Genomic DNA, 57,549 nt, shown 5'->3' with positions numbered 1-57,549 from the left:
GCTCAGCACCGGTGACGCGCTGCGGTTCGGCCAGGTCTACCGGGCCCTGGAACGCGCCGTCGAGCAGGCCGCGACCGTCAAGCCCGGCCGCAACCGCTGACCGACGGGATCACACCGGGTGTCGTACCCCTCTCGTAGGGTGCCCGCCATGCCGAGTGCCGAGCACGAGTCCCCGGTGGCCCTGGCCAAGCTCGATCCGAGCCTGGTCGCCTGGCTGCTGACGCACGTGTTCAACGTGAAGGTCCCCGACTACCACCACGCCCGTCCACACGCCACCGACGTACGGGTGCTGGTCCCGCGCACATACCACGCGGACGGCATGCTGCTGTTCTGCGATCCGGCCGACCGGCCACTGCTCGCGGCCGTACTGGAGATCCAACGCCGCTTCGACGGCTCGAAGCGACGCACCTGGAAGCTCTACGTCGCCCAACTCGAGGCCGAGCTGGACGTCGAGGCGGCACTGCTGGTCTACTGCCCGGACCTGCGGACCGCCCGCCGCTATCGGGGGATGTTCGAGTTCGACGGGTTGAGCCTGTCGCTTCGACCGTTCATCTTCACACCGAACGACGTGCCGCTGGTAGTGGACGTGGAGCTCGCCCGGACCAACCCGGCGCTGGCCGTCCTCTCGGCCATCTGTCACGGCCACGACGCCCAGGTGGAGGCCACCTTCCCGGCGCTGATGGCGGCGCTTCGCGCGGTCGGCCCGAAGACCGCGACCTTGTACTATGACGTCGTACTGGCCGGACTGCCGGCGGCAGCCCGGACCCGTTGGGAGGCCTTCATGACCACCACCGCGGACTACGAACTCCGCAGCGAGTTGTTGCGTGAGCTTGCCGCCCGATACGAGAAGCAGGGCGAGGCCCGAGGCGAGGCGCGGGGCGAGGCACGAGCGATCCTGACCGTGCTCGACGCACGAGGCGTGACCGTTCCCGACGAGGCACGCGAGCAGATCCTCGGCTGCACCGACCTGGCCCAGCTCGACACCTGGCTCCGCCTCGCCGGCAACGCCACCACCATCGACGACGTCCTCGCCGGATAGCCTCGCCGCGGCCGTGGTGCACCCCCGGTCGATCGGGCATCAATTGATCTAAGTTCTTGACCCTCTTCCGCCAACCCTCCTACTGTTGCCAGCAGGTTTCGTGCGCGGATCGGCTGCTGCGAATCGGTGGTCGACCCCACCGGCAGCGGCGCGAGGAGACACGATGGCGACTTTCCCGTCCGGCCCGTCCGTTCCGCCCGCCACCTCCCGTTCCTGGCCCGGCAGGCTCGACCGGCGTCGCCTGCTCGGCGGTGCCGCCTACGCGGCCGGCGCGCTGGCCCTGCCGGTAGGGCTGGCCGGCTGTGAGAAGCCGACCGAGGGCGGCAGCGGCGGCGGGACGGTGACCTTCGGCTCGAACTACTCCGACGAGGTACCGAAGAAGGCGATTGCCGAGGTGCTGGCCGGCTCAGGGCTCGACGTGAAGATCAACACCGTCGACCACAACACCTTCCAGGAGAACATCACCCGCTACCTCCAGGCGACTCCGGACGACGTCTTCACCTGGTTCTCCGGCTTCCGGATGCAGTACTTTGCCGCGCAGGGACTGGCCACCGACATCTCCGACATCTGGCAGTCGATCGGCGGCGACTTCTCGGCCGCGATGAAGCAGGCTTCCACGGGTACCGACGGCAAGCAGTACTTCGTGCCGTTCTACTACTACCCGTGGGCGATGTTCTACCGGAAGAGCGTCTTCCAGGAGAAGGGCTATCAGGTCCCGAAGACCTGGGACGACCTCAAGGCGCTGGCTGTGCAGATGCACTCGGACGGGATGGTCCCGATCGCCATGGCCGACAAGGACGGCTGGCCCGCGATGGGCACCTTCGACTACATCAACATGCGCGCCAACGGGTACGACTTCCACGTCAGCCTGATGGCCGGCAAGGAGTCCTGGGAGGACGCTCGGGTCAAGCAGGTCTTCACGCTGTGGCGGGAGTTGTTGCCGCACTGCCAGCCGGGGGCGAACGGGCGGACCTGGCAGGAGGCGGCACAGTCGCTGGGGCAGAAGCAGACCGGGATGTACCTGCTCGGCATGTTCGTCGGCCAGCAGTTCCAGGGCGAGATCGCGGACGACCTGGACTTCTTCCCGTTCCCGCAGATCGTCGAGGCGCACGGGCAGGACGCGGTCGAGGCACCGATCGACGGGTTCATGATCTCCAGCAAGGTGAAGAACGTCGACGGGGCGAAGGAACTGCTCCGCTATCTGGCCAGCGCCAAGGCGCAGAACGCGTACCTGAAGTCGGACCCGAACAACGTCGCCACGCACAACGGCGCCGACACCAGCGGCTACAGCGCGTTGCAGCGCAAGGCGGTCGAGCTGGTCGGCGGGGCGAAGCAGATCTCCCAATTCCTCGACCGGGACACCCGGCCGGACTTCGCCTCCACCGTGATGATCCCCTCCCTGCAGAGCTTCCTGAACAGGCCGGACGACGTGGACGGGCTGTGTAGGCGGATCGAGTCGCAGAAGAAGACCATCTTCACCTCCTGAACGGCGGTCGCCGGTGACTCCGACTCCGACGGCACCGCCGGTCGAGACTGGGCGGGCTGCGGGCGTACCCGGAAAGCCGGCCCGGCCCGGGCGGCGCCGGATCGGCCGGTTCACGCCGCGCGACATCGCGGTGATCGGGCTGCTTCTCGGCGTGCCGCTGCTGCTCGACCTGGCGCTGATCTGGGGGCCGGCGCTCGCCTCGATCGGGCTGTCGTTCACCTCGTGGGACGGGCTCGGCGAGATCCGGCCGGTCGGGCTGGACAACTACGTCAACATCGTCAGCAACTATCCGCCGTTCTGGCCGGCGGTCTGGCACAACCTGCTCTGGCTCGCCTTCCTCGGCCTGGTCGCCACCCCGTTCGGGCTCTTCCTGGCGGTGCTGCTGGACCGGGAGATGCGGTTCACCCGCTTCTACCAGACCGCCTTCTATCTGCCGGTGGTGCTCTCGCTGGCGGTGGTCGGCTTCATCGCCCAGCTCATCTTCTCCCGCGACTACGGTGCGGCGAACGCGATCCTGGGCCGGACCGACAACCCGGTCGACTGGCTCGGCGACCCGTCGATAAACCTCTGGTCGGTGCTGCTGCTGGTCGGCTGGCGGCACGTCGGCTACGTCATGCTGCTCTACCTGGCCGGGCTGAAGGCCGTCGACCCGGCGCTGAAGGAGGCGGCGGCGATCGACGGGGCGAACGAGCCGCAGACCTTCTTCCGGGTGGTCTTTCCGACGCTCCGCCCGGTCAACGTGATCGTGCTGGTGATCACCGTCATCGAGGCGCTGCGCGCGTTCGACATCGTCTACGCGATCAACCGGGGGCGTAACGGCCTGGAACTGCTCTCGGTGCTGGTCACCGACAACATCGTCGGGGAGGCCAGCCGGATCGGGTACGGGTCGGCGATCGCGGTGATCCTGCTGCTCATCTCCACCGGCTTCATCGCGGTCTATCTGGTGCAGGTCTTCCGGCGGGAGGAGGACCAGGCATGAGCGTCGACCGGAGTACGACGGCTGTCGGCAGGCGGAACCGACCGCCGGTGAGCCCGTGGCGGGTGGTGATCCGGGTCTTCCTCTGGGCGATGGCGCTGGGTTGGCTGGTACCGCTGCTGCTGCCGCTCTACGCCTCGCTGCGGCCGTACGCCGAGACGGCTGCCGAGGGGTACTTCTCGCTGCCGAAGACGCTGAACTTCGACTACTACGTGCAGGCGTGGCAGGGCGGCAACCTGCCCCGGCACTTCCTGAACACGCTGCTGGTGGCCGTACCGGCGGTGCTGTTGACGCTCTTCTTCGCCTCGTTCGTGGCGTTCCTGATCTCGCGGCGCCGGCTGCCCGGCGGGCGCCTGCTGCTGATCCTCTTCACCGCCGGCAACCTGCTGCCACAGCAGGTGGTGCTGACCCCGCTCTACCTGATGTACACCAAACTGCCGCTGCCGTGGTGGATGAGCTGGCCGTCGGAGCTGGTCTACGACTCGTACTGGGGGATCATCGCGATCCATGTGGCATTCCAGACCGGGTTCTGCGTCTTCGTGCTGAGCAACTACATGGACACCATCCCGCGCGAGCTGATCGAGGCGGCGACGGTGGACGGCGCCGGGGTGTGGCGGCAGTACTGGCAGGTGGTGCTGCCGCTGGTCCGGCCGGCGCTCGGCGCGCTCGGCACCCTGGAGTTCGCCTGGATCTACAACGACTTCCTCTGGGCGGTGGTGCTGATGTCCACCGGCGACAAGCTGCCGGTGACCAGCGCACTGAACAACCTGCGGTCGGTCTACTTCACCGACTACAACCTGCTGGCGGCCGGTTCGATCCTGGTAGCGCTGCCGACGCTTATCGTCTTCTTCGTGCTGCAACGGCAGTTCGTCGCCGGGCTGACCCTGGGCGCCAACAAGGGCTGATCCGGATCCGACCGTGTCGATCGGTGGCGCTTCCGTGGGTCGTCGCGGTTTGCTGGAACGGTGACGCTCTATTACCGGGACGACACGGTACGGGTAACCTCCGAGACGATCCACGTGAACGGGCGCACCGTGCCGGTCGCCGAGGTGTCGTACGTCTGGCACGCCAGAGGACGGGGTACGGCGGTGACCCGGGGGCGGATCGCCGGTCGGGGCATACTCATCTTCCTGCTGTCGATCCCGCCACTGGTGGTGATGGTGTGTGTGCTGTCGCTGGCGTACTCGGCCCAGGACCGGGGCGAGTGGAAGCTGGCGGCGATCGTGCTGGCGGTCTTCGTCGTCGGAGGGCTGGCGCTGTTCCCGTTTCTGGAGGTGCCGCTGTACTGGCTCGACCGCTCGTACGAGCGCGGCGCGAAGGTGCAGGAGTTGTGGGTGCAGTACCGGGGTGAAGAGGCTCTGCTGCTCAGCAGTTCGGATGCGTTGCGGTTCGGACAGATCTACCGGGCGATCCAGCGCGCCATCGAGCAACACGGACCAGAGGAGTAAACGTCTTTCTGGATCCGACGAAGAGAGCTGGGCCTCCGACTGCTCACCCGAGGTGCCGTGACGACCGCCGGAAGAGATTGAGCAGCCAGTTCCTCTTCCTCCCCGCCCTGACGTCGGACGCACTTCTGCCCACCAGGGCATTGATCATGGCGCGCCGTTCCTCAAGCCGACTAGCCAGGAGATCCGGATCAACGTCCACTGGGAAACCTTCAGGCTCCGGATCCTCTGCCCCGGCAACAATATCGTCAAGGTTCACGATTGCCGCCTCGATCTCGCGAGCTACGAGAGGCTCGCTGGCAGCCGCGAGCATACGATCGAGAACCAACCGGGCAGGGCGCTGATCGACTTGGAAGCTCCCAAGAAGCGAGATGGCTGCCTTGCGGGCGGGCCAAGCCGGCGCCTCCGCGGCGATTCGGGCGTACAGGTCAACCTCGCCCTCCACCAACCTCCGCACCAACGGAATCACCGCTTCCCGCTCACCGCGCCAACTCACCTCGGCCGCACCGACGACAGACTGCGCGTACAGGGACGCCTCAAGGAGCGCCAGGGCAGCCTCAGGATGTGCACACGCACCATTTTGGAGACGCTCGATGAGCGCGCCCACCACAGCGGGAGTTGCTGGAAGTAGATTGCCGTTCCATAGAACGTCATGCATAAGATTACGATAGGCTCGGTTCCTCACCAATCGATCATCGTCGTCCAGTGCGTCGATCAGTGTCGGCAGATGGGCGCCGTTACCGCCCATCGTAGGGAGCCGATCCCAGTCGAATGTCATCAGCACATCACCGTAACAGGCGGAAAGTTGAAAAGTCCGAGTCCGGACATCTGATAACGAAATACACAGTTCCCAAGGGGTCCAGCCCTTCTCCTTGAGGTGGTGATGGTACGGCTCGGAGTACCGGATGCCATGTGCTTCTTGAGTAGCGAGCCAACCTGCCTGCACATAGCCCGCCGGCCGACTGCAGACGCCCAATCGACCCACTTTCCCTCTACGGCTCCGGCCCCTACGGCTCCGGCACTTCGGTACGGACGTCAAATGCAGCACATACTACGAAACCTTGGTGCACACCATCCCCGAGACAGAGACGCATGTAGCGGTGATTGCGCCTCTCTGGTATGTCGGCAAACCGATCGATCCCGGCAACGTTGACCGCCGCCGCGACCTCAAGCCTTTCGTAGTGTCCGCCTGACCTGCATCGCTATTACATCCAGGAACGCAACATACACAGTTTTCGCCGAATTCGAAAATCAGATCGCTGCGCAACTTAAGCCGTCGTTGTGCAACTTGATACGACCACGATCGAAACTTCCGCTTGAGCCGAAGGCAGGCAGTTTCGTAGGTTCTCACTGTCCACAGTAGCCTTCGGCTCCGGCAGGATCTGTTTATGATCCAATCTTCTACAAGTTTGCTCTTTGTCGCCTCTCGATCCATATACCATGTCACCCTCGCCTGGACCGACGCCGGGCACCTGCGCCTACCAATCGATCAACCGCTCTTCGTCCGGAAATCTGGCCACCAATTGAAGGAGACGGGTTTGCGGCAGAATCTGCTGCAACACATAGCTCCTCATCGACTTCAAGCCGGTTGTCGCCTGTAAACTCTCGAATGAATTTCGCCCAGGCCTCATCGAAGTCCTCGTGGACCCGCTCTCCCTCAGCACAGAATCGCCACCATTCCCGAATGGTCAACTTGCCGTCCCTGTGCCCCATTCCATGCAATACGGAGACTACCGGTTGCATATCTAGCATCGGCCGTGACCAGGCGCCCACGCATGCCCTTCGCCTTATGGAAACTCGCGCATCTCCGAGCAACTCGGAATATCTTTCAAAAGCACCCGGCACGTCGCCGCCTCCAAGTCCACCGATCTTTCGGGATCACCCGCCGTATCCTGACACCAACCACTTCAGCAACTCCGTGGTGTCGCGTCATCGCCTTGGAAGTCGGGATGGCCACCCGCTCTAATCACCCTCCCAGATTGCCAAGAAAGCCGCCAGCAAGGTTGCCCGTCGCAGACTCGAGCGGCGCGGCAACCCGCCGACGGGCGTCTGATCGGTCACAGAATCAAACCCAAATCATTGCGTCCGGTCAATCAGTACGTGTCCACAACTTGCACAACTATTAAATATAGGTAGCCGTTTATATCGGGATTCGGGATCCGGATCGTCACTGAATCAATCGGGCTTCATCGAGGAGTTCGGGCCGATCGGTTCTATAGAAGTACCACCAGGATATTGGGCCTGATGGGTATTGAGTGGCATACCCGGGCAGCCACAGATAGCAACTGAGAAACGAGGCAAAGCCTCGACCAGAGCCCGCGCCAAACTCTTCCGCGTTGCGAGCATGCAGCTACACCAACTCCTTCCCGCGTTCAAGACACGGGATCAGCTCAGTCAGGGCCGTCCTCGGCTGCCCGACGGCCACATCTGATCTGCCAGGACCGCCACCTCGCGACATCGACTACAGGAGCTAGGGCCATCTGGGCTCCAACTGAATCCCTCGCCGCTCATTTGATCGGTTTGCAAACGACAGACCGTGAAGCCACGGAACATCAATGCATGTGAGATCAAAGATCGCTTCTCTACCACAGCAGACCATCGCCGGCTGAGGGGCATGTAACTGGGACGCGCGGGCGCCACTCCCGCAGCTACGATTTGAGACGCCAAACAGGACTCACAGACCCACCAAATACCCCAGCCCTCTTCCGTTTCACCGAACTCAGCACCGTCCAGCATTACCCCACTACAGACATCGCAGACCATGCCAACAACCAGACCAATCGGAGATTGAACGTGGGTACGTCTATGGCTACCATCTTCATTGTTATCGTCCCATTGACTGAGCGTTCCCGGTGCCGACTCCTCCCTCGCAGGTGGCGGTCTTGCGGCTCGCGGCGGGGTACGCATTGCCGATCGTCGCATTCACACCGCTGGCGGCGCCGACCAGCCGCCCAGGTCGTTTGAGTGGCCAGAACCGACCGGGACGTCATCGTGCCGCATCAGGTTATCCACAGGCACCCCCACCGGCCATCGACACTCCCCTATGCTGGCGCGCGTCGAGTAATCGCCTGATCACGGATCATGTAGAAATCGTGGGGGAACAAGTGCACGACCACCAAGCGGGACAGTCCGCCGACCCCAGACAGCCGCCCTGGTACGGCCCGAATGCGGCAGTCCCGCCGCCGACTGCACCACCGCCACCACAGGTGCACCCGATCCGCCCCGGCCGGGCGACGGTGTCGTACCCGCCACCGCCACCGCCGAAGCGCCGACTGTCACGCCGGGCGTGGGCGGGCATCGGCGCGGGCGTCCTCGCCGTGGTCCTGATGCTGGCAGGGACAGTGATCGTGGTGCTCCGGAACGACAGGCAGCGACCGACGGCCGACGGGTCGGACCCTGCGCCGTCCTACGTCTCACCGTTCGACCGAATGAACCGCCAGATCGAGGAGTTGCTCGCCCGCCGTTCCGCAGCCATGCAACGAGGCGACGAAGAGAGCTGGCTCGCGGACGTGGATCCACGGCGTACTGCGGTTCGGGAACGCGAACGGATGCGGTTCCGCAACCTCCGACACCTTCGGCCGACGAGGTTCGACATGATTAGTTCCGGTGTCGCGGCTGGTTTCGGTCTTGAGTCACTGCCGAGCAGCACCGCAGCGCCACCGGTCAACAGGCGGCTGGCGGTCAGCACTCTCATGCAGTTCGAGTCCGACGTCCAACCCCACTTCGCGGCCTACACCTACCAGATCGCCGTCAGCGTCGAGGCGGTACGGATCACCGATGTCATCGCGCCGAGCCTCAAGACGCTCTCCGACTCGCGAAAGGACGGCCCGAGCGTCCGTGACGCGCCCTGGGACACCGAGCCGCTACGGGCGGCCCGACGCGGCGAGGTCGTCGTCCTCGCCTCACAGAACGGCAGGTGGGACCCGGCGAAGTACCTCGACACCGCCGTCCGGGCCAGCACCTTCGTCCGCAAGCTGTGGGGGAGCCGGCCCGCGCCGAAGGGCTTCGCCGTCTTCCTGGCGGATGATCGTGAGTTCGACCGATGGTTCGCGTACGCGAGCGAGGAGCCCGACACCGACCATGCCGGCTACGTGAACTGCCCCGACATCGCCGACTCGGGCGGGATGCGGAAGCTGATCATCCCCTACAAGGAATCGCTCGCCGGCTGTCGGATCATGCTCAGGATGTCGACCGTCGACGACGATCACCGCGCCTACACCCTGATGGTGCACGAGATGGCCCACGCGGTCGGACCGCATCTGCTGCGGAACTTCTATTACGGCGATGACGCCGAACGGCTGAACGCACCGATCTGGGCCGTGGAGGGATTCGCCGAGTGGGTGGAGAACATGGCCGGCGGCGCGGCCGAGACCAGGGCCGGAATGAGCCTGGTCAGGCGGAACTGGTCCCGCTACAGGCCGATGACCGGCGACCAGGACGTGCCGTTGCCACAGAATCCCCGGTTCTTCTCCGCCGACGACACCCGTACCTCGTTCAACTACGAACTGTCGGCGGCGTTCTACCACGCGGCAGAGCAGGCCGGCGGGCGTCAGAAGGCCGTCGACCTCTACACCGAGTTCAGCCGGAGGCCGCAGCTCGTCTCGGACACCCATTTCATCCTCGACGCCCAGCTCGAGAAAGCCGGCGTCGACCCTGACCGGATGTGGGCAGCACACCGCAATTTGATCCGATGACCGCCCGGCATCGGGCGGTCATGCCGACTGGGGATAGCTCTCCGCACAGAGGGCGTCGATCTCGTCCCGGCTGGGCAGCGCGGTGGAGGCGCCGGGCCGCCGCGCACAGGCGCCACCCGCCGCGCAGGCCCAGCGGAGCGCCGCCGTCACCGCCGCCGGCTCGACCGGTCCGCGCCGCTGTGCCCAGGCCACCGCGAGGGCGGCGGTGAAGGCGTCCCCGGCGGCGGTGGTGTCCACCGCCTCGATCGTCGGCGCGTCGACCACCAGCCGCAGGCCGGACCGGTCGGCGTAGCTGGCGCCCCGGGCACCCAGGGTCAACACCACCCGGGGGACCAGGTGCAGCAGGGCATCCAGCAGGACATCCAGCCCGGTCTCGGTGGCGAGGCCGGCCACCATGGCCGCCTCGACCTGGTTGACCACCAGCAGGTCGACCGTGTCGAGCAGCTCCGTCGGCAGCTGCCGGGCCGGCGCGGCGTTCAACACCACCGTGGTACCGGTGCTCCGGCCCCATTGGGCGGCCTGGGTCACGGCCCGCAGCGGCACCTCCAGCTGACACAGCAGTACGTCCGCCGCTGCCACCGCCGCCCGGTCGTCCGCGTCGAGACTGGTCAGCTCGGCATTCGCACCCGGTGCCACCACGATGAGGTTCTCGGCGTCGGCGTCCACCGCGATCAGCGCAACCCCCGAGGAGCCCGGGATGGTACGCAGCCGCCGCAGGTCGACGCCCGCCTCCGCCAGGCTGCTCCGCAACTGGTCGGCGAAGCCGTCCTGGCCGACCGCGCCGACGAAGACGCACCTTGCCCCCGCCCGGGCGGCCGCCACTGCCTGGTTCGCGCCCTTGCCGCCGGGTATGGTCCGCAGCGCGTCGCCGAGCACCGTCTCGCCGGGCCGGGGCAGTGTCGGCGTCGACACCACCAGGTCGAGATTGGCGCTGCCGACCACCACCACCCGGACCGCTTCGGAACCGTCCGTCATGCTCCCCCACCCCGAGCCAGCCGCCCGGTCGGCGCGGACCCTGCAGACGTCGCCAAACGTTTCGGGGAGTCTGCTCCGGTCCCCCCGAGCCGTCAAGACACGTTACCGCCGCGTTTCGTCCCTGCTCACCTGCGACGGCGGCCCGGTTCGGCCCATGCGGGCGGAGGGCAGTTCGCGCCGGCGGCCGAGGCACTCTGCGGGCGGGCGCAGGAGCTGTGGGTGCGGTACCAGGGTGAGGAGGCGAAACTGCTGCGCAGCTCCGACCAGCTGCGGTTCGGGCAGATCGACCGAGCGACCCAGCGCGTGATCGAACAGGAGAGCCCGGAACGCCCCCCGCCGGGCGGCTGGTCGAGACCGCCGGAGTTCGGCGGCTCGTCCAACCGCCCGGCGGCAGCGAGCGTGGTGAAGCCATCATCCTGACGACGAACCCCGTCCAGAGTGCGACGGCTCGCTCTCAGTCACACAGATCCCAGGCGAACTTACCGCTGGAGACCCAGAGCGAACTGGTGACAGGCGCCCTCGACGGAACGGTGCCGTACCCCTCGAAACAGATTCCACCCCACTCCGCGTGGCTGAAGGTCGACGAGTAGTTGCAGTTGTTGAACACCTTGTACGAGCTGATCCTGTCGTTCCAGTCATCGCCGACGTAGCCGATGCCGTAGCCTCCTGTGTCGCAGGGCCCGCCGGAGCCGTACACCCTGGTGGAGGCGCCGCCGTAGTTGAAGTTCTCGTACCAGACCATCAGCAGCGTGTCGGCCGCGGGCGCGACCAACCGGTTCCCCGCCGTGGCGCATTCCCGGGACAGCACCGGAGAGGCCACGCCTGGCGCCGGGGCGGCACCGAGCACGATCTGACACTCCCGCTCGGCCGCCGCGCTGCTCGGCGAGGCGGACATAGTCAGGGCCGCGCTGCTCGGCGAGGCGGACATCGTCACCGCCGCGACGACCAACGCCAGCAGAACGGGAATGGTGCGAGCCAACCTGATCGGATGCCGCCCCCGAACCTTCGACATGATCGGTTTTCCTTTCTGGTGTTTGGTGGTCAGTTGACCGCCGCCACAGTCGCACCAGGCTGCTTCACCTCGGCTTCATCCCAGGTCCACCGGCGTCTGGATCCGGCCGGCGCCGTCGACCGAGGCCGCCTCGGGCAGCTCGCGCGGCGCCCCCGGCAACCCCTCCAGGAGTACGACGGTGGGCTGCGGCCACCCGCCCGGACGCCGACGATGATCACGGTCAAGGCGGTGGCGACCCGGGCCACTGCCGTTCGGGCCGGCGGAAGTCCCCGGCGGTACCTCCGCCGGGGTTGTCGATCCGGCCGACCGCCGTTCGTGTAGAGGTGGAGGGGTCGCCGGCACAGTGCCGGCGGCGTGAGGAGGAGGTCGCGAGCCATGCAGCAGTACCTGCTCAGCATCTACCAGGGCGACGGCGAGCCTCCGGGCCCGGAGATCCTGGACCCGATCATGGAGAACCTGGCGGCCCTGAACCAGGAGATGAAAGCCGCCGGAGCGTGGGTCTTCTCCGCCGGACTGCACCCGGCGAGCACCGCGACGGTACTCCGACCCCGTGACGGCGACTTCCTGCTGACCGACGGGCCGTACACCGAGGGCAAGGAGCACCTCGGCGGCTTCACCGTGATCCGGGCCCCCGACCTCGACGCCGCGCTGGAGTGGGGCGGCAAGCTGGCCCGGGCGATCGGGTTGCTGCCGATTGAGGTACGGCCACTGGCCGACGAGGCCGACATAGATCCGCCCCGTGCCTGAGCCGCCCCACCCGGCGGCCCAGGCACCTCACCCGGAGCGAAGCGCCGGATCTGACCAGGCGCCCTGCCCGGACTCCCGAACCGGACGGAAGCCAGCGACAGTCGCCGACGTCGAGCGGGCGTTCCGCGCCGAGTACGGCCGGGCGGTCGCCGTCCTGATCCGCGTCCTCGGCGACATCGACGCCGCCGAGGACGCGGTGCAGGACGCGTTCGCCACCGCGGTCCGGCGGTGGCCGGTCGAGGGCACACCGCCGAGCCCGGCCGGCTGGATCATCACCACCGCGCGGAACCGGGCGATCGACCAGCTGCGCCGCGAATCCACCCGGGCGGACCGGCACGCCCAGGCCGCCCTGTTGCACACCCCCGACGAATCGGCGCCGTACGCCGGAAGCGGGCCGGACGAGGAGGGTCCCGTGCGGGACGAGCGGCTACGCCTGATCTTCACCTGCTGCCATCCGGCGCTCGCCCCGGCCGCCCGGGTCGCGCTGACCCTGCGCCTGTTGGGTGGACTGAGCACCGCGCAGATCGCGCACGCCTTCCTGGTTCCCGAGCCGACCATGGCACAACGCCTGGTACGCGCCAAAGGCAAGATCCGGGCCGCCCGCATCCCGTACCGGGTACCGGCCGAGGCCGACCTGCCGGACCGGCTCCAGGCCGTACTCGCCGTGCTGTACCTGGTGTTCAACGAGGGGTACACCGCCAGCTCCGGCGAGCGGCTCGACCGGCCGGACCTCGCGGTCGAGGCGATCCGGCTCGCCCGGCTGCTCGCCGAACTCATGCCGGACGAACCGGAGGTGCTGGGGCTGCTCGCCCTGATGCTCCTGGTCGAGGCGCGCCGCCCGAGCCGTACCGGCCCGGACGGCGGGCTGGTACGCCTGGCCGAGCAGGACCGTAGCCGCTGGGACCGCCACCTCGTGGCCGAGGGGCAGGCGCTGGTCCGGCGCTGTCTGCGCCGCGACCGGCCGGGGCCGTACCAGATCCAGGCGGCGATCAACGCGGTGCACGCCGATGCGGCGACGGCCGACGAGACGGACTGGGCGCAGATCCTCCAGCTCTACGATCACCTGCTGGCGCTCGCCCCGAGCCCGGTCGTGGCGCTGAACCGCGCGGTCGCGCTCGCCGAGGTGGCCGGGCCGGCCGAGGCGCTGGCCCTGGTCGACGATCTGGACCTCGGCAGCTACCACGTGTTCCACGCCGTCCGGGCCGACCTGCTGCGCCGGCTGGGCCGCACCGCCGAGGCCGCCGCCGCCTACGACACCGCCGCCGCGCTCACCGCCAACGCGGTCGAGCAGGACTTCCTGCACCGCAGCCGTCAGACGCTCACCGACACCGACACCTGTTGACCCGACCGACCCGACCGACCCGACCGACCCGACCGACCCGACCGACCCGACCCGACCGACCCGACCCGATCCGACCGACGCCGACGCCGACGCCGACGCCGACGCCGACGACCATCTTGGGGCGTCGTCCCCCTCGGCCAAGCGGGATGCTCAGCTCGTCGGGGCGGCGGACACCCCCGGGCGCCGGAGGTCGTCGACCTCCATCACCTCGCGGCCGAGCGGCCAGAACGCCGCCGGGACCAGCTTGAAGTTGGCGATGCCGAACGGGATGCCGATGATCGTGAGGCAGAGGCCGATCCCGGCGACGATGTGCGCCAGCGCCAGCCACCAGCCGGCCAGCACCATCCAGAGCACGTTGGCCAGCCCCGAGCCGAGCCCGGCGCCGGGCTTCGCCACCAGGGTCCGGCCGAACGGCCAGAGCGAGTAGTACGCCAGGCGCAGCGCGGCGACTCCGAACGGGATGGTCACGACCAGCACGAAGCAGATCAGGGCCGCGATGCCGTACCCGATGGCGAGCGCGATGCCGCTACCGAAGATCAGCCAGAGCAGGTTGAGGACGAATCGCACCATGCCTCCATCGTGCGCCCTCCGATCAACCCGTGAGGACGTACACCAGATCAACTCGCGGGGACGTACAGGGCGTCGATCTCGGCGCGTAGCGGCAGGGCGACCGAGGCACCGAGCCGGCGGGCGCAGGCGGCACCGGCCGCGCTCGCCCAGCGGACCGCGTCGACCGGCTCCCGCCCCTCGCCCCAAGCCACCGCCAGCGCGCCGGTGAAGGCGTCGCCGGCGCCGGTGGAGTCGACCAGGTCCACCTTGACCGCGGGTACGTGCACGTCGGCGCCCTCGCGGTCGCCGTACCAGGCGCCGTGCCGGCCCAGCGTCATTACCGCCCGGGGCACCACGTCCAGCAGCGCCGCCGGATTCTCCCGGCCGCACCCGGTGATCGCCCGCGCCTCCGCCTCGTTGACCACCAGCAGGTCGACGGCGTCCAGCAACTCGACGGGTACCGGCTGGGCGGGCGCGGCGTTCAGCAGCACCCGGGTACCGGCGGACCGGGCAGCCCGGGCAGCCTCGGTCACCGTGCCGACCGGGATCTCCAACTGTGCGACGAGCACGTCCGCCTCGCGTACGGCGGTCAGTTCGCTCTCGGTCAGCCCGACGAACGCCGAGTTGGCGGCCGGGGTGACCACAATCGTGTTCTCGCCCTCGGCGTCCACGGTGACGACCGCCACCCCGGAGGCGCCGTAGACCACCCGGATCCGTTCGGTGTCCACCCCGGCGGCCGAGATCCGGGCCTTGAGCGTCACTCCGAACGAGTCGGAGCCGATCGCGCCGAGCAGTGCCCCGTCGGCGCCGGCCCGGGTGGCCGCGATCGCCTGGTTGGCGCCCTTGCCCCCGGCCACCATCACGAAGTCGGTGCCGAAGACGGTCTCGCCCGGCTTCGGCAGGATGCCGGTGGTTACCACCAGATCCATGTTGGCGCTGCCCATGACTACGACCCGTGGCCGGCTCACGGCGGCACCTCCCGATTCGGCGACTGCCCGAGTCTAGGACGCGCCGTTGTCGGTGTCGTCTGGCAGGCTGCCAGGCATGGGTCAGATGCCGATCGGAGTGATGTACCGCTGTGACACCCCGCCGGAGCAGCTTCCCGCGTACGCCCGGCTGGTGGAGCGGCTCGGCTACGACGAGCTGTGGATAGTCGAGGACTGCTTCTTCGGCGGAGCCGTCTCCGGTGCCGCCGTCGCCGCGGCGGTGACCGACCAGCTCAAGATCGGCATCGGGATCCTCCCAGCGGCGTTCCGTAATCCCGCGCTGGCCGCGATGGAGCTGGCCAACCTCGCCCGGCTGTTCCCCGGCCGGATCCTGCCCGGGTTCGGGCACGGGGTGCCCAGCTGGGTCCGGCAGATCGGTGCCGACCACCCGTCGCCGCTGGCGGTGCTCGGCGAGACCGTGGCGGCGGTACGCGCCCTGCTGGCCGGGGAACAGGTCACCGTCGCCGGCCGGCACGCCCGGCTGCACGAGGTGGCGTTGGAGTTCCCGCCGGAGCAACCGCCCCTGATCTCCACCGGCGTACGCGCCGAGAAGTCGCTGCGGCTCTCCGGTCGGGTGGCGGACGGCACCATCCTGGCCGAGGGGTCCAGTCCGGCGTACGTGCGCTGGGCCCGGGGGCTGATCGACGAAGGGCGTCGGGAGGCCGGCCGTACCGACGACCACCGGCTCACCGTCTACGCCCACCTGGACTTCGACGAGGGCCGAGCCAGCGCCCGCCGCGAGTTCGCCGCCCAACTCACCGGCGGTTGGGCGCTGCCACCCGCCGACGCGGAGCTGGCAGACGAGATCAGCGCGATGTTGGCCGCCTCGTCCGGCACCGAGGCGCTCGCGGCGGCCCTGCCGGAGCACTATCTCGACCGGTTCACCGCGGCCGGCAGCGCCGAGCAGTGTGCGACGGCGGTGACCCGGCTCCGGGAGGCGAGCGCCGACGCGGTGGTCTTCGTGCCACCGCGCGACGCGCAGTCGGCGGTCGCCCAGATCACCCTGGCGGCCGAGACGCTGCTTCCGATGGTCCGCGCCGCGACCGCGACCGCAGACGAGAGCACGACCCCAGACCCGAGCACCACCGCGACTACGAGTACGAACGCGTCCACCACCACGACCACGCGCTGACGCACCACCCGCCACGCACCCCTACCCGCTGACGCACCCACCCGCCGCTCAACCCGACGCCACCGGGGTGCTGCGGTGCGGCGGTGGGGTGCGGCGTGTGCGGTGGTGGGTCAGGCGGCGCGGGCGGTGAAGCGGTCGCCGGAGCGCTCCACCACCAGCGGTAGCCCGAAGGTCTTGGAGAGGTACTCGCCGGTGACCGTCTCGGTCAGCGGTCCCTGCGCCACGATGCCGCCCTCGCGCAGCAGCAGGGCGTGGGTGAAGCCGGGTGGGATCTCCTCCACGTGGTGCGTGACCAGCACCATCGCCGGAGCGTCCGGGTCGTGGGCCAGCCCGGCCAGCCGGCCCACCAGATCCTCCCGGCCGCCGAGGTCGAGCCCGGCCGCCGGCTCGTCGAGCAGCAGCAGCTCCGGGTCGGTCATCAGCGCGCGGGCGATCTGGGTCCGCTTCCGCTCGCCCTCGGAGAGGGTGCCGTAGGTGCGGTCGGCCAGGGGCAGCACGCCGAGCTGGCCGAGCAGGGCGTTGGCCCGGGCCTCGTCCGTCTCGTCGTACTGTTCGCGCCAGCGGCCCACCACCGACCAGGCGGCGGTCAGCACCACGTCCCGGACCCGCTCCTGCGCCGGAACCCGCTCGGCCAGCGCCGCCGTGGTCAGTCCGATCCGGGTACGCAGCTCGGCGAGATCGGTACGCCCGATCCGCTCGCCGAGTGCGTGCACCAGGCCGGTGGTCGGGTGCAGCCGTCCGGCCGCCAGGTTGAGCAGGGTCGTCTTTCCCGCGCCGTTGGGCCCGAGGACCACCCAGCGCTCGTCCGGCCAGACCCGCCAGGTCATGTCACGCAGTAGTGGGCTGCCGGAGCGGAGTACGCCGACGTCGTGGAAGTCGATCACCACGTCCGGGGGTACCGGTGCCGGGGAGCCGGCATCGGCGGAAACGGAAACCGGATCATCACGCACCCGACCATCCAACCACGCAACGGGGTGCCCCCCGCGAGCAGCGTCCGGGCCGTAGGGTGATGCGCCGTGTCCTATGTCACGTTGCCGGGAGGTGAGCCATGCCGGCAGTGATCGAGATAGCCGGTCTGCGCAAGACGTTCACGAGCCTGCGCCGGGGTCGCCGGGTCGCGCTGGACGGGTTCGACATGTGCGTCGAGCCGGGGCAGGTGCACGGCTTCCTCGGCCCGAACGGCTCCGGCAAGACGACCACCCTGCGTACGCTGCTCGGCCTGGTCCGCCCGGACAGTGGTCGGATGAGCCTGTTCGGTGAGCCGACGCCGGAGCGGCTGCCCGCCGTGGTCCACCGGTTCGGGGCCATCGTGGAGAGCCCGCAGTTCTTCGGCAACTTCAGCGGCCGGCGCACCCTGCGGCTGCTCGCCGTCGCCGGTGGGGTGCCGCAGGGGCGGGTCGACGCGGTACTCGAGCAGGTGGGGTTGCGGGACCGGGCCGACGAGCAGGTCCGGGCGTACTCGCTGGGCATGAAGCAGCGGCTGGCAGTCGCCTCCGCCCTGCTCAAGGAGCCCGAGCTGCTGATCCTGGACGAGCCGGCCAACGGGCTGGACCCGGCGGGCATCCGCCAGATGCGGGACATGATGCGCGCCCTCGCCGCCACCGGGGTCGCGGTACTGGTCTCCAGCCATCTCCTCGCCGAGATCCAGCAGGTCTGCGACCACGTGACGATCATCTCCCGGGGTCGCCGGGTCGCCGCCGGTCCGGTCGAGGCGGTACTCGCCAACTTCGACCACCGGGAGTTCCGGATCCGGGTCGCCGACGACCAGCCCCGGGCGGTCGAACTCGTCCAGGCGGCCGGACTTCCGGTCACGGTGCACGCCGACCACCTGGTGGTCTCCGGGGTCGACGATCCGGCCCGGATCAGCCGGATCCTCGGTGAGCAGGGTCTCTGGCTCCGCGAACTGAGCCCGCTCACCCCGGATCTGGAGAGCGCCTTCCTGGAACTCACCGGTACCCGGCCCCGGCCCGGGGTGCCGCGCCAGGTCGACGAGTCGGTGCTGCCGGACGCCGGGCCGAACGAGCCGCTGGAGATAAGCGTCAGCGCCGACGAGACGGGGGCGAAGCCGTGAACCTGGTACGCGCCGAGATCGGCCGGCTGGCCGCGCGTCGCTTCGTACAGCTGATGCTTGTGTTGTTGGTCACCGCGTTCGGGGTCACCATCGCCACCACGCTTGCCAATTCGCACCAGCCCACCGCCACGGAGATCCGGGTGGCCGAGGAGCGGGCCGCGGAGCGGCGGGTGAGCGCCGAGCGGCAGTACATCCAGTGCCTCCGCTTCCAACGCGAGGATGCGCGCGATGGAGACGTGCTGTATCAGGGCGGATGCGCGGACCTGCGCCCGAACCGGATCGACGCCTCCGACTTCCTCCCCGGGGTCTTCGTCTTCGACCGGCAGATCCTCGACCTGACGTACTTCCTGATCGTCTTCCTCTGCCTTTTCGGCTTCCTGGTCGGCGCCTCCTACATCGGCGCGGAACTCACCTCCGGCGGGATGACGAACCTGCTGCTGTGGCGTCCACGCCGGATGGTCGTCCTCGGCGCCAAGCTCGGCACCCTGCTCGCCGGGGTACTGGGGGTGTCGGTGGCCGCCTCGGTGCTCTACCTCGGCGCGTTCCGGCTCATCGCGGAGGTGGGCGGCCTGCCCGGCAGTCCGGATACGGAGTTCTGGACCGATCTGGCCGGCACCGTCACCCGAGGGCTGTTGCTGGTGCTGATGGTCACCGCGCTGGGTTTCGCCGCCGCAACGCTGGGCCGGCACACCTCGGCGGCGCTGGGTGTGGCGGCCGCGTACGGCGTGGTGTGGGAGGTGGGCGGCCGGATCGTGATGGGACTCGTCGATGTCACCCGCCCGGACCGGTGGATGCTGAGCAGTTACGTGATCGCCTGGGTCGGTGGCCGGATCGACCTCTGGGCGACGTCCGGGGACTGTTCCTTGTCGGCCGGTTCGAACTACTGCGACCTGTCGTACTCGATTCTCTGGCCGACCGGCCTCGCCGTGCTGCTCGGGCTGACCACGCTCGCCCTCGGCAGCGCGTTCACCGCCTTCCACCGCCGCGACCTGGCCTGAACCCGCTTGAGTGTTAGGAAGGGCCCCCGCTACAACAGAAAACGATAAGCGGGGGCCCTTCCTTTCACACGCGGGTGACTCGGATGGCGTCGGCGATGACCAGGCCGGTGCCGCCGGTCCACCGGCTCACCGCCACCTTGTTGGCATCACCGGCGGCCAGGGTGAAGGTGCCCAGGGTCCGCCAGGCGCCACCGCCGGAGCGCTGGTCGACGTAGACGGTCTGGTTGCCGGTGGTGGTGGCGATGATGTACGGCGCCGCGCTGTTGTAGCCGGGGTCGTCCGGATACCAGGCGTCCACCCGGTAGCTGCCGGTCTCCGGGATGTTCAGCCGGTACCAGGCCGGGTCGCTCGACTCGACCGTCTCGGCGAACCGGTAGTCCGTGCCCTGCTTCTGGGACGAGTACGTCGAGGTGCCCCAGTTCGCGCTGGCGGTGAAGCGGTCGGAGGAGTTGTCGACCGTCTGCGACCACGCGTCGGGTGGCGTGACCGTGCCGGTGACGAGCTGCATGTAGTAGGTCCAGTTCCAGTGCGGCCCCGGGTCGGTGTGGGTGGCCCCGGGGACCTGGTTGTGCCCGATGATCCGGGACCGGTCCTTCGGGATGCCGTACCGGTCACAGAGGTGCCGGGTGAGCGCCGCCGAGGAGCGGTACATCGCGTCGGTGAACCAGGAGGGCTGGGTGACGTACCCCTCGTGTTCGATGCCGATCGACTGGGTGTTGTAGGTCCAGTTGCCGGCGTGCCAGGCGACGTCCTTGTCCCGCACCGACTGGGTGACCGCGCCGTCGGAGGAGCGGATCGTGTAGTGGGCGCTGACCCGCGAGGCCGGGTTCTGGTACCAGCTGATCGAGCCGGCGTACGACCCCTGGGTCACGTGGATCACCACATAGTTGATCGGGTACGTCGACTCGCGGTTCGCGACGGTGTAGTTGCCCGAGTACGCCGGCACCCAGGCCGCCGGCCCGTAGTCGGTGCTCATCACGCCCATCCCGTCGGGGCTGCCGAGCGGCGCCACGTCGCGCAGGGCTCCCCGGTCGGGGGCGACCTTGCGGGCGGGTACCCGTACCGCCCCTTCGGCGGTGGTGGCGGCGATCCCGGAGCCGAGCAGGTCGTAGACGGTGTCGGCGTAGAGCCGGGCGACGGCCGGGGTGCTGGCGCCGCCGTACCGGACCACCTGGCCGTACCAGTTGTTGACGTCGCGGCGCTGTGCGGCGGTGAGCCCGGCCCCGTCGGCGTACGAGCGCAGCACAGCAGCAGCGCCGGTGACGTTGGCGGCGGAGTCGACGCGCAGGGTGTCCCGGCCCAGGCCGGTAAGTGCGACCGCCTCGTCCAGGGTGTGCAGCTTGGGGTTGCTGGTCAGGTGCATGACGCCGTAGCCGCCGGAGGCGCTCGGCGCTCCGCCGTGCCCGTCGAGGTGCGTCTCGGCGTAGCCGAGCGCCACGAGCAGGTCACGAGGCACGTCGTATCTGGTCGCCGCGGTGTCGAAGGCGGCGGCCAGCGGTCCGACCGCGGTGGCCGGGCCCGGGGCTGCCGGCAGGTCGGCCCCGGATGGTCCGGCCAGTGCGGACTGGCCGGTGAGACTGATGGCAAGGGACGCGATCAGGGTGGCGCCGAGCAGGTGGCTCGCACGCTTTAGGGGGGTCCGTTCGGTCACCGTCACTCCTCCCCGAGGGATGGACGTCCCGGGGGTCGGGACGCGGGTGGCCGTACGGTATAGCCTCACTTCCGTCTATGTCGAGACCTTGCATCCAACTCGTCGGTAGCGAAAGATATTTACATGGCATCGCGACCGGTGGCCCCGGCCGGCACCCTCCGGTGCGTCGGATCAGCCGAGCGTGGAGCCGAACACCTCGTCGCGGACGGCGTCGAGCGCCACCCGGAGCGCTCCACGCAGCACCGGCTCGTCGGTCAGCTCGGTGGGCACCACCCGGGGTGTGACCAGGGTGATCGCGGCGACCTCGTGCTGCACCCGCTCGGCCAGCGCGGTGCCGCCGGCCTGGCCGACCTCGCCGGCCAGCACCACCAGCGGCGGGTCGAGCACCACGCAGCTGCTGGCCACGCCGAGCGCCAGCCGCCGGGCCACCTCGTCGAGTACCGGCCCACCCTCGGTGCCGGCCGCGATGGCGGCCCGGATCGCGTCCGCCGCCGACCCGGCCCGGAAGCCGTGCTCCCGGGCCACCGCGCGGACCGCGTCGGAGCCGGCGAGCTGGCCGAACGCCGGCTTCGCCCGCCGGGAGGCGTCCCGGGGAATGGGCGCGCCGGGCACCGGCAGGTAGCCGATCTCGCCCGCCGCGCCGGTGCTGCCGTGGTGCAGCCGGCCGTTCAGCACGATGGCCAGGCCGACGCCGACGCCGAGCCAGACCAGCACGAAGTCGTCCACCCCGCGCGCCGCGCCGGACTCCGCCTCGGCGACCGCAGCCAGGTTGACGTCGTTCTCGAAGACCACCGGGGTGTGCAGGTCCTCGCGGAGCGCGGCGAGCAGTCCCCGGTGCCAGCGGGGCAGGTTGAACGCGAAGGTGATGTCCCCGGTGGCCGGGTCGACCAGGCCCGGCGTGCCGAGCACCACCCGGCGTACCGTCGACAGCTGTGCCCCGGCGTCGCTCGCCGCCTGCACCACCGCGTTGTGCACGACGCCCACCGGGTCGTCGGTGTCCCGGGTGGACTGCTCGACCCGGCCGATCACCTCGCCGGTGATGTCGGCACAGGCCGCCACCACCCGATCGGGTCCTACGTCGACGCCGACCACGTGCGCGGTGCCCGGCCGTACGGCGTAGAGCTGTGCGTTCGGTCCGCGCCCGCCGGCCTGCTCGCCGACCCGGCTGACCAGCCCGCGCTCCTCCAGTCGTTCCACCAGTTGGGACGCGGTGACCTTGGACAACCCGGTCAGCTCGCCCAACTGGGCGCGGGTGAGCGGCCCCCGCGCCAACAGCAGCTCCAGCGCGGCCCTGTCGTTGAGCGCGCGAAGCAGGCGGGGTGTGCCAGGTAGCCGGGTGCTCGCCATGCAGTGTCCCTACTTGTTTAAGAAGGTTTCCTAATAGCTAGGCTAACCTTCGTTGGGAGTAGCCGTAGCGTAATGGTCCAGTGCGGCCGGAGTGTTAAGCCGATCCGGCAGCGCTTGACCCCAAGATGGTCCACCCCGATGCGACACTCGGAGCCAGGGAAAGGGCCGAAGGGGGAGGAACGTGCCGACCGATCCAGGAGTCCGCCGGCTGGTGCTGGGTACCCTGCTCGCCGCCTTCCCCGGAACCAGCCCGCCCGGCTGGGCCCTCGACCTGCTCGCCGAGGGGCTGGCCGGGCACACCCTGTTCGGCCGGAACATCGACCACCCCGACCAGGTCGCCGCCACCACCGCCGCGCTGCGCTCGGCCCGGCCGGACGTGCTGATCGCGATCGACGAGGAGGGCGGTGACGTCACCCGGCTGGCGCACGCCACCGGCAGCCCCTATCCGGGAAACGCCGCGCTCGGCGCGGTGCACGACGTCGGGCTCACCGAGCGGGTCTACCACGCGATCGGCAACGATCTGGTGGCGGTCGGCGTCAACCTCAACCTCGCGCCCACGGTCGACGTCAACACCGCCGACGACAACCCGATCATCGGTACCCGGGCCTTCGGCGCCGACCCGACCCGGGTCGCCGGGCACGCCGCCGCGGCGGTGGTCGGGCTCCAGTCCGCCGGGGTGGCCGCCTGCGCCAAGCACTTCCCCGGGCACGGCGCCACGGTCGCCGACTCGCACCTCGAACTGCCCACCGTGGACGTACCGGTGGAGCTGCTCCGGACCCGCGACCTGCCGCCCTTCGCGGCGGTGATCGAGGCGGGCAGCAGGGCGATCATGACCGCGCACATCCGGGTCCCCGCGCTCACCGGGGACGCCCCGGCCACCTTCAGCCCCGCCGTGCTGGGCGACCTGCTCCGGGGCGAATACGGCTTCACCGGCGTGGTGCTGACCGACGCGCTGGAGATGAGGGGCGCGGCGGTGGCCGCCGGTGGCGTCGGCCCGGGTGCCGTCCGGGCGCTGGCCGCCGGTGCCGACCTGCTCTGCATCGGCGCCCAGGTCGACGCCGAACTTGTCGAACTCGTGGTCGCCGAGATCGCCGCCGCACTCGCCGACGGCCGGCTCGACCGGGCCAGGGTCGAGCAGGCCGCCGAGCGGACCGCCGCACTCGCCGCGTGGACCCGGGCCGCCGCGCCGGTCCGGGCCGCCGGAACAGACCTCGGGTACGCTGCCGCGCGCCGCGCCGTACGGGTCGAGGGCAGCCTCGACGGGCTCGACCAGCCACTTGTGGTGCAGCTCGTCGCCGCGTCCACGATCGCCGAGGGGCGGGTGCCGTGGGGGCTCGGGCCACACCTGGACGGCACCGAACAACTCCGGGTCGTCGCCGCCGAGACGGATCCGGGCACGCTCCGGGACCGGGCCGCCGGACGGCCGATCGTGCTGGTCGGCCGGCACCTGCACCGCCTGGCGGGCGGCCCCGAACTGGTGGAGGCGCTGGCCGGCAGCAATCCGGTGACCGTGGTCGAGATGGGCTGGCCGTCGGCCTGGCGCCCCGCGGGCGTACGCGCCTTCGTCACCACGTACGGCGCCAGCCACGCCAACGGCCGGGCCGCCGCCGAGGTACTCCACCTCACCGCCTAGCCATAACTTGATCCATAACAGGTCAAATCCGCCGAACGGGCAGTTCGGACGAGGCCGTCGCAGGCTTGTCCTGACCATTCACACATACGTAGCGTTACCAGCACCACGTACAGCGTGACCACCGGACTTCGGCCTGGGAGAGGACGCGGACCGTGGGCCCCGGCGCGGGTCCACGGTCCGCGGCTGTACCGCGCGTTGCCGGGTCACCCGGAGGCCGGCTGGTCCGTCCGTTCCAGCCCGTACGCGGACCAGCCACGGTCGTCGAAGCCGGCCGCCTCGGCGACCCGGGCCGAGGCGATGTTGCCGGGATCATGCAGGTAGGTGGGGACGGCGCCCTCGTCGAGTATCCGCCGGGCGGCCTGTGCCACCAGCCGGCGCGCCAATCCCCGGCGCCGGCCGGCCGGCTCGGTGCCGACGGCGATCTCGTGCCCGTAGCCGTCGTGCCGCTTGATGCCCACCCCGGCGAGGTAGTCGCCGTCCGCGTCCCGCACCACGAGTACCTCACCGCCGAACGGCCGCAGCCACGGCGGCACCACCGGGTCCGTGGCGTCGACCCACTCACCGGCGTCCGGCAGCGGCGCCGGGGCGAGCGTGCAGCGGAACACCGCCCGGTAGCCCACCCAGCCGGGCAGGTCCAGCACGGCGGGCAACTCGGCGAGAAGTGCCGCGACCGGTCGGGCGCCGAGGGTGCGTACGGCGGCGACCCGGTCCGGCGGCACCGAGAGTACGATCCCGAGCGGGTTTCCGATCCCGACGACCGGATGCGGCTCGCCGTCCCAGCCCGGCTGGATCCGGCGCTCGGAGCCGACCACGTCCAGCGACCCACCGGCCGGCCACTGACCCAACCAGGTCACCAGATGGTGGTGCAGCCGCTGGTCGAGCATGCATCCGCCTCCGCTCACCCCGACAGGCCCATCCGGACAGTCCGATCTCGACGGAGGTTATCAATGGACACCGACCCGCCCGGCGCCGAGGTGGCCGGCGCGCGGCAGGACCGACCGAAGTGGAGTCGGCCAGCGTGCGGATTTTCCCGGTGTCTCTGATCAGCAGGCCAACCGCCCGGGAGCGGCCAAAATGGCGATCTTCGTTCAAACCGGGGGTTGAGGCATCACACCGGGCGCTGCTAGCGTGCGCCGGGTACTCAAAGATCGTGGCTGCGACCCAGGGCCGCCCACGACGCCAGAACCTGGCGAGTAGTCGATCAATCGCCTTCGACCGGCACGGGACGGTGTAATGGGCTTTCGTGCTTCGCGCCTGCGTACCAAAGTTGTCGCTCTGCTCCTCACCCTAACCGCACTTTGGGCGTTCGGCGCATGGGTCACCCTACGCGACGGGTTCAACCTGCTCTGGGTGCAGACCCTGGAAGCTCAGGTGTACGCGCCGAGCGAGCCGCTGATCCTGAACCTCCAGGAGGAGCGGCGGCAGTCCCTGAGATACCTCGGCACCCCACAGGCGCCGGCCGGGGAGACGTTGGAGACCGAGCGCCGCAGGGTGCGTACGGACGTGGCGATCTTCCGCTCGGAGAGCCGGAAGTGGTTCACCAGGCTGGCCGCACGGCCGGAACTCGAACGACGGGTCGACGAGGCGCTGGCCAGACTCGACGGGCTGAACGCCGTCCGGGAGGCGATCGACAGCCGCCGCATCGACCGGCTGGCCGCCGCGCAGGCGTTCACCGAGGCAATCGGAGCGATCTTCCGGATGTACGGCTCGCTCGGCGACCTCGACGCCGGTGACATCGACCGCCGCGTCGAGAACCTGATTCGGTTCACCAGGTCGCGGGAGATGGCCTCCCAGGTCGACGCGCTGATGACCGGCGCGCACGCCGCCAACCGGATCAGCCCGGCCGAGCACTCCAGGGTGGTCCAGCTGATCGGCATCGAGCGGATGATGGCTGACGAGGCGATGGCCGAGCTGCCCCGGGCCGACCGGGAGCGCTACCGCCAGGCGCTCCAGCAGGGACCACTCGGCCGGTTGCGCGCGGCCGAGGACCGCATCGTCCTGAATGGACGGCCGAACGGCCGACCCGTCATCTCGGCAGACGAGTGGCGCGGCACCGTCGAGCCCGGGCTACAGGAACTGCACCGGTTGCAGGTCGCCGGCGGCGACGAGGTGGTCAAGGCCGCCACCCCCGGAGCCGTCGGAACCATCCTGCGGATGCTGGTCATGTCCATCCTCGGCCTGATCGCCGTGGTCATCTCGGTGAACACCGCGCGGTCGCTGGTACGCCAGCTCGAAGAGCTCCGCCAGGCGGCACTCAAGCTCGCCAACGAGCGACTTCCGGACCTGGTCGCCCGGCTCGGTCGGGGCGAACGGGTCGACGTCGGCGCCGAGGCGCCACCGCTGCGGTCCGGCCCGGACGAGATCGGCCAGGTGGCCCAGGCGTTCAACGTCGCCCAGGAGACCGCCGTACGCACCGCCGTGGAGCAGGCCGAGCTGCGCCGCAGCGTCCGGGACATCTTCCTCAGCCTGGCCCGGCGTACCCAGGCGCTGATCCACCGCCAGCTCACCCTGCTGGACGCGATGGAGCGCCGGGAGAACGACCCCGAGGAGCTGGAGGACCTGTTCCGGGTGGACCACCTGGCCACCCGGATGCGCCGCAACGCGGAGAACCTGATCGTGCTCTCCGGCTCGACGCCGGGCCGGGCCTGGCGGCGCAACGTCCCCATGATCGACGTACTGCGGGGGGCGGTCGCCGAGGTGGAGGACTACGCCCGGGTGACCGTACTGCCGGTCGGCGCGGTGGACCTCGCCGGCCGGGCGGTCGGCGACATGATCCACCTCATCGCGGAACTGGTCGAGAACGCACTCTCCTTCTCCCCTCCGCACACCGCGGTGCAGGTCAGTGGTGAACTGGTCGCCAACGGCTACGCCGTGGAGGTCGAGGACCGGGGCCTCGGCATGAGCAACGAGGACCGGGCCGCGGCGAACGAGCGGATCGCCACCCAGCACGAGTTCACCCTCACCAGCGGTGCCGCCCAGCTCGGCCTGTACGTGGTCAGCCGGCTCAGCGAGCGGCACGGCGTACGGGTCCGGCTGAAGGAGTCGCCGTACGGCGGCACCACCGCTGTGGTGCTCCTGCCGTTGAACCTGATCACCGACCGCAGTGCCGAGGGTGAGTCGGTCGCCGGATCGATGCCTGTCGAGCGGCTCGCGGCGAGCGCGATCGGCGGCAGTGTGCGGCGACCCGCGGTGCGGGAACTGGAACGGGCGCCGGAGCGGGAGTCGACACCCCCGTCCGGGCGCGAGTCGGCCCGCCGTACCGGCCGGGAGGCCGGGGCGGATCCGGCGCCGCAGTCGCGTCGGGGTGCCGGGTGGCCGAGCGCGCCAGGCCCGCTCGGCGCACCGGGACGGTCCCCCGGCGCACCGCCGAAGCCGGACCTGGCACCACCGACCCCGGACCTCGTTCCGCCGAGGAGCAATGCTCTCGGGTCCGACCGCACCTCCGCCCGGACAGATGTCGGCACGGCGAAGCCGGACACGACGGCGCCCCCGGCGCCGGTCGGACCGACGACACGGCCCGGACCGGGCTCCGGCGCCGCCGAAACGCCGCCCGCACCACCCGAGTCCGGCCGGGCGAGCGGATCGGCCTCGCTGACCCCGTCCGGGCTGCCCGTCCGGGTGCGGCAGGCGAACCTCGCCGCGCCGCTGCGCAACGGTGACGACCGGCCAGAACCGGAGCCGGCGGAGGAACAAGCCCCGCGTACTCCTGAGCAGATCCGCCGGATGATGAGTTCCTATCAGTCGGGCACCCGGCGCGGACGCTCCGACGCCGCGCGCCCGCTGGACGACGGTGGCACCAGCGATCCGGCTCCGCCCGAGGCCTGACCGCCCACCGTCTGGCGAGACGCCGATTCCCGGTAGAGAGAGGGACCAAACCCGTGCAGAAGACAGCGTCGAACCTCGACCTGACCTGGTTGCTCGACGACCTGGTCGGTCGGGTGAAACAGACCCAACACGCGATCCTGCTCTCCGTCGACGGGCTGCTGATGGCCTCGTCGCGGGAGTTGGACCGGGACGACGCGGAACACCTGGCCGCGGTCGCCTCCGGCGTGCAGAGTCTGGCTCGTGGCGCCGGCAAGCGGTTCGGCGGCGGGCCGGTGCAGCAGACCATCATCGAGATGCGCTCGGCGTTCCTGTTCGTGACGGCCGCCGGGCACGGCGCCTGCCTCGCCGTACTCGCCACCGAGGACGCGGACGTCGGCCTGATCGCGTACGAGATGGCGATGCTGGTGACCCGGGCGGGCAAGTACCTCGCGTCGAGCACCCGGACACCCGACGCACCGGTCCAACGGCAGTGATCCTGCGGCCATGACCGAACACGAGGACCCTCCCGAAGTCCACTGGGTCGACGATCACGCCGGCCCGGTGGTCCGGCCCTACGCGGTGACCCGAGGTCGGGCCCGGCCGGTGACCGGCAAGTTCGACCTGATCTCACAGGTGAGTACGGTGCGGGCGGTCTCCGCCCGGGACGTCGGGCTCGGGCCGGAGCACCTGTCGATCGTCACGCTCTGCCGTCGGCGGCTCTCGGTCGCCGAGGTGGCCGCGCATCTGGACCTGCCACTCGGCACCATCCGGGTGCTCCTCGGTGATCTGCTCGAACGACAGCTCGTCCGGGTGTTCGAGCCACGGCCGACACCGGTCCTAACCGATGACAGCATCTTTGAGCAGGTGATAAATGGGCTACGCGCACTCTGACGGTGCCGACCTGGCCGGGACGTCGAACGAACGGATGCCGACCGCCGTCAAGATCCTGATTGCCGGAGGCTTCGGCGTCGGCAAGACCACGATGGTCGGCGCGGTGAGCGAGACACGTCCACTTCGGACCGAGGAACTCCTCACCGAGGAGGGGGTGAGCATCGACGACCTCTCCGGGGTGGAGGCGAAGACCACCACCACGGTCGCGATGGACTTCGGCCGGATCAGCATCAACGACGACCTGGTGCTCTATCTCTTCGGCACGCCAGGACAGGACCGGTTCTGGTTCGTCTGGGACGAGCTGGCGCTCGGTGCGCTCGGTGCGGTGGTACTCGCCGACACCCGGCGGCTCGCCGACTGCTTCCCGTCGGTGGACTACTTCGAGAAGCACGGCACGCCGTTCATCGTGGCGGTCAACTGCTTCGAGGGCGCCCGGCAGTACAAGCTGGAAGAGGTGACCCAGGCGCTGAGCCTCGACCCGGGCGTACCGGTGATGCTCTGCGACGCCCGGAAACGGGAGTCCGGCAAGGAGGTGCTGATCGCCGTGCTCGAACACGCGATGCGCAGCCACCGGGCGATGTCGGCGGCCAACGCCGGCTGAGTCGCCACCCGACGGCCCGGCTGCTGCCAACCGGGCCGGATCAGCCCCGCCGGCCGGAGCATGCCGGCCGGCGGGACCGACCCGTCCCGGGTCGTCAGGTCGCGACAAGTGGTCGTCGGGCCACGACCAGGGATCGTCGGGTGGTGAGCACTGGTCGTCGGGTGGTGACCGGGACGATCAGAAGACGTACCGCTCGGCGAGGCCCGGGTAGTCGAACTGCTCGTCGGCGCCGAACCAGAGTTCGGACTCGTACTTCGCCTCGTCGACGCTGCCGGAGGCGTGCACCAGGTTGGCGATGGCCTTGCCGGTCGTCTCGGCGTACGCCTTCGACATGTGCGCGAAGTCGCCCCGGATGGTGCCCGGCGCCGCCTGCCCCGGGAAGGTCGGGCCGATCATGCGGCGGACGTTTGCCACCGCCTCGACGCCCTCCAGCAGCAGCGCCACCACCGGCCCCAGCTGCATGTAGCTGGCGGTGGCGTCGTAGACGCCCTTGCCGTACCGCTCCTCCAGGTCGAAGTAGTGCCGGCGGGTGAAGTCGGCGTCCATCTGCTTCATCTTGATGCCGACGATCTTCAGTCCGGCGTCCTCGAAGCGCTGCACCAGGCGTCCGGTCAGCCCGCGCGCGACCGCGTCGGGCTTGAGCAGGACAAGAGTACGTTCTATGGCCGCCACCGCGTGGCCCCTTCCTCGATCATCTGGTCGGGCCCGGCGAGCTGGACGGCTGGCAGCCCGACACCTCGTCGGGCGTCCGCTCCCGCGTCAGGCCGCTGAGATCACGATAGTAGTCGGCCCGGTTCGCCCGGCTCGGCGCTACCGTCCGGTCACCGGCCCGCTCTGGCCGGTGGCGGCGAGCGGGGTCTGCCGGTAGCTGAGCCGGCGCAGCAGCACCTCGGCCGGGCCGCGCCGCCCGGCCCGGCGCAGCAGCTCGGCGAGCAGCACTGTGCCGAGCCAGACGCCCAGGGCCACCGCCGAGGCACCGGCGTCGCCGAGCCGCCCGCCGAGCCCGCCGGCCCAGGGCGAGAAGAGCGCCACGAACGCCACCGACTGGAGCAGGTAGCAGGTCAGCGAGCGCTGCCCGCAGGCGGCCAGCGCGGTGGCGATCCGGCCGGGCCGCTCGGACGCGGCCGCTAGGCGGTGTGCGACCAGGCCGGCCAGCGCCGCGTAGCCGAGGCCGGCGCCGATGCCGGTGACGGCGTGCAGGACGTACGCGGGTACGGCGGTCGAGGCGCTCCAGTCGGTCCAGATCCGGGCGTCGATGAGCGCCAGCGGGGTACCGCCAACGACCGCGAGGCCGATCCCGCCCAGCGCGACCCGGGTGAGCAGTCGCCGGTGCCGACCGGGCTCGTCGAGCAGCCGGCGCCGGGCGGCCCAGATGCCGAGCAGCATCGGGGTGACCACGTCCAGCGCCAGCATCGGGGCGAGCACCGCCCAGGTGCCGACCCGGGGACCGATCGCGGCGAGTGGGGACTCGGCGTCGGTCGGCAGCGGCGTCGAACCGTTCTCGATGATCCCGAGCGGCGGGATGACGGAGACCGTGACGAAGACCAGCGTCCAGAGGCCGGCGACCCGGAGCAGGGTACGGTCCCGGGCCCGGAGCATGCCGACCAGCACCAGCCCGAGCAGGCCGTAGGTGGCGAGGATGTCGCCGAAGAAGAGCAGCAGCGCGTGTACGAAGCCGAAGACGATCAGCCAGCGGCTGCGTCGGCGCAGCAGGGTGCGTACCTGCGGCCAGTCGGCGCCGGACGCGGCGCGCCGGTCGGCCAGCCGGACCATCCCGTAGCCGAAGAGCGCGGCGAACATCGGCAGCGCCCGACCGTCCACCAGCAGCACCTGGAGGCCGGTGACCACCCGATCGACGGTGCCGCCGTCGCTGCTGTAGCCACGGAACAGGGTCTCGTGGCCGTAGAGGTACATGTGGGCGTGGGCCAGGGCGATGAGCAGCAGCATCGTGCCCCGGGCGAGGTCGGGGGCGAGGGAGCGGGCGGCCGTCGGCCCGGCCGGTCGGGGCGGGGCGGCGAGGTCGGTGTGGCCGGGAAGGCTGGACATCTGTCTCCCCCGAGGGTCCAGGAATGTGGGCATGGCAGGTCGCGCCGAACGGCGGTCTGCGGGTGGTCGGCAGAATCAGTGTCGACGCGATGATTAGCTACGGTCCTGTATCTAACATCGAGAAAATAAGATACGCAAGCGTTTCTTACTTGAGAGGCAGCATGCCCGAGAAAAAGGCTGGCCCGGAGCCTGAACGGCGTACCCGGCGACGCGGCGACGAGCTGATCCGGGCCATCCACGCCGCCGTACTCCGCCAGGTGGCCGAGGTCGGCGTCGGTGGGCTCACCATGGAGGGGATCGCCAAGGAGGCCGCCACCGCCAAGACGTCGCTCTACCGGCGCTGGTCGTCTCCGCGCGAACTGCTGCTCGACGCGCTGCACGAGGCACACCCGCAGGAGGTGCCGTCCCCCGGCGCGGACGACCTACGGGGCGACCTGATCCGGGCGCTGCACCAACTCGTCGCCTGGATGACCACCCCGGCCGCCACCGCGGTGATAACGATCCTGATGGAGCGGCACCGCCATCCCGACCTGGTGGCGGCGCTCTACACCCGGGTCTTCGGCGCCCGGGGCGGGACCTTCACCAGTACGGTCCTGCGGCACTACGCCGGGCAGGGCCAGCTCGACCGGGCACTGCTCACCCCGGTGGTGATGGACATCGGCGAGGCGCTGGTGCTCAAGTACAGCACCGACCACGACCACCTGCCCGGCGAGGAGGTGCTCGCCGCCATCGTCGACCAGGCGATCCTGCCCGCCGTCGGCATCGGCCCGGCCGGCGGTCTACCTGCGGGTGCGGTCAGAACTCCCGTGCCACCGGGATGACGTCGGTGCCGATCCGTTCCAGTACGTCCAGCCGGGGCAGTTGCGGCGCCGCGCCGATCGCCACGTCGAAGCCGAGGTCGTGCAGCCGGTGCAGCTCGTCGAGGAGTTGCCCGGTCTTCTCGCCGTTCTCCCCGACGTCCATGAACTGGTAGACGGTCTTGGTGATCTCGGCGTAGTCGCGGCCCTCCCGCTCACAGTGCTCCCGCAGGACGGCCAGTTTGCGCTCCAGGTCCGGGGTGTTGAACAGGTTGCACGCCTGGGCGTACCTGGCGACCAGCCGCAGGGTCTTCTTCTCCCCACCACCGCCGATCATGATCGGCGGGTGCGGCCGGGTCAGCGGCTGCGGCGAGTTCAGCAGCCGTTCGGCCCGGACGTGCCTGCCCTGGAACGGTCCGTCGTCACCGGACCACATCTGGAGTACGTACCGCAGGGTCTCCTCCAGCAGCTCGAAGCGCTCGGCGAGCGGCGGGAACGGGATGCCCAGTCCCACGGACTCCTCGGCGTTCCAACCGGCGCCGATGCCGAGCATCGCCCGACCGCCGGAGAGGACGTCCAGGGTTGTCACGATCTTGGCGAGCAGTCCCGGCTGCCGGTGGTGCACCCCGCTGATCAGGGTGAGCAGGGTGGCCCGCTCGGTGTGCGCGGCGAGAAAGCCAAGCGTGGTGTACGCCTCCAGCATCTCCGCCTCGGGCGGGCCGACCGTCTCGATCTGGAAGAAGTGATCCATCAGGGCCAGGTACTCGAACCCGGCCTGGTCGGCCGTACGCGCCACGGCGGCCAGTTCGGCACCGAGCCCGGCCGACCCGTTCGGCCAGGTGAAGTTGGGAATCTGAAGGCCAAGCCGCATCGCGCCGGTTCTCCTCTGATATGTCACACCTGGTCGGATTTGCCATATGCACCGCCACCCTAGCCGGACGGCGCCCTGCGATGGACCGGTTCCCGACCGACACGGGCAGGTCGCGGGCGAACCGCCCGCCGGAACCGTCCAACCTGGCCCACTCGACGATCGCGTGCAACAGAAGTGCTCGGGAAGTGACCGGGACGGGCGCGCTCGCCGGCCCGGAGTGCCGGTCGCGCCGTCCCGTTCCGGGTGGACGCGGATCGGCACTCCGGGCCGGCCGGCGACTCAGCTCCGCTGGGGGACGGTCATCTCGCCGAGGATCGACCAGTCGTCCTGCGGAATCGTGGCGTTGACGATCCTCGGCGTCTCGGCCAGGTAGGTCGGCAGGCTCTGCTGCGCCTGCCGGAAGTGTTCGGACTGCACGTGCGCGGCGCCCGCCTCGTCGTCCCGGAACGCCTCCACCAGCACGAACTCGTTCGGGTCGTCGAGGCTGCGCGACCATTCGAACCAGAGGCAGCCCGGCTCGGCCCGGGTCGCCCGGGTGAAGTCGCCGGACACCTCGGCCCACCTGTCGGCATAGTCGGGCAGCACCCGGAACTTCGCGGTGATAAAGATCATTTCCGACCTCCTCGTACGCTGGTCTGGCCCCTGCGACCGGTCTCGCGCCCGCAGATCCTAGTGCCCCCGGCCCCGTACGCCCACTTGTTGCCGATCGTGAGCTTCCGCCGGATATAACCGGCATCGCCTCGTCTCCGGCATCGCCGCGCCGAACCACCCGCCGACCAGGGTCCCGCCGAAGGCTGCACGGGCTAGGCTTTCCCGCGTGATCGAGGTGGACGACGACTCCGGAGCCGACGAACGGCTACGCCGAATCGAGGCGGTGACCGATTCCTCGCTGTCCCGACTCGGCGTGGAGGACCTACTCGACGAACTGCTCGCCCGGGTCTGCGGGCTGCTCCAGGTCGACACGGCCGCGATACTGCTGCTCGACCAGCACGCCCAACAGCTCGTCGCCACCGCCGCGAAGGGGTTGGAGGAGGAGGTCGAGCAGGGTTTCCGGATCGCCGTCGGCCGGGGATTCGCCGGCCGGGTCGCCCAGGACAGGCAGCCGGTGGTGATCGATCGGGTCACCCCGAGCGAGGTGGTCAACCCGATCCTGCACCGCAAACGCATCCGGTCGATGCTCGGCGTACCCATGTTCGCCGGCTCGGAACTGGTCGGCGTCCTGCACGTCGGCACCCTCACCCCACGTCGGTTCAGCCCCGACGACGTCCGGCTGCTGCAACTCGTCGCCGACCGGGCGAGCCTGGCCAGCCAGGCCCGGATGGGCAACATCGACCGGACAGCCGCGCTCGCCCTGCAACGCAGCCTGCTGCCGACCCGGCTACCGGAGGCGGCCGGCGTGGACATGGCCGCCCGGTACGTACCCGGTCACCACACCGGGGTCGGCGGCGACTGGTACGACGTCTTCACCCTCCCCTCCGGCTGGCTCGGCATCGTGGTCGGCGACGTCTCCGGGCACGGCCTCGCCGCGGCCGTGGTGATGGGGCGGCTGCGCAGCGCCCTGCGGGCCTACGCCCTGGAATGTGACGACCCCTCCGACGCACTGACCCGGCTCGACCTCAAGATCCAGCACTTCGAGGCGGGCAAGCTGGCCACGGTGCTCTACACGCTCGTCAGTCCGGACCGGACGCACCTCCGGGTCTCGCTGGCCGGACACCTGGCACCGATGCTGGCCCGGCCCGGGCACCCGGTCGACGTGGTGCCCGTCCCGGTCGACCTGCCGCTCGGCACCGGCCGCCCCGCCTCCCGCCGCAGCACCGCTGTGGACCTCCCGGCAGGTGCCATGCTGGTCTGCTACACCGACGGTCTGGTCGAACGTCGCAACGAACTCATCGACGTCGGACTGGACCGGCTGCGCGCCGCGATCGAGCCCGGACCCGCCGAGACGGTCTGCGCGACGATCATGGCGGCTCTCGGCGTCGAACAGCCGGTCGACGACGTGGCGCTGCTGGCGATGGGCCGCGATCCGGCCGCCGGGTAGCCGGAACGGGACCTCGGCCTCAGCACCGCGCGCCGGCACCGTACCCGCTCAGAGCGGCGGCAGGCCGAGGGCCTCGTCGACCCGGCCGAGCACGGCGACGTCGTCCGCGTTGACGCCCCGGAGCAGGTCGATCGCGGTTGCCCGGATCTGCCCCACGATCATGATGATCGGCAGCGGAGGATTCCCGGTGAGCAGGGCCCCGGCGGTGCGTACCGCGGCCAGGGCGGCGGCGTCGGTCTGCTCGGCGTACCGGTCGGCTGCCTCGTCCCGCCCGCTCAGGTCGGCGGCGAACGCCTCGCCGGCGCAGCGCACCGCCTCGGCCAGTGACCCCAGCGCCGTGACCAGTTCCGGCGGGCTGGCCACCGGCAGCCGGGTCAACGCGACCCCGGCTCTGGCCAGTACCCGCAGGTTGCGTACCGCGTAGTCGACCTGCCGGCTGGACGCGTCGAGCGCGTGTACCCGGCCGATGTGCCGGCGCCGCCGTACGTGCAGCCGCAGCGCCTCCCCGGCGGCCAGTACCGCCGTCTGGAGCCGCTCCACGACGGCGTCCAGCTGGCGGGCCCGGTGCAGCGCGGCGAGCGCCGCCGGCTCGTCGCGGCGGTCGAGCGCCTCGCCGATCTCGGTCAGCAGCTCGGCCAGCGCGGCGAAGGTCTGCCGCGACTCGGCGAGCAGCGGGGCGAGTGGCTGCCGGGCGCTGGCCAGCTGGCTCGCCACCAGCGCCACCACCCCGCCGATCAGCGCGTCGACGAACCGGAACGGCACCAGCGCGTCGGTAGTCGGCGGCACCGTCACCAGGTAGAGGGCGGAGACGGTGGCCTGCACCACCGAGACGTTGCTGGCGCCGATCGCCGTGGCCAGACCGACGGTCAGCAGCACGACGGTGAGGACCGTCCAGGTGGTCCGGCCGAGGGCCTGCACCACGAGGTCGGCCACCAGCACCCCGGCGGCGACCCCGAGCACCACCTCCACGGCCCGGCGCATCCGCTGGCCCCGGGCCTGCCCCAGCACGATCAGCGCCGCGGCCGGGGCGAAGAAGGGCTGCGGGTGGCCGAGCAGCGCCGCCGCGATCGCCCAGGAGACGGTCGCGGCCAGCGTCGCCTCGACCACCGGCGGCCAACCCTGGCGCAGCCGGCCGGCGACCGTCCGGAGCCAACCCACCGGAGAACACCTCGTCCCTCGCGATCGTTTCCCGCACGATATCCGCCGGGCGGGGGCGGGTAGCGTCGTCGGACGTGACAGGTGTAGCCCACTCGCACTGCTCGTACTGCGGCTCCGCCTATTCGGCGCCCACCTGGCCCCGGGTCTGCGGCAACTGCGGCCAGACCACCTGGCGCAACCCGTCCCCGGTGGCGCTGGCGATCCAGCCGGTGCTGACCGCCGACGGCATCGGCGTGGTGGTGCAGCGCCGCGACATCGAACCGGGCCGGGGCCGGCTGGCGCTGCCGGGCGGATTCATCGACTACGGCGAGGACTGGCGCGACGCACTGGTCCGGGAGCTCCGCGAGGAGACCGGCCTGGTCGCCGACGCCGGGACGGCGGAACTGTACGCGGTGCACAGCGCCCCGGCGGGCGGCACGATCCTGATCTTCGGGGTACTGCCGGCGCGGCCGGTCGACTCGCTGCCGCCCTCGGTACCGACCGAGGAGGCCACCGAGTGGCTGGTGCTCACCGAGCCGGCGGAGCTGGCCTTCAGCACCCACACCGAGGTGCTGGCGAGGTTCCTGGCCGCCACCCGGACGTCAGGGCCGGTCGTCCCGCATCCGGCCGGCGACTGAGCCCGTCCCGGGTTGCCCGCTGGAGCGTCGCGCCGGAGCGGCCGTCTGGCCACCCGGTGCGGTTGCCGGTATTGTGCTCGACGATGAACACCTTCCTGTGCAGATTGGGGGTCCAGTCCATCCAAGGTGAGTGCTGATGCATTCATCGACTGTGGACGGAGACTCCCGGCTTTCCCTCTGGCTGCGCGTGCGCGAGTTCGCCGTGCCGCCCCCCATGATCGAATTGGCGACCGCCCGCCGCGCTGTCGGCGACTGGGCCGGAGCCTGTGCCGCCGCACGCGTGGACGTGGATCTGCGACTGCGGTGCGTCGCACGCACCCACGGTCGCGAGCTGGCCGCCCAGCTCCGGGCCGACCTCTGCCATCTCGCCCCTGACCTGCTGCGCTGGCACCTGCCCCGGATTGCGCCGGACGGGCTGCTGCGACCGGGACTGACCATCTCGCTGGCCCGGTACCCGGAAACGGGAGCCGGCACCCCGCACCTGGTGGTCCGGACCGCGCCTGCCCGCGCGGAGGGCGGTCAGCGGATCAGCCTGGCACTGTGGGACCCGGCCCGGCCCGGGTCGTCCGGGCCGCATCCGCACCCCCGCCCGGACCGACGGTTCCGGCTCGACCTGCACCGGCACCTCTGGGACGTACGCCGGGCCGGGGAGTTGCGGATGCGGGCCGGCGTGGACCGGGGCCCCGACGCGGGCACGCTCGCAGTGGAGGGCGGGATACCTGCCCTGGAGGGCGGGATACCGGACGCTCTCGACTGTGCCGTGTCGCGCTGGCCCGACGAGGCCCGGCTGCTGCTCGACGCGGACCGAATCGGCGGTACCCGCGTCACCGTCCGGCTCGGCTCCCGGCACCGGCTGCTGCTGGAGCCGCTGCCGGATCCGACCGGTGGCCCGACCCGGGCGCGGCTCCGGGCGCTGCCCGCACGGAGCCGCGCCGAGGCGCTGCCGGTACTACCTGACGCGGCGACCTGGGTCCTGCCCGACCTGGCACTGCTCCGGGCCGGGCTGATCCGGGCCGACGAGCTGCATCCGCTGGTCGCCTCGGCACTCGTACCGGACGGGCCGGTCGCCGGGACCCGGCCGCCCCCGGACGACGGGCCGACACCCCGGCTCGTCGTGTGTCGTGGCGCCCGGCACCGGATCGGCGTGGTGGACGGAGTGCTCGTCGCGCTGGACCACGATCCCGCCGAGATCCGCCGCGAGGAACTGCTGGCCGCGCTGAGCGGTACCCCGCTGCCCTGTCTACAGGAGATCGACCGGGCACACCGCCAACCGGAGAACCTCACCGACATCCGTGCCCGCCTGGAACACGGCGACACCGAGGCCGCCGTCGCCGCCGTCGAACGCCTGCTCGGACCGGACGCGCTGCTGCGTACCGGCGCGCTGCGGGAGGAGTTGCGGACGGCGGCGCTGCGCCGGGTGTCGCACGGGTTGTACCGGGCCGGATTGGGCGAATCCGCACCCCATCCGGCCAGTGGGCTCCACGGGCGCCGCCGTGAGCTGTCTCGGCTGGTCGCCCGGTCCGGGCGTACCTCCCGGACACATCCGCGGCACGCCTATCACCGCTGACCAGCGCGCCTGCTGTCCTGCTCCGCCTCCGCACCGGCCCGTCCGGATCCGACCCGACCCCAAGGTGATCTCACATGCGTATCTCCGTGCCTTCCGCACCCTCCACCGTCGCGCCCGTCTCCCCCGCCCGGTTCGCATCCCCGTCCCGCCCTCCGGCTCGGTCCCAGGCTTCGGCCCCGTCCTGCCCTCCGGCTCCCTCGCGCGCCTCGGTTCCAGCTCCGGGCGCGCCTGCCGATCCGGCGACTCCAGACGCTCCCGCCGTTCGGGGCGCATCGGGCGGGGGCAGCTCGGCGGAACTGGCCGGGTCGGGCCAGCTCGACGTCGCGGGTGACCTGCTCGCCCTGCTGGCCGACACCGCCACCGAGCCGCGCCCCGACCCGCAACTGGAGGCCCTCACCCTGGCCGTCGCCGCCGACCTGCCGGTGCTGCTCTGGGGAGAGCCGGGGATCGGCAAGACGGCCGTGCTGAACCAGCTCGCCTCCGCCCTCGACCTGCCGCTGACCACGGTGATCGCCAGCGTGCACGAGCCGTCCGACTTCGCCGGCCTGCCCGTGGTCGGCGACGACCCCGCAGTGCAGGGCGTGCCGATGGCCCCGCCGGACTGGGCCGTACGCCTGGTGCGGGCCGGCCGGGGGCTGCTCTTCCTCGACGAACTCTCCACCGCGCCGCCGGCCGTGCAGGCCGCCCTGCTCCGGGTGGTGCTGGAACGGCGGATCGGGGCACTGCGGCTGCCGCCCGGCGTCCGGATCGTGGCCGCCGCCAATCCCCGTTCCTCGGCCGCCGACGGCTGGGAGCTGAGTCCGCCACTGGCCAACCGATTCGTCCACCTACAGTGGACGTACGACCACCAGGTCGTGGTACGCGGGCTCGGCGGTACCTGGCCCCGGGCCGCGCTCCCCCGGCTCGCGCCGGAGCGGCTGCCCGAGTCGGTGGCGTTCGCCCGGCGTGCGGTCTGCGAGTTCCTGACCGCCCGCCCCGGGCTCGTGCACCGGCTGCCGGAGAACGAGGCCCGCCGGGGCGGGGCGTGGCCGTCACCGCGCAGTTGGGACATGACGCTGCGGCTGATCGCCTTCGCCACCGCTGCCGACACCTCCCGGGAAGTGCTCTCCATGCTGGTCAGGGGCACCGTCGGCGACGGACCGGGGCTGGAGTTGCTGGCCAGCCTGGATCGCCTCGACCTGCCGGATCCCGAGCAGCTGCTGGCCAACCCGGACCGGGCGGACCTGCCCGAGCGGGGCGACCTGCGCCAGGCCGTACTCGACGGGGTGGTCGACGCGGTCCGGAAGCGCCCCGACCGGGCCCGCTGGGACGCGGCCTGGAAGCTGCTGGTCCGGGCGCTGGAGACCGGCGCACCGGACCTGGTGGTGGTACCCGTGACGACGCTCGCCGCACTCCGCGAGCCCGACTGGGACCTCCCGGCGGCGATCGACCGGTTCGCCGGAGTGGTTTCGCTGACCCGGCGGGCGGACGAGGTCGGAGCCCGGGTCGCCGCCACCGTCGGGACCGGCCGATGAACAGCCCGGCCGGTGCCCTCGACACCGAGAAGCTCTTCACCGCCCGGCTGCACGCGGCCCGGGTCCGGCCCTATCTGGCGACGGCGCTCTTCGCGTTGCACATTGTGGAGTCCCGGCGGGTGCCGACGATGGCCGTGGACCGGCACTGGCGGTGTTACGTCTCGCCCGCCTTCGTGGACCGGACCCCGATCGAGGAGCTGGCCGGGGTCTGGGTGCACGAGGTCTCACACCTGCTGCGCGACCACCACGGCCGGGGTGACCGGGTCGCCCTGCAACGCGGGCTGGTCGGGCCCGGCGAACGGCTACGGATGAACATCGCGGCGGACTGCGAGATCAACGACGACGTGTACGGGGACGGGCTGGCCCGGCCCGAGGGCGCGGTCGAGCCGAGGCTGCTCGGCCTCGAGCCGGGGGAACTGATGGAGGACTACCTGCGCCAGTTCCGGCTCGGGGCGCACACCCAGGACTTCGTCTGGCTGGACTGCGGCAGCGGCGCCGACGGGCTGGACCGGGAGTGGGACCTGGGACCGGACGGCGCGCACGGGCTCACGGCGCAGGAGCGGGACGCCGTACGGTTCCGGGTGGCGCAGGGCATCACCGCCCGGCCGGGTACCGCCCCGAGGGGGTGGCAGCGGTGGGCGGAGGAGGCGTTCCATCCACCGCAGCCGTGGCTGGCCCTGCTCGGGGCGGCGATACGCTCGGCCACCAGCAGTGCCGGCGCGGGCGACGACTACACGTACGGCCGCCCCGCCCGCCGCTCCGCCAGCCTGCCCGGGGTGATCCTGCCGAGCCTGCGCCGCCGGCCGCCCCGGGTCTGCGTCGTCGTCGACACCTCGGGGTCGGTCAGCGACGCCGAGCTGGGCAGCGCACTGCTGGAGATCGCCGCGATCGGCCGTGCGGTGGGGGGCCGGCGCGACCTGGTCAGCGTGCTCTCCTGTGACGCGGCGGCCCGGGCGGTGCACGCGCTCTGCCGGGCCGAGCAGATCCCGCTGGTCGGCGGCGGCGGGACGGACCTGCGCGCCGGATTCGCCAGAGCGTTGCGGACGAGACCCGCCCCGGACGTCGTGGTGGTGCTCACCGACGGCCAGACGCCGTGGCCGGCGCAGCGGCCGGCGTGCCGCACGGTGGTGGGACTCTTTCCCCGGCCGACGACGTACCGCTCCTGGCAGGAGGACGATCCCGACTACGTCCCGGACAGCCCACCGGCCTGGGCCCGGGTGGTCGAGATCGGTGGCGGTCCGGCGACCTAGATCGGAACCCTGTCGGCACCCAGCACGTCGATCATCGCCATTCCATCGGTACCAGGAAAGTGGTGCCGGAACGCAACTGCGCTTTTTGGAAGTTGGCCAGATTCGTCACGTCGATATTCTCGGTTCCGGAAGTGTTCGCGGCGCCGCGCCGTTGCGGTGTGCGCGACGGTGCCCTGTCCTTCGAGGGGAGAGCCGACCATGACCACGAGTCGTGAGATTCACCTGCTCAGCCGCCCTCCTGACGACCTGCCGGTCCCCGGCGAGGTGGCCATGGTCGAGGTTTCGGTGCCGGCACCGAAACCCGGTCAGGCCGTGGTCCGCAACATGTACATGGCGATCGACCCCGGTCTACTCCAGCGAATGCGCGACCTGAGCGCCCTTCACGTACCCCATTTCGAGTTGGGCGGTCCGATGTGGGGACACGCCATCGGTGAGGTGGTGGAGTCGGCCAGCCCGGAACTCCAGGTCGGCGACGTCGTACTGCACCACATGGCGTGGCGGGAGTACGCGGTCGGCGACGTCAAGGAGTTCACAGTCCTCGACACCACCCGCTATCCGTCGATCTCGCACCACCTCAGTTCGGCGATCGTGGCCTACTGCGGCGTACACCGGATCGGCATCGAGCAGGGCGACACCGTGGTGGTCTCCAGCGCGGCCGGCGCGGTCGGCAGCGTGGTGGGGCAACTGGTCCGGCTGCGCGGGGCGACCCGGGTCGTCGGCAGCGTCGGTTCGGCGGAGAAGGTACGGTTCGCCACCGAGAAGCTCGGCTACGACGAGGCGTTCGACTACCACGACGGGTGGCCGGAGGATCTGCGCGATGTCGACGTCTACTACGACAACGTCGGCGGCTGGCAACTCGACAGTGCCTTCAACGCCATGCGCCCGCACGGCCGGATCCTGCTCTGCGGAAGCTCGGAGGAGCACCGCAGCGGGCGGCCGCACCCTCACCGCACCATGCAGATGGTCATCGGCAAGCGGCTGAACCTGATCGGCTTCACCACGAACGACCACCTTGACCTGCTGCCCGAGTTCGAACGCGAGTTCCCTCCGCTGGTCCGCGAGGGCAGGGTGGTGCTGCCCGAGACCTTCGTGGACGGTCTCGACCAGTTGATCCCCGCCATCAAGTCCCTGCTCGACGGGGCGTACCTGGGCAAGGTGCTGCTCAGGTTCTGACCGCCCGGCCGTGCTGGAAGCCAACCGGAGGGAATCCCGCCGTGACGTCACCCGGAACCGACCCACAGGTCTCGATCGTCATCCCCACCTACAACCGGCGAGAGCATCTGCACGCCAGCCTGCTGCAACTGACCAGGCAGCGGCCGGGCACACCGGAGTTCGAGGTCGTGGTCTCCGACGACGGCTCGTCGGACGACTCGGTGTCGGTGGTGCGGTCCTTCTCGGACCGGCTGCGCCTGAAATACCACTTCCAACCTGACGAGGACAACCGGGTGTCGCTGGCCCGGAACGAGGGGGCCCGGCTCGCCACCGCGCCGATCCTGGTCTTCCTCGACACCGGGGCGCTGCCCGGGCCGGACTTCGTCCGGCGGCACTTCCTGGCCCATCAGGACGAGACGGCGCGCTGCGCCCTGCTCGGGTACGCCTACGGATACAACCCGGAGGCTCCGATGTGGGAGGTGGCGGACATCGTCCGGCAGCACACCCCGGAGGAGGCGGTACACCGCTACGGCCAGGTGCCGGAGTTCCTCGACCTCCGGGAGAAGCTGCTGGCGGAGTGCGACGACGACCTGGAGCGGCGCAGCATCCCGTGGCAGGTCTTCTGGACGATCAACTGCTCGATGCGTTCCGACGACTTCTGGGCGGTGGGCGGCTTCGACGAGGGGCACCGGGGCTGGGCCGGGGAGGACCTGGAACTCGGGTACCTGCTGCACCGCAGGGGCCTGCCGATGCGGCTCGACCGGGCGGCCTGGGTGATCGAGGCGTTGCAGGAGCGCAAGCGGCTCGAGCAACTGGAGGAGTTCAAGCGGAACATGCTCCGCTTCGCCTCCCGGCATCTGGAGCCGGTCAACGAGATCGGTTGGGCACTGGTGGACGAGGGCCTCTTCTGGCCCTGGGAGGACGAGTACAACCACCTGTTGCGGTACACCGACGAGGTACGCGACCTGGACGTGGCGGCCGAGATCGAGCAGCTGCTGCGTGGCGGTTCGCCGACGGAGACGGTGGCGGTGGTCGGTGCGGGCGGGCACGTCCCCGACACACTGCGGCCGGCGACGCTGATGGACTTCGACCGGGCGCTTGTGGAGCGGGCGGTACGCGACGGGCGGCACGTCGGCCACCACGTGCTCGGCCTGCGTACCCCGCTGGCCGACCGCTCGGTCGACGTCGTGGTGATCACCTCCCGGCTCGCCGGCCTCTGGGACCGCTGGAAGGACCGGCTGCTGGCCGAGGCACACCGCGTCGGGCGTGAGGTGCGCTGCTTCTCCTGACCGGGAGACGACGACAGGGGGCCGGCGGGAACGCCGGCCCCCTACCCGCGTCAGAGGTACATGGTGTTCGGCGCGAGCCCGCAGAGGATCCGCCCGTACAGCTCCGCGTTGGTGTTCGGGTGCATCAGCGCGTGCATGTTGAGGGTCTGGATGTCCCGGTCGATGCGCTGGATCGGCACGTCGTCGTAGATGGACGTACCGCCGCTGCCGGTTTTCAGCACCCCGACCGCCTCCCTGGTCAACTGGAAGACGCGACCCAGGTGGGCCCGGGCCCGGACCCGGTCGACGAGCTGCCACGCCTCGCCTGTGGCGTACTTCCCGTCCAGCAGCTCCACCAGTCGCTCGGCGTGGAACTCGGCCTCGTCGGTCTTCATGGCCGCCTCGGCGACCTGGAAGTGCGTGATCGGCGCCTCCCGCTGGCTGGCGTACTCGGTGTAGGTGATCTTCCGGTCGCCGAGCCGGTCGAGGAACGCCTCCAGCGCCGCTCTCGCCAGCCCGACCGCGGTCGCGGCGAAGGTGGCACAACCGGTCGGCATCAGCGGCTGGCGGAACAGCGGCGAACCGGCGTTCGCCTTCGAGGCGTACTGCTCGGCCAGGATCGCCACCATCGGCAGTACCCGGTGTTGCGGCACGAAGACCTGCTTCGCGACCGTACTGACGCTGCCCGTGCCGCGCAGACCGGCGGTGTGCCAGTCGTCCACGATCTCCAGCTCGGAGATCGGCACCAGGGCCATGAGCGGCCACTGGGAGCCGTCCGGAGCCGGCCCCATGGCGAGGATCGCCTGCCACTGGCTGTGCAGCGCGCCGCTGATGAACCGCCACCGTCCGTTTACCACGACACCGCCGTTGGTCGGCTCGGCGCTGGCGGTGGGACTGAGCACTCCGCAGACCCGGACGTCGGGCTCGGCGAAGACCTCGTCCTGGGCCTCATCCGGGAAGAGGCCGGCGATCCAGTTGCTGATCGACCAGACGGCCGTGTTCCAGCCGGCCGAGCCGTCGCTGCCGCTGATCCGGCTGATCACCTCGCGTACGGTGCCGGCGTCGCTCTCGTATCCGCCGTAGCGCGCGGGTACCCGCATCCGGAAGATGCCGGCGGCCGACATCGCCTCGACGACCTCGTCGTGCAGCCGCCGGTGCTCGTCCGTCCAGGCCGCGTGCGACCGCAACAGCGGCACGAGTTCCTCGGTCCGCCGGACCAGTTCCACCCGCTGTGGAACGTCCGTTTTCAACACCATGACTCCTCCAGACCTGCGTGCGAAGCGGACCGGCCGGCCTGGCCGCCCCACCTCTGACCGTGACATTTCGCCACCAACCACGCACCTTCCGGAGTGCGCAGTGAACCGGCTCAGTCCGCCGCCGGCGCCCTCCGGTCACGGTCGGCGAAGGCGATCAACCGAGCGTTGAGCACTACGCCGACCAGCAGCGGCACCAGCCCGGCCAGGGTCCAGCCGAGGCCGGCCAGTTCGGCGGTCCAGCCGACCAGCGCCGGACCGATGAGGATGCCGGCGTAGGTGAAGGTGCTGAACCGGGACAGGAACGTCGCCGCGCCCGCCCCGTCACCCCCGGCATGCCCGACCGCGCTGAAGACCAGGGGCAGCAGCACCGACCCGCCGAGACCGAGCACCCCGAACCCGGCGATGGCGGCGATCGGTGACGGGGCCAGCAGGACGATCACGAGTCCGCAGACGGCCACCACGCCACCGGCCCGGAAGAGCGCCGGTGCACCGTAACGCACGTGCAATCGGTCGCCGACGAGCCGACCGGCGGTCTGGCAGGCGGTGAACGCGGTGAGGCCCAGCGGCGCCAGCGCCAGCGTCGCGTCGTGGTAGTCGTGCAGGAAGACCCCGCTCCAGCTGATCACGGTGGCCTCGGCGACCATCGTGACGAACCCCATCGCGCCGAAGAGCAGCAGCGTCCTGGTCCAGCCGGCCCGCCAGCCCGGCCGGGCCCGCTTGCGGTCCGGCGATCGCGGTACGTGGTCGGCCGAGGGTGGCAGCAGCCACGCGGTGATCAGCAGACCGACGACGAGGCAGACCGCGCCCACCGCCAGGAAGTGCCCGGTGGGCGAGACGCCGGCCCGGGTGAACCCGGCGGCCACCAGTGACCCGGTCGCCGCGCTGACGCTCCAGGCCGCGTGGCAGCCGTTCATGATGGGCCGGCCGCGTACCCGTTCCACCGCCACGGCGTGGGCGTTCATCGAGACGTCGAGTACGCCGATCACCGTACCCAGTACCAGCACCGCCAGCCCGAGCTGGACGGCGTCGCCGGCCAGCCCCACCACGACCAGGGCCACCGGCAGCCCGACCAGGGTCAACCGGATGACCCGGGCGCTGCCGAACCGGGCCACGAAGACCCCGACGAGTTGCATCGTGAGGACCGCGGCCACGCCGTAGGCGGTAAGCACGAGGCCGAGTTCGCCGTCGCTGAGCCGGTGCTCGGTCTTCAGCCCCGGCAGCCGGGCGATGTAGCTGGTCATCAGCAGGCCGTTAACGAAGAAGACAGCCGTCACCGCCCAGCGGGCCCGGGCCGCCACGGCGGCGCTGATCGACTGCCGCTCCCCCGTCGTCTCGGCCGCCTCGAGAGTGTGCTCGCTCATGCGTTGCCCCGCACCCTCAGTACCGGTCGTGGTGACGCAGCCAGCCGGCCTTGTCCTGGATCAACGGGCGGCCCTGCGGGGTGAGCTCCAGATAATTGTCGATGCCGTGCAGCAGCGCCGCGCCCTCCCCGTAGGCGGAGTAGGTGTGGTAGACCTCGCCACCGTCCTGGACGAAGACGCTCAGCCCGCCCGCCTCGCCCCTGGTCTGCTCGCCTGTCCGCTCCAGCGTGGCCCTGTCCCGGTAGTTGTACTCGACCGGAGCCACCGCCTCGTCGAGGGTGACGTGGAAGTCGTAGTTGAAGTCGCTGCCGTGCGAGGAATACCACGGCAGGCTCCAGCCCATCCGCGTCCGGAACGCCTCGATCTTCGCCAGCGGTGCCCGGGACACCAGCACGAGCGTGGTGTCCCGGGCGTACATGTGTGACAGGTGGCCGATGTTGTCGACCAGGTAGGAGCAGAACTTGCAGCCGTGCTCCCAGGCCGGATCGAACATGAAGTGGTACACGATCAACTGGCTGCGCCCGGCGAAGAGGTCGATCAGCTCGACCTTGCCCTCCGGGCCGTCGAAGACGTACTTCTTCTCCATCCGGACGGCCGGCAGCGCCCGCCGCTGCGCGCCCACCTCCGCCAGCTGGCTGGCGGCCTCCTCCTCGCTGGCCAGCAACTGCTTGCGGGCGGCCAGCCACTCCTGCCTCGACGCCACCTGTATGCCGCTCATCTCGTTCTCCTCTTCCGCCTCGATGGGGCTCTCATAGGTAGGTCGGAGCAGCGGTGCCGGAGGACGACATCCGCACCGGAGGTTCCGGTGCGGATACCTACGGCCCGGCGACCGGGGCGGGCCGGACCTGCTCCTCCGGGGCGGCGACCGTGACCCGGCGACGGCTCGGCAGCGCCACCGCGAAGGCGAGCGCGACCACCGCGAACGCCACACAGGCGACGAAGCCCGCCCGGAAGCCGTTGGTAAGCGCGCTGGGCTGGTCGGGCCCGGTGGAGAAGGAGACCGCCACCGTCGACACGATCGCGATACCGAAGCCGCCGCCGACCTGGAAGGCGGCGTGCACGAGCCCGGACGCCAGGCCGGACTCCGACTCCGCGACCCCGGTGAGGGCCACGATCGAGGCGGTGGTGTGCGCGATGCCCAGACCGAGGCCGAAGATCACGAAGGGGAAGAGGAGGTCGCCGAGGTAGTCGCCCCGGACACTGATCATGATCAGCATGGCGCAGGCGACGCCGAGCATCAGAACACCCGGCACGGCGGCCGGGCGGAACCCGCGCCGGGTCACGACCGCCTGCCCGACGTACGCGCCGACGACAGCCATCACCGGCATGATCGAGCCGAGGAAGCCGTACTCGATCGCGGAGTATCCGAGCACCTGCTGCCCGTAGAGGGAGGAGAGGAAGGAGAGCGAGAAGACGAGCATCGCGACGAGGACCATCAGCAGGTTACCCGTCGCGACGGTACGCATCCGCAGGGTACGCAGTGGCACCAGTGGCGCGCTGGACCGGGCCTCGATCCCGACGAAGACGATCCCGAGCACCACCACCAGGGCGAGCAGCCCGGTGGTCTGCACACTCGACCAGCCCGCCGCGGGCGCCTCGGAGATCGCGTACACGAGTGCGACAAGTGCCGCCGTACTCGTCAACGCCCCGGCCAGGTCGAAGGTCCGGCGCCGCCCGTGGTCCCGGCTCTCCCGCAGTACCAGCGGACTGACCAGGAGCAGTACCAACACCACAGGTACGTTCACCAGGAAGACCGACTCCCAGCCGAGATTGCTGGTCAGCCAGCCGCCGACCAGCATGGCGGCGGTGGCGCCGATGCCGCCGACCGCCGACCAGGCGGCGATGGCCTTGTTCCGCTCGGCCCCCTCCTCGAAGGTGTTCATCAGGATCGACAGCGCGCTCGGCACCATCATCGCCGAGGAGACGCCGTGCACGGCGCGGGCCGCGATCATGACCTCGGCGTTCCAGGCGAACCCGGAGAGCAACGAGGTGACCAGGAAGCCGATCAGGCCGGCCATGAAGATCCTGCGCCGGCCGAGCAGGTCCGCCGATCGGCCGCCGAGCAGCAGCAACCCGCCGAAGGTGATCAGGTTGGCGGTCAGGATCCACTGCGCCGCGCTGGCGTCGAGGGCCAGCGCCGACTGGATCGCCGGCATGCCGACGATGACGATCTGCGAGTCGAGAATCACCATGAAGCTGGCGCAGCAGAGCACCACCAGCGCGGTCCACCGACGTGGATCGCGCTCGCCGTGCCCGGCGGTTGGTGCGGTTACCCCGGCTGGTTCCATCTCCGCTCCTCCCTCGTTCCACCGATCGGCACGACGGTCGGCGCGGCGACGGTGCCGGCAGGCCGCCGGGCCGGGTCAACCTCCGTTCGACGGGCGCCGGGGCGGAAACATCACCCGCGAGACCATCGCCGGACGCATCAGGGTCTCCGGCCGGTCGACGAGACCGGCCACCCGCATGAAGGCGCGGGAGACGACCGGATCCCGGGTCGCCGCGGCCTGCAACCGTGGCATGTACGCGTTCCCCAGCCGCACCTTCAGGCCGCGCCGGCCGGCGACCCCCGGGAAGCCCAGGTCACCCCCGGCGGACATGTCCCAGGGCGGGTCGATCGCCCGGGCCAGGTCGCGGAAGTACCGCTGCGCACCCCGCACACCGTCCGCCAGGTACTGGCGCAGCACCACCGCCCCGATCGCCGCCACAGTCATCCCCTGGGCGTAGATCGGGTTGAAGACGCAGGCGGCGTCACCGACCACGAGCAGTCCCTCCGGCAGCCGCGCCAACCGCTCGTACCGGCGGCGGATACTGCTGGGGAAGTGGAAGGAGACCGGAGTCGTCAACGGCTCCGCCCGGCGTACCGACTCGAAGATCTGCGGTACCGGCAGCGAACGGGCGTACTCCAGGAAACCCGCCGGGTCGCTCGGCGGCCGGTCGCCGAGGATTCCGTTGAGCGAGACCGAGTAGCGGTCGGGCAGCCTGGCGAAGGTCGCCCCGCGCGGGTTGCCGGGGGTGGCGACCGAGATGATCGCGATGTCGTCGCCGATCGGATCGGTGGCCAGCGGTGCCTGGAAGTCACAGGTGGTGTAGGTGAGGTCCATCCTGACCTCCTCCTCGCCGACCCGGGGATAGCCCAGCTCCGTCAACCAGCGCGGGGTCCGCGAACCGCGCCCGGTGGCGTCGACGACCAGGTCCGCCGGCAGCGACATCCGGCCGGCCGGTCCCCCGTCGTCCCGCCTGTGCACGGCGGCACCGGTGATCCGGCCGCCGTCCGGGCTCGCTTCCAGGGCGACGACGTCGGTCCGGTCCAGGAAGTCGACATTGGACAGTTCGCCGACCCGGGCCCGCATCCGCTCCTCGAGCAGCCAGCGGCCGGGCGAGATGCAGACCAGGTCGGTCTCCACCTTGCGGATCATCCGGCCGTTGAAGTGCCAGCCCAGGCTGGTACCGAAGTCGCGGGTCGGCACCCCACTGGCGGCCATCTCCTTGGTGAAGCCCGGAAACAGCTCCTCGATGATCTGCTGTCCCCGGGCGAGCAGGCCGTGGATGTGATGTCCCTGCGGGACGGCCCGACGCGGACCGGTCGCTCCGACCAACTGGTCGCGGTCCACCACCGTCACACTGCGGTAGAAGTCCGCGAGTACCCGGGCGGCGAAGAGGCCGGCCACACTCCCGCCCAGTACCACCGCCCGGTCACCGACAAGTTCGTTCATGGGGACCTCCCGGGCTCGCCGCCGTCCCCGCGACTGTCACACCGCGACCGGAGGTCGCGCATCTTCCCCCTTGCTGTCAACGCGGCTTCCGGTCGCTGTCAGCGCGGCTCCCCTGTCGCCGTCAGCGCGGCTTTCCCGTCGGTGTCGGCGCGGCTTTCCCGTCGCCGCCGAGGCGGCGGGCGGCACCGTGTCCGTCCTCGGAGTTGCGCCGGGAGCTGATAGCCTCCCGACGGTGACCTGACCTGCACGAAAGGTGGCGACGGTGAAGTACCTGTTGATGGTCTGCGTCGACGAGTCGGTCCAGTTGAGCCCGGAGGAGTCGGCGGCCGAGGTCGAGGCCGCGACCGCGTGGGCTCAGCAGATGCAGGCGCGCGGCGTACGGGTGCTCGGCGACCGTCTCCGGCCCACCACCGATGCCACCACGGTACGGATGCGCGACGGCGAACTGCTGGTCTCGGACGGCCCGTTCGCCGAGACGAAGGAGCAGTTGGCCGGCTTCGACGTCATCGAATGCGCCAGCCTCGACGAGGCGATCGAGGTCGCCTCCGCCCACCCCGGCGCCCAGATCGGCACCGTGGAGCTGCGCCCGTTCTGGCAGGAGTGACGGCGCTCCGGCAGCACTGACCGGGCCGCGACCGCTGCGGCGGAAGTCGTCGCGCCGCCGCCGTGCCGGTGTAAGTGACCGTCGCTCGCCCGCTGTCGGCGGCTACCGGGGCGGCCCGCCCGCCAGCCGCGCCGCCCGGTCCTCCAGATATCTCCGCTCCAGCAGACTCGCCGTCCGGCGGGCGGCCAGCCGGTAGCAGGAGCGCGCGGCCTTGTGGTCGCCGGCCATCTCCAGCAGGTGCGCCCGGGTGGCCTCCAACCGGTGCTGGCCGGCCAGCCGGCCGTCGGTGTCGAGCCGGCCGAGCAGGCCGAGCGCCACCTGCGGGCCGTGCACCATCGCCACCGCCACGGCGCGGTTCAGCGCCACCACCGGGCTCGGTGAGACCTTCTGCAGCAGGTCGTAGAGGCCGAGGATCTGCGCCCAGTCGGTCTCCTCGGCCCGGGTCGCCTCCGCGTGCACCGCCGCGATAGCGGCCTGGAGCTGGTACGGCCCGGCGGGTCCCGTCGGCAGCGTACTGGTCAGCAGCGATATCCCCTCCCGGATGGCGTCCTGGTCCCAGCGGCTGCGGTCCTGCTCGCTCAACGGGATCAGCGTGCCGTCCGCCCGGGTACGCGCCGCACGCCGGGCATCGGTGAGCAGCATCAGCGCCAGCAACCCGGCGACCTCGCCGGCCGCCGGCCGCAGTCGGTGCACCTCCCGGGTCAGCCGGATGGCCTCGCTGGTCAGTTCGCCGCGTTGCAGTCGTGGCCCGGACGTCGCGGTGTAGCCCTCGTTGAAGATCAGATAGAGGACGTGCAGCACGACCCGCAGCCGGTCGGGCAGCTCCCGCTCGGGCGGCAACCCGAACGGGATGCCGCTGGCCCTGATCCGCTGCTTGGCCCGGCGGATCCGCTGCGCCATCGTCGACTCGCTGGTCAGGAAGGCGTTGGCGATCTCCTCCGTGGTCAGGCCGCCGACCGCACGCAGCGTCAGCGCGGCCTGGGTGGGCGGCGAGAGCGACGGGTGGCAGCAGAGGAGGAGCAGCCGCAGGGTGTCGTCCCGGTCCTCCGGGCGCTCGACGTCCGGGCCGGGTACCCACTGCTCGTCCGCCGGCAGCCGGGCCGCCGTGCTCACCTCCCGGCGCCGGCGGGCGAGTTCGCTGCGGTACTGGTCGGTGAGCCGGCGCGCCGCCACGGTGGTCAGCCAGCCGCGCGGGCTCGCCGGCACACCCTCGCCGGGCCACTGCGTCGCGGCCGCCACCAACGCCTCCTGCACCGCGTCCTCGCAGGCGTCGAAGTTGCCGTGCCGGCGTACGAGCGTGCCGAGCACCTGCGGCGCCAACCGGCGCAACAGGTCGACGACCTCGCCGTCAATCCTCATGGCTCCATCATGCAACGCCCGGCCGGCCCCGGGTCGAACACGGCCGCCGCCATCGGCGACCCGTCCGGCATCCGGGGCCCGGCAAGCCAGCAAGTTGGAAGAATTCTCGGCACTGACCGGCGTCTATGGTGAGGACGTGATCGAGGGATCCGGGCATCCGGGCAGCGATCGAGCGGCGCGGCCGCGACAACGACATTTCTGATTCCCGGTGCCCGCCTGCCCACATCCGGTTGATTTCGCGGATTAGCCCCTGGAGGTACCGACCGTGGAAAAGGCTGTCTGCCCATTCGTCCTCGACCCCGAGGGTCGGGACACCCACGCGGAAACCGATCGGCTGCGCGAGCAGGGCCCCATTGCCCGGGTGGAACTCCCCGGCGGCGTCCTCGCCTGGTCGGTGCACAGCTACGAGTTGGCCAAGCAGATCCTGATCGACGAGCGGTTCTCGAAGGATCCGCGCCGGAGCTGGCCGGCGTTCATCAACGGCGAGATTCCGCCGGACTGGCCGCTGATCACCTGGGCCGTGATGGACAACATGGCCACCCACGACGGTACCGACCACACCCGGCTGCGCGGGCTGCTCCTCAAGGCGTTCACGACGCGCCGGGTCGAGGCGATGGCGCCACAGTTGGAGACCACCGCGAAGGAGTTGCTCGACGATCTGGCCACCGCCGGCCCGGACGAGGTCGTGGACCTGAAGACCAGGTACTGCCAGGCGTTGCCGGCCCGGATGATGTGCGACCTCTTCGGCGTACCGGACGAGTCCCGGGCCGACGTGCTGCGCGGTGGGCACGTGAACGTGGACACCCGGATCACCCCGGAGGAGGCGGCCGCCAACGTCGACCAGTGGACCAAGGCGATCGCCGATCTGGTGGTGTACAAGCGGGAGCATCCCGGTGACGACCTCACCACCGCCCTGATCGCGGCCCGGGACGAGGACGGTTCCCGGCTTACCGACGACGAACTGATCGGGACGCTGCACCTGATGCTGGGAGCCGGCTCGGAAACCATGGTCAACTCGCTGAGCCACGCCATCGTCGCGGTACTCGACGACCCCACGCTGCGCGCCCAGGTGATGTCCGGGGAGGTCTCCTGGAGCGACGTGATGGAGGAGACCCTGCGGGTGGAGTCGCCTGTCGCGCACCTGCCGTTCCGGTTCGCCACCGAGCGGTTCGAGATCGGCGGCGTGACGATCGAGAAGGGCGACCCGGTGATGATCGATTACGCCGGGCTCGGCCGGGACCCGGAGCTGCACGGCGAGACCGCCTGCGTCTTCGACGCCACCCGGAAGGACAAGACGCACCTCTCCTTCGGCCACGGCGTGCACTACTGCCTCGGCGCGCGGCTGGCCAAGCTGGCGACCCTGATCATGCTGCCGGCGCTCTTCGACCGTTTCCCGCACGTCGAACTCGCGACCCCGAAGGACCAGCTCGCCCCGCAGGGCACCTTCATCATGAACGGCCGTCGCGACGTCCCGGTCTATCTGTGGGGCCGGGTGAGCGTATGAAACCGTTCCGGATCGAGATTCCCCAGCCGGACCTGGACGACCTGGACCGGAGGCTGGCCAACACCCGCTGGCCGACCGAGATGCCCGACCAGGGCTGGGAGCGCGGCGTACCGCTGGACTACCTCCGGGAGTTGGTGGAGTACTGGCGTACCAGCTACGACTGGCGGGGGGCGGAGGCGAGGCTGAACTCGTTCCCGCAGTTCCACACGGAGATCGACGGGGCGAACGTGCACTTCCTGCACGTCCGCTCACCGGAGCCGACCGCCGTACCGCTGCTCGTCACGCACGGCTGGCCCGGCTCCGTCGTCGAGTTCCTGGACGTCATCGGCCCGCTCACCGACCCCCGGTCGCACGGTGGGGATCCCGCCGACGCCTTCCATCTGGTCATCCCCAGCCTGCCGGGCTTCGGTTTCTCCGGCCCGACCCGCGAGCCGGGCTGGAACGTGCCCCGGATCGCCACCGCCTGGGCGGAGCTGATGCGCCGCCTCGGCTACCAGCGGTACGTGCCGCAGGGTGGCGACGTGGGCGCGTGGATCACCCTCACCCTCGCCGGACTCGACGCGGAGCACGTGCTCGGGGCACACGTGAACTTCCTCTTCACCGCTCCACCGCCGGATCCGGCCGCGCTGGCCGGGCTCGATGCCGGGGACCGGGAACGCCTGGAACTGCTGGCGAGGTTCCTCGCCGACGGCTCCGGGTACATGCTGTTGCAGGCCACCCGGCCGCAGACCCTGGCGTACGCCCTCACCGACTCGCCGGTCGGGCAGCTCGCCTGGATCGTTGAGAAGTTCCGGGAGTGGAGCGACTCGGCGAAGGTCCCCGAGGACGCGATCGACCGGGACCGGATCCTCACAAACGTCATGCTCTACTGGCTCACCGCGACCGCCGGCTCCTCGGCACAGTTCTACTTCGAGACGGCGGACCAGCTGCCGACCGCGCCCACCCCGCCGGCCGCGCCGCCACCGCTGCCGGTACCGCTCGGCGTGGCGGTCTTCCCCCGTGACTCGGCCCGGCCGGTCCGCCGCTTCGCCGAGGCGGCGTTCCCGAACATCGTGCAGTGGCACGAGTTCGACCGGGGCGGCCACTTCGCCGCGCTGGAGGAGCCCGACCTCTTCGTCGACGACCTCCGCGCCTTCACCCGGCTCCTCGACCGCTGACGACACCTGTAAGGAAGGGCCCCCGCTACAACAGAAAACGATATGCGGGGGCCCTTCCTTACACCTCAGTTGTCGGGCATGTGCACGGTGCGGAGGAAGGTCGGCAGCAGCCAGGGGCGCGGGCCGGTCACGACGAGCCGGCCGGTGAGCGCGGCCCGCAGCCGGGACATCCGGCCGAAGAGCACCAGGTTCAGCGTCGGCGGGTCGAACCAGAGCCGTACGTCGTCGCCGGGGCCCGGCTCGGCGACCGTCACCCGGCCCCGGTTCCCGGCGTGTCCACCGGTACCGTCCAGGACGATCGTCACCGGGACGGTGTGCCGGGACCGGAACCGCACGGCGATCCGTCGCCGTGGCGGTGGTGCGGTGCTGTCGAGCAGTGCACCGTAGCCGTACGAGGTGACTCCGACGAGGAACAGCTCGATGAAGAGGCCGGCGTCCCGGGGCGGGATCTCCCAGCGGATCGGGCCGGCCCGGGCGATGTCCCAGCCGTGGATCAGCAGCTCGTTGGTGAGGTGGGCCAGCAGCCCGCCGAGCGGCAGCCGGGACCCGCCCAGCCAGTCGACAGGCTCGGTGGGATCACGCCCGTCGGTGGCCCGCAGTATCGACCGGACGTGCTCGCGCAGCCGTACGCCGAGCGGGGCGAGAGCACGCTCCATGACGTACCGCCGGAGCAGTAGGTCGTTGAGGTCCCGGACGGTGTCGACCCGGGTGTCCCGGAGCTGCCCGTCCAGCCGGGCGTCCCGGCCGCTGTCGACGCCCGGCTCGACGATGGTCTGGCAGGCCCAGGCGAGCGACACCGTGTGTGCCGCGGTCTGCTCGACCGACCACGACCTCGTCGCCCGGGCCGTCGGGACCGGGACGGCGGTCAGCAGGTCGGCGAAGCGGTCGCCGGCCCGGTGCAGCGCGTCGCGGGTCTCCGCCCACTGCCGGTCGGAAATGATCACTTCGCCTCCAGTACGGCCGCCGCGCCGGCGAGCCGGTCCGAGATGTGGCCGGCCCGGTGCAGCCAGCGCACCGTGTCCCGCAGGGTCGTCTCGAAGGTGCTACCGGCCGGACCGAGAAGCTGCTCGGTGGCGGTGGTGTCGACGGGGCGGCCGACCATGCAGGTGTAGATGCCGCCGTACTCGGCCGGGATGTGCACCGGCACCAGATGTTGGGCGAGGCTGGCCAGCGCGCCGACCGGCAACATGGCGGAGGCCGGCAGGTGGACGACGGGCAGCCTCCGGCCGGTGACCCGGCGCAGCGTCCGGACGAACTCGCGGGTGCTCACATACCGGCCCTGGGCGAGGAAGCGGCGGGGTCCCCGGCCCGGGTGCAGTACGGCGGCGTGCAGCCGGGCGACGTCCCGGACGTCCCCGACCGGGAAGCCACCCGACGGCCACATCGGCACAAGGCCGCGCAGGGTGTTGCGGACCCGGCTCGCCTGGTCGCCGAGCTTCGGGTCGTGCGGGCCGAGGGTGGCCAGCGGGTAGGTGATCACCACCGGGGCACCGGCCCGCTGCGCCCGCCGGGCCACCTCCTCGGCACCTGCCTTCGTCGCCATGTACGTCTCGCGCGGCGCGCCGACCGGGGAGTCGGGGTGCAGCGGTGCCCGGTCGGCGGGGAGCAGGGCGGCGAAGCTCGACACGTACACGATCGGGTCGGCGCCGGCCACGCGTGCCGCGTCGAGCACCACTTCGGTACCCCGGACGTTCACCGCGCGCATCGCGGCACCGGCCCGGCTGTCGAAGCTGTACACCGAGGCGGCGTGCAGCACCGCCGCGCAGCCGCGTACCGCCCCGGCGACCGCGACCGGGTCGGTCACGTCACCCCGGCACACTTCGAGGCCGTCCGGGTCGACGCCGAGCGGACCGAGCGCCGGGGCGACACCGGCCGGGTCACGGACGAGCAGGCGTACCCGGTGACCCGCCCGCAGGATCTCCGCCACCGAGTGGGAGCCGATGAACCCGGTGCCCCCGGTCACCAAAACCAGCACGTCGCCATCGTCCAGTCCCGGCCGGTCCGGCCGCTAGGTCGAGATTTCTCGATATCGCCAAGTCGGTCAGGCGGCGTGCACGGTCATCGGCAGTCCGCCCCGGATCCGCAGCGAGAGCATCGGCTCGGGCACCACCCGGTGCTCGGGTACCGCCCGCAGCCGCAGCTCGCGGGCGACCATGGCGACGACGAAGACCGCCTCCATCATCCCGAGGTGGTTGCCGACGCAGAACCGCGGCCCGGCCCCGAACGGGATGTACGCGTACCTGGGCCGGTGCCCGGACTGGGCGCGGGCCGGGTCGAACCGCTCCGGATCGAAGCGCTCCGGATCGTCCCAGAACCCGGGGTGCCGGTGCAGGGTGTACGGGCAGATCAGCACGTCGGCACCGGCCGGTATCCGGTAACCGCCCACCTCGTCGGCCTGCTGGGCGATCCGGGAGAGCATCCAGACCGGCGGGTACAGCCGCATCACCTCCTCGACGACCATCGTGGTGTACCGGAGTTCGCGCAGGTCCTCGTACTCCGGCAGCCGGTCGCCGAGCACGTTCCGGGCCTCGGCGCGGACCCGCTGCCAGACCTGCGGGTGCCGGTCGAGCAGGTGGAACGTCCAGCCGAGGGTGCTGGCCGTGGTCTCGTGGCCGGCGAGCAGCAGGGTGACCAGTTCGTCGCGCATCCGCCGCCGGCCGACCGCCGGGTCGGCCTCCTCCGATGTGGACGTCACGAGTCGGGAGAGGGCGTCGTCGCCGCTCGGGTCCCGGGTCCGCTCCCGGACCAGCTCGTCGACGATGCGTTGCAGTTCGGCACGGGCCCGCCGGAACCGGAGCTGGTGCGGCAACGGCACCCACATCGGTACGGCGCTCTGCGAGACCATCTCGAACATCGCCTGGTCCTGCATCGCCTCGAACGCCTGCCCGAGCGACCGGAAGGCACCCAGGTCGGCGTCGAGCAGGGTACGGCCGAGCAC

The 57,549-nt window shown here is 70.8% G+C and carries 52 protein-coding genes (2 of these 52 cut by a window edge); 29 read left to right on the top strand and 23 right to left on the bottom strand.

Features of this window, described 5'->3' with window-relative positions; all coding sequences use genetic code 11:
* The 6 genes from CLT71_RS30615 to CLT71_RS30590 form a co-directional block, all read left to right on the top strand.
* Positions 1–100, top strand: partial view of a DUF6232 family protein gene (locus tag CLT71_RS30615; RefSeq protein ID WP_101370150.1) — the final stretch only. 380 nt of this gene lie to the left of the window's left edge; only the last 100 of its 480 coding nucleotides appear in the window; its start codon lies off the left edge, out of view; it ends in the stop codon at positions 98–100.
* A 48-nt stretch (positions 101–148) separates the two neighbouring features.
* Positions 149–1,039: a hypothetical protein gene (locus CLT71_RS30610; protein WP_101370149.1), complete on the top strand. Its 891-nt coding sequence runs from the start codon at positions 149–151 to the stop codon at positions 1,037–1,039.
* Between the two features lie 163 nt (positions 1,040–1,202).
* Complete coding sequence (locus CLT71_RS30605; RefSeq protein ID WP_101370148.1) at positions 1,203–2,525, top strand: ABC transporter substrate-binding protein; 1,323 nt, start codon at positions 1,203–1,205, stop codon at positions 2,523–2,525.
* Between the two features lie 13 nt (positions 2,526–2,538).
* Complete coding sequence (locus CLT71_RS30600; protein WP_101370147.1) at positions 2,539–3,504, top strand: carbohydrate ABC transporter permease; 966 nt, start codon at positions 2,539–2,541, stop codon at positions 3,502–3,504.
* Positions 3,501–4,406, top strand: a complete 906-nt coding sequence (locus CLT71_RS30595; RefSeq protein ID WP_101370146.1) for a carbohydrate ABC transporter permease — start codon at positions 3,501–3,503, stop codon at positions 4,404–4,406. Before CLT71_RS30600 ends, CLT71_RS30595 begins: the two co-directional genes overlap by 4 nt.
* Before the next feature lie 60 nt (positions 4,407–4,466).
* A complete protein-coding gene (locus CLT71_RS30590) occupies positions 4,467–4,949 on the top strand; it encodes a DUF6232 family protein (protein WP_101370145.1) in 483 nt (160 codons plus the stop codon).
* Positions 4,950–4,992: 43 nt separating this feature from the next.
* Here the strand turns inward: CLT71_RS30590 and CLT71_RS30585 are convergent, their stop codons facing one another.
* Positions 4,993–5,724: a hypothetical protein gene (locus tag CLT71_RS30585; protein ID WP_143743674.1), complete on the bottom strand. Its 732-nt coding sequence runs from the start codon at positions 5,722–5,724 to the stop codon at positions 4,993–4,995.
* Between the two features lie 2,650 nt (positions 5,725–8,374).
* Here CLT71_RS30585 and CLT71_RS30575 point away from each other — a divergent pair.
* Positions 8,375–9,640 (top strand): hypothetical protein, encoded by a 1,266-nt coding sequence (locus CLT71_RS30575; RefSeq protein ID WP_143743673.1) that lies wholly within the window; start codon positions 8,375–8,377, stop codon positions 9,638–9,640.
* A gap of 18 nt (positions 9,641–9,658) precedes the next feature.
* On the opposite strand, the gene CLT71_RS30570 is transcribed toward CLT71_RS30575, so the two are convergent.
* Complete coding sequence (locus tag CLT71_RS30570; protein WP_101370142.1) at positions 9,659–10,615, bottom strand: ribokinase; 957 nt, start codon at positions 10,613–10,615, stop codon at positions 9,659–9,661.
* 219 nt (positions 10,616–10,834) lie between these two features.
* On the opposite strand from CLT71_RS30570, the gene CLT71_RS30565 reads away from it, so the two are divergent.
* Entirely contained in the window at positions 10,835–11,035 is a 201-nt protein-coding gene (locus tag CLT71_RS30565; RefSeq protein ID WP_101370141.1) for a hypothetical protein, read from the top strand.
* 34 nt (positions 11,036–11,069) lie between these two features.
* On the opposite strand, the gene CLT71_RS30560 is transcribed toward CLT71_RS30565, so the two are convergent.
* On the bottom strand, positions 11,070–11,627 hold the full coding sequence (locus tag CLT71_RS30560; protein ID WP_143743672.1) for a hypothetical protein: 558 nt from the start codon (positions 11,625–11,627) through the stop codon (positions 11,070–11,072).
* Between the two features lie 375 nt (positions 11,628–12,002).
* On the opposite strand from CLT71_RS30560, the gene CLT71_RS30550 reads away from it, so the two are divergent.
* Entirely contained in the window at positions 12,003–12,374 is a 372-nt protein-coding gene (locus CLT71_RS30550) for a YciI family protein (protein ID WP_101370139.1), read from the top strand.
* Positions 12,367–13,716 carry an RNA polymerase sigma factor gene (locus CLT71_RS30545; RefSeq protein WP_101370138.1) on the top strand — a complete coding sequence of 450 codons (1,350 nt, stop codon included), beginning with the start codon at positions 12,367–12,369 and terminating at the stop codon, positions 13,714–13,716. The genes CLT71_RS30550 and CLT71_RS30545 overlap by 8 nt, the downstream gene beginning before the upstream one ends.
* A 150-nt stretch (positions 13,717–13,866) precedes the next feature.
* Here CLT71_RS30545 and CLT71_RS30540 read toward each other — a convergent pair whose 3' ends face one another.
* Entirely contained in the window at positions 13,867–14,286 is a 420-nt protein-coding gene (locus CLT71_RS30540; protein WP_101370137.1) for a YccF domain-containing protein, read from the bottom strand.
* A 47-nt stretch (positions 14,287–14,333) separates the two neighbouring features.
* Positions 14,334–15,233, bottom strand: a complete 900-nt coding sequence (locus tag CLT71_RS30535) for a ribokinase (RefSeq protein ID WP_101370136.1) — start codon at positions 15,231–15,233, stop codon at positions 14,334–14,336.
* A gap of 76 nt (positions 15,234–15,309) precedes the next feature.
* On the opposite strand from CLT71_RS30535, the gene CLT71_RS30530 reads away from it, so the two are divergent.
* Positions 15,310–16,383 carry an LLM class flavin-dependent oxidoreductase gene (locus tag CLT71_RS30530; RefSeq protein ID WP_101370135.1) on the top strand — a complete coding sequence of 358 codons (1,074 nt, stop codon included), beginning with the start codon at positions 15,310–15,312 and terminating at the stop codon, positions 16,381–16,383.
* Between the two features lie 110 nt (positions 16,384–16,493).
* On the opposite strand, the gene CLT71_RS30525 is transcribed toward CLT71_RS30530, so the two are convergent.
* Positions 16,494–17,333 (bottom strand): ABC transporter ATP-binding protein, encoded by an 840-nt coding sequence (locus CLT71_RS30525; RefSeq protein WP_486483546.1) that lies wholly within the window; start codon positions 17,331–17,333, stop codon positions 16,494–16,496.
* Between the two features lie 98 nt (positions 17,334–17,431).
* Between CLT71_RS30525 and CLT71_RS30520 the strand changes: the two genes are divergently transcribed.
* Both CLT71_RS30520 and CLT71_RS30515 read left to right on the top strand, forming a co-directional pair.
* Positions 17,432–18,454, top strand: coding sequence for an ATP-binding cassette domain-containing protein (locus CLT71_RS30520; protein ID WP_101370134.1), 1,023 nt, complete (start codon positions 17,432–17,434; stop codon positions 18,452–18,454).
* On the top strand, positions 18,451–19,452 hold the full coding sequence (locus CLT71_RS30515) for an ABC transporter permease subunit (protein ID WP_101370133.1): 1,002 nt from the start codon (positions 18,451–18,453) through the stop codon (positions 19,450–19,452). Before CLT71_RS30520 ends, CLT71_RS30515 begins: the two co-directional genes overlap by 4 nt.
* Positions 19,453–19,516: 64 nt before the next feature.
* On the opposite strand, the gene CLT71_RS38325 is transcribed toward CLT71_RS30515, so the two are convergent.
* Both CLT71_RS38325 and CLT71_RS30505 read right to left on the bottom strand, forming a co-directional pair.
* Positions 19,517–21,103, bottom strand: a complete 1,587-nt coding sequence (locus tag CLT71_RS38325) for a golvesin C-terminal-like domain-containing protein (RefSeq protein ID WP_101371932.1) — start codon at positions 21,101–21,103, stop codon at positions 19,517–19,519.
* A gap of 171 nt (positions 21,104–21,274) precedes the next feature.
* Positions 21,275–22,450: an ROK family transcriptional regulator gene (locus tag CLT71_RS30505; RefSeq protein ID WP_101370132.1), complete on the bottom strand. Its 1,176-nt coding sequence runs from the start codon at positions 22,448–22,450 to the stop codon at positions 21,275–21,277.
* Positions 22,451–22,631: 181 nt separating this feature from the next.
* Between CLT71_RS30505 and CLT71_RS30500 the strand changes: the two genes are divergently transcribed.
* Positions 22,632–24,083, top strand: coding sequence for a glycoside hydrolase family 3 N-terminal domain-containing protein (locus CLT71_RS30500; RefSeq protein WP_101370131.1), 1,452 nt, complete (start codon positions 22,632–22,634; stop codon positions 24,081–24,083).
* Between the two features lie 203 nt (positions 24,084–24,286).
* Here CLT71_RS30500 and CLT71_RS30495 read toward each other — a convergent pair whose 3' ends face one another.
* The gene (locus tag CLT71_RS30495; RefSeq protein WP_101370130.1) at positions 24,287–24,967 is read right to left on the bottom strand and encodes a GNAT family N-acetyltransferase; all 681 of its coding nucleotides are present in this window, start codon (positions 24,965–24,967) and stop codon (positions 24,287–24,289) included.
* Between the two features lie 349 nt (positions 24,968–25,316).
* Between CLT71_RS30495 and CLT71_RS30490 the strand changes: the two genes are divergently transcribed.
* The 4 genes from CLT71_RS30490 to CLT71_RS30475 are packed head-to-tail and all read left to right on the top strand — an operon-like array spanning position 25,317 to position 29,379.
* Positions 25,317–27,908: a nitrate- and nitrite sensing domain-containing protein gene (locus CLT71_RS30490; RefSeq protein WP_101370129.1), complete on the top strand. Its 2,592-nt coding sequence runs from the start codon at positions 25,317–25,319 to the stop codon at positions 27,906–27,908.
* Positions 27,909–27,961: 53 nt separating this feature from the next.
* On the top strand, positions 27,962–28,381 hold the full coding sequence (locus tag CLT71_RS30485; protein ID WP_101370128.1) for a roadblock/LC7 domain-containing protein: 420 nt from the start codon (positions 27,962–27,964) through the stop codon (positions 28,379–28,381).
* A gap of 10 nt (positions 28,382–28,391) precedes the next feature.
* Entirely contained in the window at positions 28,392–28,778 is a 387-nt protein-coding gene (locus CLT71_RS30480; RefSeq protein ID WP_101370127.1) for a DUF742 domain-containing protein, read from the top strand.
* Positions 28,759–29,379: an ATP/GTP-binding protein gene (locus CLT71_RS30475; RefSeq protein ID WP_101370126.1), complete on the top strand. Its 621-nt coding sequence runs from the start codon at positions 28,759–28,761 to the stop codon at positions 29,377–29,379. The genes CLT71_RS30480 and CLT71_RS30475 overlap by 20 nt, the downstream gene beginning before the upstream one ends.
* 177 nt (positions 29,380–29,556) lie before the next feature.
* Here CLT71_RS30475 and CLT71_RS30470 read toward each other — a convergent pair whose 3' ends face one another.
* Positions 29,557–30,051: a nucleoside-diphosphate kinase gene (locus CLT71_RS30470; protein WP_101370125.1), complete on the bottom strand. Its 495-nt coding sequence runs from the start codon at positions 30,049–30,051 to the stop codon at positions 29,557–29,559.
* 138 nt (positions 30,052–30,189) lie between these two features.
* Complete coding sequence (locus tag CLT71_RS30465) at positions 30,190–31,425, bottom strand: DUF418 domain-containing protein (protein ID WP_101370124.1); 1,236 nt, start codon at positions 31,423–31,425, stop codon at positions 30,190–30,192.
* 161 nt (positions 31,426–31,586) lie between these two features.
* On the opposite strand from CLT71_RS30465, the gene CLT71_RS30460 reads away from it, so the two are divergent.
* Positions 31,587–32,246 carry a TetR/AcrR family transcriptional regulator gene (locus CLT71_RS30460; protein WP_101370123.1) on the top strand — a complete coding sequence of 220 codons (660 nt, stop codon included), beginning with the start codon at positions 31,587–31,589 and terminating at the stop codon, positions 32,244–32,246.
* Here the strand turns inward: CLT71_RS30460 and CLT71_RS30455 are convergent.
* Both CLT71_RS30455 and CLT71_RS30450 read right to left on the bottom strand, forming a co-directional pair.
* Positions 32,221–33,093: an LLM class F420-dependent oxidoreductase gene (locus CLT71_RS30455; RefSeq protein ID WP_101370122.1), complete on the bottom strand. Its 873-nt coding sequence runs from the start codon at positions 33,091–33,093 to the stop codon at positions 32,221–32,223. The genes CLT71_RS30460 and CLT71_RS30455 overlap by 26 nt on opposite strands.
* Before the next feature lie 279 nt (positions 33,094–33,372).
* Entirely contained in the window at positions 33,373–33,705 is a 333-nt protein-coding gene (locus CLT71_RS30450; RefSeq protein WP_101370121.1) for a putative quinol monooxygenase, read from the bottom strand.
* A 205-nt stretch (positions 33,706–33,910) separates the two neighbouring features.
* On the opposite strand from CLT71_RS30450, the gene CLT71_RS30445 reads away from it, so the two are divergent.
* Entirely contained in the window at positions 33,911–35,131 is a 1,221-nt protein-coding gene (locus tag CLT71_RS30445) for a GAF domain-containing SpoIIE family protein phosphatase (protein ID WP_486483545.1), read from the top strand.
* A gap of 48 nt (positions 35,132–35,179) precedes the next feature.
* Here CLT71_RS30445 and CLT71_RS30440 read toward each other — a convergent pair whose 3' ends face one another.
* A complete protein-coding gene (locus CLT71_RS30440; protein WP_101370120.1) occupies positions 35,180–36,289 on the bottom strand; it encodes an FUSC family protein in 1,110 nt (369 codons plus the stop codon).
* Positions 36,290–36,363: 74 nt separating this feature from the next.
* On the opposite strand from CLT71_RS30440, the gene CLT71_RS30435 reads away from it, so the two are divergent.
* The 6 genes from CLT71_RS30435 (at position 36,364) to CLT71_RS30410 (ending at position 43,678) form a co-directional block, all read left to right on the top strand.
* Positions 36,364–36,906, top strand: coding sequence for an NUDIX domain-containing protein (locus CLT71_RS30435; protein WP_101370119.1), 543 nt, complete (start codon positions 36,364–36,366; stop codon positions 36,904–36,906).
* A gap of 136 nt (positions 36,907–37,042) precedes the next feature.
* Positions 37,043–38,473: a hypothetical protein gene (locus CLT71_RS30430; RefSeq protein WP_199187776.1), complete on the top strand. Its 1,431-nt coding sequence runs from the start codon at positions 37,043–37,045 to the stop codon at positions 38,471–38,473.
* Between the two features lie 74 nt (positions 38,474–38,547).
* Entirely contained in the window at positions 38,548–39,987 is a 1,440-nt protein-coding gene (locus CLT71_RS30425; RefSeq protein WP_486483544.1) for an AAA family ATPase, read from the top strand.
* Positions 39,984–41,237, top strand: a complete 1,254-nt coding sequence (locus CLT71_RS30420; protein WP_101370118.1) for a DUF2201 family putative metallopeptidase — start codon at positions 39,984–39,986, stop codon at positions 41,235–41,237. Before CLT71_RS30425 ends, CLT71_RS30420 begins: the two co-directional genes overlap by 4 nt.
* Before the next feature lie 198 nt (positions 41,238–41,435).
* The gene (locus CLT71_RS30415; RefSeq protein WP_101370117.1) at positions 41,436–42,410 is read left to right on the top strand and encodes an MDR family NADP-dependent oxidoreductase; all 975 of its coding nucleotides are present in this window, start codon (positions 41,436–41,438) and stop codon (positions 42,408–42,410) included.
* 41 nt (positions 42,411–42,451) lie between these two features.
* Positions 42,452–43,678 carry a glycosyltransferase gene (locus CLT71_RS30410; RefSeq protein WP_101370116.1) on the top strand — a complete coding sequence of 409 codons (1,227 nt, stop codon included), beginning with the start codon at positions 42,452–42,454 and terminating at the stop codon, positions 43,676–43,678.
* 50 nt (positions 43,679–43,728) lie between these two features.
* Here CLT71_RS30410 and CLT71_RS30405 read toward each other — a convergent pair whose 3' ends face one another.
* From CLT71_RS30405 to CLT71_RS30385, 5 genes are all read right to left on the bottom strand, one after another.
* Positions 43,729–44,913 (bottom strand): acyl-CoA dehydrogenase family protein, encoded by a 1,185-nt coding sequence (locus CLT71_RS30405; protein WP_101370115.1) that lies wholly within the window; start codon positions 44,911–44,913, stop codon positions 43,729–43,731.
* 110 nt (positions 44,914–45,023) lie between these two features.
* On the bottom strand, positions 45,024–46,274 hold the full coding sequence (locus tag CLT71_RS30400; RefSeq protein WP_101370114.1) for an MFS transporter: 1,251 nt from the start codon (positions 46,272–46,274) through the stop codon (positions 45,024–45,026).
* A 16-nt stretch (positions 46,275–46,290) separates the two neighbouring features.
* Positions 46,291–46,992: a DUF899 domain-containing protein gene (locus CLT71_RS30395; RefSeq protein ID WP_101370113.1), complete on the bottom strand. Its 702-nt coding sequence runs from the start codon at positions 46,990–46,992 to the stop codon at positions 46,291–46,293.
* 97 nt (positions 46,993–47,089) lie between these two features.
* On the bottom strand, positions 47,090–48,562 hold the full coding sequence (locus CLT71_RS30390; RefSeq protein ID WP_101370112.1) for an MFS transporter: 1,473 nt from the start codon (positions 48,560–48,562) through the stop codon (positions 47,090–47,092).
* 75 nt (positions 48,563–48,637) lie between these two features.
* Positions 48,638–49,987, bottom strand: a complete 1,350-nt coding sequence (locus tag CLT71_RS30385; RefSeq protein ID WP_101370111.1) for an FAD-dependent monooxygenase family protein — start codon at positions 49,985–49,987, stop codon at positions 48,638–48,640.
* Between the two features lie 262 nt (positions 49,988–50,249).
* Here CLT71_RS30385 and CLT71_RS30380 point away from each other — a divergent pair, with 262 nt between their 5' ends.
* Entirely contained in the window at positions 50,250–50,591 is a 342-nt protein-coding gene (locus CLT71_RS30380; protein WP_486483543.1) for a YciI family protein, read from the top strand.
* A 102-nt stretch (positions 50,592–50,693) separates the two neighbouring features.
* On the opposite strand, the gene CLT71_RS30375 is transcribed toward CLT71_RS30380, so the two are convergent.
* Complete coding sequence (locus CLT71_RS30375) at positions 50,694–51,950, bottom strand: sigma-70 family RNA polymerase sigma factor (protein ID WP_101370110.1); 1,257 nt, start codon at positions 51,948–51,950, stop codon at positions 50,694–50,696.
* 265 nt (positions 51,951–52,215) lie between these two features.
* On the opposite strand from CLT71_RS30375, the gene CLT71_RS30370 reads away from it, so the two are divergent.
* Together CLT71_RS30370 and CLT71_RS30365 are read left to right on the top strand one after the other, a co-directional pair.
* On the top strand, positions 52,216–53,454 hold the full coding sequence (locus tag CLT71_RS30370; RefSeq protein ID WP_101370109.1) for a cytochrome P450: 1,239 nt from the start codon (positions 52,216–52,218) through the stop codon (positions 53,452–53,454).
* The gene (locus CLT71_RS30365) at positions 53,451–54,611 is read left to right on the top strand and encodes an epoxide hydrolase family protein (protein ID WP_101370108.1); all 1,161 of its coding nucleotides are present in this window, start codon (positions 53,451–53,453) and stop codon (positions 54,609–54,611) included. The genes CLT71_RS30370 and CLT71_RS30365 overlap by 4 nt, the downstream gene beginning before the upstream one ends.
* A gap of 65 nt (positions 54,612–54,676) precedes the next feature.
* Here CLT71_RS30365 and CLT71_RS30360 read toward each other — a convergent pair whose 3' ends face one another.
* From CLT71_RS30360 to CLT71_RS30350, 3 genes are all read right to left on the bottom strand, one after another.
* The gene (locus tag CLT71_RS30360) at positions 54,677–55,555 is read right to left on the bottom strand and encodes a maleylpyruvate isomerase N-terminal domain-containing protein (RefSeq protein ID WP_199187775.1); all 879 of its coding nucleotides are present in this window, start codon (positions 55,553–55,555) and stop codon (positions 54,677–54,679) included.
* A complete protein-coding gene (locus tag CLT71_RS30355; RefSeq protein WP_101370107.1) occupies positions 55,552–56,586 on the bottom strand; it encodes an NAD-dependent epimerase/dehydratase family protein in 1,035 nt (344 codons plus the stop codon). The genes CLT71_RS30360 and CLT71_RS30355 overlap by 4 nt, the downstream gene beginning before the upstream one ends.
* A gap of 66 nt (positions 56,587–56,652) precedes the next feature.
* Positions 56,653–57,549, bottom strand: the 3' portion of a protein-coding gene (locus CLT71_RS30350) for a cytochrome P450 (protein ID WP_199187774.1). It continues 459 nt past the right edge of the window; only the last 897 of its 1,356 coding nucleotides appear in the window; its start codon lies off the right edge, out of view; it ends in the stop codon at positions 56,653–56,655.

The organism is Plantactinospora sp. CNZ320 (assembly GCF_002846275.1).
Note: the sequence above shows the minus strand (reverse complement) of the source record. Positions and strands in the feature narration are given on the sequence as shown.

Bases quoted from the DNA above. Each gene is read 5' to 3' on its own strand.
- CLT71_RS30595 (WP_101370146.1), top strand. From the start codon at position 3,501: ATGAGCGTCGACCGGAGTACGACGGCTGTCGGCAGGCGGAACCGACCG.
- CLT71_RS30425 (WP_486483544.1), top strand. From the start codon at position 38,548: ATGCGTATCTCCGTGCCTTCCGCACCCTCCACCGTCGCGCCCGTCTCC.
- CLT71_RS30460 (WP_101370123.1), top strand. From the start codon at position 31,587: ATGCCCGAGAAAAAGGCTGGCCCGGAGCCTGAACGGCGTACCCGGCGA.
- CLT71_RS30520 (WP_101370134.1), top strand. From the start codon at position 17,432: ATGCCGGCAGTGATCGAGATAGCCGGTCTGCGCAAGACGTTCACGAGC.
- CLT71_RS30585 (WP_143743674.1), bottom strand. From the start codon at position 5,724: ATGACATTCGACTGGGATCGGCTCCCTACGATGGGCGGTAACGGCGCC.
- CLT71_RS30375 (WP_101370110.1), bottom strand. From the start codon at position 51,950: ATGAGGATTGACGGCGAGGTCGTCGACCTGTTGCGCCGGTTGGCGCCG.
- CLT71_RS30385 (WP_101370111.1), bottom strand. From the start codon at position 49,987: ATGAACGAACTTGTCGGTGACCGGGCGGTGGTACTGGGCGGGAGTGTG.
- CLT71_RS30465 (WP_101370124.1), bottom strand. From the start codon at position 31,425: ATGTCCAGCCTTCCCGGCCACACCGACCTCGCCGCCCCGCCCCGACCG.
- CLT71_RS30575 (WP_143743673.1), top strand. From the start codon at position 8,375: ATGAACCGCCAGATCGAGGAGTTGCTCGCCCGCCGTTCCGCAGCCATG.
- CLT71_RS30480 (WP_101370127.1), top strand. From the start codon at position 28,392: ATGACCGAACACGAGGACCCTCCCGAAGTCCACTGGGTCGACGATCAC.
- CLT71_RS30490 (WP_101370129.1), top strand. From the start codon at position 25,317: ATGGGCTTTCGTGCTTCGCGCCTGCGTACCAAAGTTGTCGCTCTGCTC.
- CLT71_RS30570 (WP_101370142.1), bottom strand. From the start codon at position 10,615: ATGACGGACGGTTCCGAAGCGGTCCGGGTGGTGGTGGTCGGCAGCGCC.
- CLT71_RS30495 (WP_101370130.1), bottom strand. From the start codon at position 24,967: ATGCTCGACCAGCGGCTGCACCACCATCTGGTGACCTGGTTGGGTCAG.
- CLT71_RS30475 (WP_101370126.1), top strand. From the start codon at position 28,759: ATGGGCTACGCGCACTCTGACGGTGCCGACCTGGCCGGGACGTCGAAC.
- CLT71_RS30505 (WP_101370132.1), bottom strand. From the start codon at position 22,450: ATGGCGAGCACCCGGCTACCTGGCACACCCCGCCTGCTTCGCGCGCTC.
- CLT71_RS30610 (WP_101370149.1), top strand. From the start codon at position 149: ATGCCGAGTGCCGAGCACGAGTCCCCGGTGGCCCTGGCCAAGCTCGAT.
- CLT71_RS30405 (WP_101370115.1), bottom strand. From the start codon at position 44,913: ATGGTGTTGAAAACGGACGTTCCACAGCGGGTGGAACTGGTCCGGCGG.
- CLT71_RS30560 (WP_143743672.1), bottom strand. From the start codon at position 11,627: ATGTCGAAGGTTCGGGGGCGGCATCCGATCAGGTTGGCTCGCACCATT.
- CLT71_RS30395 (WP_101370113.1), bottom strand. From the start codon at position 46,992: ATGAGCGGCATACAGGTGGCGTCGAGGCAGGAGTGGCTGGCCGCCCGC.
- CLT71_RS30550 (WP_101370139.1), top strand. From the start codon at position 12,003: ATGCAGCAGTACCTGCTCAGCATCTACCAGGGCGACGGCGAGCCTCCG.
- CLT71_RS30400 (WP_101370114.1), bottom strand. From the start codon at position 46,274: ATGAGCGAGCACACTCTCGAGGCGGCCGAGACGACGGGGGAGCGGCAG.
- CLT71_RS30430 (WP_199187776.1), top strand. From the start codon at position 37,043: ATGCATTCATCGACTGTGGACGGAGACTCCCGGCTTTCCCTCTGGCTG.
- CLT71_RS30415 (WP_101370117.1), top strand. From the start codon at position 41,436: ATGACCACGAGTCGTGAGATTCACCTGCTCAGCCGCCCTCCTGACGAC.
- CLT71_RS30450 (WP_101370121.1), bottom strand. From the start codon at position 33,705: ATGATCTTTATCACCGCGAAGTTCCGGGTGCTGCCCGACTATGCCGAC.
- CLT71_RS30530 (WP_101370135.1), top strand. From the start codon at position 15,310: ATGGGTCAGATGCCGATCGGAGTGATGTACCGCTGTGACACCCCGCCG.
- CLT71_RS30455 (WP_101370122.1), bottom strand. From the start codon at position 33,093: ATGCGGCTTGGCCTTCAGATTCCCAACTTCACCTGGCCGAACGGGTCG.
- CLT71_RS30365 (WP_101370108.1), top strand. From the start codon at position 53,451: ATGAAACCGTTCCGGATCGAGATTCCCCAGCCGGACCTGGACGACCTG.
- CLT71_RS30540 (WP_101370137.1), bottom strand. From the start codon at position 14,286: ATGGTGCGATTCGTCCTCAACCTGCTCTGGCTGATCTTCGGTAGCGGC.
- CLT71_RS30605 (WP_101370148.1), top strand. From the start codon at position 1,203: ATGGCGACTTTCCCGTCCGGCCCGTCCGTTCCGCCCGCCACCTCCCGT.
- CLT71_RS30420 (WP_101370118.1), top strand. From the start codon at position 39,984: ATGAACAGCCCGGCCGGTGCCCTCGACACCGAGAAGCTCTTCACCGCC.
- CLT71_RS30390 (WP_101370112.1), bottom strand. From the start codon at position 48,562: ATGGAACCAGCCGGGGTAACCGCACCAACCGCCGGGCACGGCGAGCGC.